Annotated in this window: 44 protein-coding genes (1 of these 44 cut by a window edge); 17 read left to right on the top strand and 27 right to left on the bottom strand. The window is 54.8% G+C overall.

The window, feature by feature from the left end; genetic code table 11:
• The first annotated feature begins 553 nt into the window (after window positions 1–553).
• Window positions 554–1573 (top strand): type I glyceraldehyde-3-phosphate dehydrogenase, encoded by a 1020-nt coding sequence (gap, locus tag ACZA91_RS17395; protein WP_190528926.1) that lies wholly within the window; start codon window positions 554–556, stop codon window positions 1571–1573.
• Between the two features lie 170 nt (window positions 1574–1743).
• A complete protein-coding gene (locus tag ACZA91_RS17390; RefSeq protein ID WP_463183722.1) occupies window positions 1744–2352 on the top strand; it encodes a hypothetical protein in 609 nt (202 codons plus the stop codon).
• Between the two features lie 294 nt (window positions 2353–2646).
• On the opposite strand, the gene ACZA91_RS17385 is transcribed toward ACZA91_RS17390, so the two are convergent.
• Together ACZA91_RS17385 and ACZA91_RS17380 are read right to left on the bottom strand one after the other, a co-directional pair.
• Window positions 2647–5295 carry a CHAT domain-containing protein gene (locus tag ACZA91_RS17385; RefSeq protein WP_463183719.1) on the bottom strand — a complete coding sequence of 883 codons (2649 nt, stop codon included), beginning with the start codon at window positions 5293–5295 and terminating at the stop codon, window positions 2647–2649.
• Between the two features lie 343 nt (window positions 5296–5638).
• Window positions 5639–5920: a hypothetical protein gene (locus ACZA91_RS17380; protein WP_190530726.1), complete on the bottom strand. Its 282-nt coding sequence runs from the start codon at window positions 5918–5920 to the stop codon at window positions 5639–5641.
• Between the two features lie 372 nt (window positions 5921–6292).
• Between ACZA91_RS17380 and ACZA91_RS17375 the strand changes: the two genes are divergently transcribed.
• Window positions 6293–7231 (top strand): LysR family transcriptional regulator, encoded by a 939-nt coding sequence (locus ACZA91_RS17375; RefSeq protein ID WP_463183716.1) that lies wholly within the window; start codon window positions 6293–6295, stop codon window positions 7229–7231.
• Window positions 7232–7439: 208 nt separating this feature from the next.
• On the opposite strand, the gene ACZA91_RS17370 is transcribed toward ACZA91_RS17375, so the two are convergent.
• Both ACZA91_RS17370 and ACZA91_RS17365 read right to left on the bottom strand, forming a co-directional pair.
• Window positions 7440–8081 carry a peroxiredoxin gene (locus tag ACZA91_RS17370; protein ID WP_099534096.1) on the bottom strand — a complete coding sequence of 214 codons (642 nt, stop codon included), beginning with the start codon at window positions 8079–8081 and terminating at the stop codon, window positions 7440–7442.
• 711 nt (window positions 8082–8792) lie between these two features.
• Window positions 8793–9428: an alpha/beta hydrolase gene (locus ACZA91_RS17365; protein ID WP_463183714.1), complete on the bottom strand. Its 636-nt coding sequence runs from the start codon at window positions 9426–9428 to the stop codon at window positions 8793–8795.
• Between the two features lie 56 nt (window positions 9429–9484).
• Here ACZA91_RS17365 and purH point away from each other — a divergent pair, with 56 nt between their 5' ends.
• Window positions 9485–11068 (top strand): bifunctional phosphoribosylaminoimidazolecarboxamide formyltransferase/IMP cyclohydrolase, encoded by a 1584-nt coding sequence (purH, locus tag ACZA91_RS17360; protein ID WP_463183713.1) that lies wholly within the window; start codon window positions 9485–9487, stop codon window positions 11066–11068.
• A 168-nt stretch (window positions 11069–11236) separates the two neighbouring features.
• On the opposite strand, the gene ctpB is transcribed toward purH, so the two are convergent.
• A complete protein-coding gene (ctpB, locus tag ACZA91_RS17355) occupies window positions 11237–12595 on the bottom strand; it encodes a carboxyl-terminal processing protease CtpB (protein ID WP_463183711.1) in 1359 nt (452 codons plus the stop codon).
• Window positions 12596–12820: 225 nt separating this feature from the next.
• Between ctpB and ACZA91_RS17350 the strand changes: the two genes are divergently transcribed.
• Together ACZA91_RS17350 and ACZA91_RS17345 are read left to right on the top strand one after the other, a co-directional pair.
• Entirely contained in the window at window positions 12821–13756 is a 936-nt protein-coding gene (locus ACZA91_RS17350) for a hypothetical protein (RefSeq protein WP_463183710.1), read from the top strand.
• A 72-nt stretch (window positions 13757–13828) separates the two neighbouring features.
• The gene (locus ACZA91_RS17345; protein WP_190530729.1) at window positions 13829–14548 is read left to right on the top strand and encodes a YdcF family protein; all 720 of its coding nucleotides are present in this window, start codon (window positions 13829–13831) and stop codon (window positions 14546–14548) included.
• A 108-nt stretch (window positions 14549–14656) separates the two neighbouring features.
• Here the strand turns inward: ACZA91_RS17345 and sir are convergent, their stop codons facing one another.
• The 4 genes from sir to murC all read right to left on the bottom strand — a co-directional run bounded on the left by sir (window position 14657) and on the right by murC (window position 21044).
• Window positions 14657–16612, bottom strand: a complete 1956-nt coding sequence (gene sir / locus ACZA91_RS17340; RefSeq protein ID WP_463183707.1) for a sulfite reductase, ferredoxin dependent — start codon at window positions 16610–16612, stop codon at window positions 14657–14659.
• Window positions 16613–16764: 152 nt separating this feature from the next.
• A complete protein-coding gene (locus ACZA91_RS17335; protein ID WP_463183706.1) occupies window positions 16765–17958 on the bottom strand; it encodes a glycosyltransferase in 1194 nt (397 codons plus the stop codon).
• Between the two features lie 256 nt (window positions 17959–18214).
• Complete coding sequence (gene murB / locus ACZA91_RS17330; protein WP_099534146.1) at window positions 18215–19138, bottom strand: UDP-N-acetylmuramate dehydrogenase; 924 nt, start codon at window positions 19136–19138, stop codon at window positions 18215–18217.
• Window positions 19139–19502: 364 nt separating this feature from the next.
• Complete coding sequence (gene murC / locus ACZA91_RS17325; RefSeq protein ID WP_463183701.1) at window positions 19503–21044, bottom strand: UDP-N-acetylmuramate--L-alanine ligase; 1542 nt, start codon at window positions 21042–21044, stop codon at window positions 19503–19505.
• A 572-nt stretch (window positions 21045–21616) separates the two neighbouring features.
• On the opposite strand from murC, the gene ACZA91_RS17320 reads away from it, so the two are divergent.
• Window positions 21617–21772: a hypothetical protein gene (locus ACZA91_RS17320; RefSeq protein ID WP_190528908.1), complete on the top strand. Its 156-nt coding sequence runs from the start codon at window positions 21617–21619 to the stop codon at window positions 21770–21772.
• A gap of 83 nt (window positions 21773–21855) precedes the next feature.
• On the top strand, window positions 21856–22869 hold the full coding sequence (locus tag ACZA91_RS17315) for a type I glyceraldehyde-3-phosphate dehydrogenase (RefSeq protein ID WP_099534083.1): 1014 nt from the start codon (window positions 21856–21858) through the stop codon (window positions 22867–22869).
• A gap of 360 nt (window positions 22870–23229) precedes the next feature.
• Here ACZA91_RS17315 and ACZA91_RS17310 read toward each other — a convergent pair whose 3' ends face one another.
• From ACZA91_RS17310 to ACZA91_RS17300, 3 genes are all read right to left on the bottom strand, one after another.
• Window positions 23230–23904, bottom strand: coding sequence for a hypothetical protein (locus ACZA91_RS17310; protein ID WP_190354775.1), 675 nt, complete (start codon window positions 23902–23904; stop codon window positions 23230–23232).
• A 66-nt stretch (window positions 23905–23970) separates the two neighbouring features.
• Window positions 23971–24246 (bottom strand): hypothetical protein, encoded by a 276-nt coding sequence (locus tag ACZA91_RS17305; protein WP_099534080.1) that lies wholly within the window; start codon window positions 24244–24246, stop codon window positions 23971–23973.
• Between the two features lie 89 nt (window positions 24247–24335).
• Window positions 24336–25439, bottom strand: a complete 1104-nt coding sequence (locus ACZA91_RS17300) for a class I SAM-dependent methyltransferase (RefSeq protein WP_190528904.1) — start codon at window positions 25437–25439, stop codon at window positions 24336–24338.
• Between the two features lie 192 nt (window positions 25440–25631).
• Between ACZA91_RS17300 and ACZA91_RS17295 the strand changes: the two genes are divergently transcribed.
• A complete protein-coding gene (locus ACZA91_RS17295) occupies window positions 25632–25796 on the top strand; it encodes a hypothetical protein (RefSeq protein ID WP_158234473.1) in 165 nt (54 codons plus the stop codon).
• 119 nt (window positions 25797–25915) lie between these two features.
• Entirely contained in the window at window positions 25916–26119 is a 204-nt protein-coding gene (locus ACZA91_RS17290) for a hypothetical protein (protein WP_099534076.1), read from the top strand.
• 465 nt (window positions 26120–26584) lie between these two features.
• Here ACZA91_RS17290 and hemN read toward each other — a convergent pair whose 3' ends face one another.
• Complete coding sequence (gene hemN / locus ACZA91_RS17285; RefSeq protein WP_463183692.1) at window positions 26585–27988, bottom strand: oxygen-independent coproporphyrinogen III oxidase; 1404 nt, start codon at window positions 27986–27988, stop codon at window positions 26585–26587.
• 216 nt (window positions 27989–28204) lie between these two features.
• Window positions 28205–28969 (bottom strand): biliverdin-producing heme oxygenase, encoded by a 765-nt coding sequence (locus tag ACZA91_RS17280; RefSeq protein WP_463183691.1) that lies wholly within the window; start codon window positions 28967–28969, stop codon window positions 28205–28207.
• Window positions 28970–29264: 295 nt separating this feature from the next.
• Here ACZA91_RS17280 and acsF point away from each other — a divergent pair, with 295 nt between their 5' ends.
• The gene (acsF, locus tag ACZA91_RS17275; protein ID WP_190528901.1) at window positions 29265–30326 is read left to right on the top strand and encodes a magnesium-protoporphyrin IX monomethyl ester (oxidative) cyclase; all 1062 of its coding nucleotides are present in this window, start codon (window positions 29265–29267) and stop codon (window positions 30324–30326) included.
• A 377-nt stretch (window positions 30327–30703) separates the two neighbouring features.
• Here acsF and carA read toward each other — a convergent pair whose 3' ends face one another.
• A complete protein-coding gene (carA, locus tag ACZA91_RS17270) occupies window positions 30704–31885 on the bottom strand; it encodes a glutamine-hydrolyzing carbamoyl-phosphate synthase small subunit (protein WP_099534145.1) in 1182 nt (393 codons plus the stop codon).
• Between the two features lie 282 nt (window positions 31886–32167).
• Here carA and ACZA91_RS17265 point away from each other — a divergent pair, with 282 nt between their 5' ends.
• Window positions 32168–33151, top strand: a complete 984-nt coding sequence (locus ACZA91_RS17265; protein ID WP_190530736.1) for a retropepsin-like aspartic protease family protein — start codon at window positions 32168–32170, stop codon at window positions 33149–33151.
• A gap of 158 nt (window positions 33152–33309) precedes the next feature.
• On the opposite strand, the gene ndk is transcribed toward ACZA91_RS17265, so the two are convergent.
• On the bottom strand, window positions 33310–33759 hold the full coding sequence (ndk, locus tag ACZA91_RS17260; RefSeq protein WP_099533180.1) for a nucleoside-diphosphate kinase: 450 nt from the start codon (window positions 33757–33759) through the stop codon (window positions 33310–33312).
• A gap of 323 nt (window positions 33760–34082) precedes the next feature.
• On the opposite strand from ndk, the gene speA reads away from it, so the two are divergent.
• Window positions 34083–36230: a biosynthetic arginine decarboxylase gene (gene speA, locus ACZA91_RS17255; RefSeq protein ID WP_463183686.1), complete on the top strand. Its 2148-nt coding sequence runs from the start codon at window positions 34083–34085 to the stop codon at window positions 36228–36230.
• A gap of 202 nt (window positions 36231–36432) precedes the next feature.
• Here the strand turns inward: speA and ACZA91_RS17250 are convergent, their stop codons facing one another.
• Together ACZA91_RS17250 and ACZA91_RS17245 are read right to left on the bottom strand one after the other, a co-directional pair.
• The gene (locus tag ACZA91_RS17250) at window positions 36433–36699 is read right to left on the bottom strand and encodes a hypothetical protein (RefSeq protein ID WP_143473006.1); all 267 of its coding nucleotides are present in this window, start codon (window positions 36697–36699) and stop codon (window positions 36433–36435) included.
• Between the two features lie 138 nt (window positions 36700–36837).
• Entirely contained in the window at window positions 36838–39885 is a 3048-nt protein-coding gene (locus ACZA91_RS17245; RefSeq protein WP_463183684.1) for a CHAT domain-containing protein, read from the bottom strand.
• Between the two features lie 717 nt (window positions 39886–40602).
• Here ACZA91_RS17245 and ACZA91_RS17240 point away from each other — a divergent pair.
• Both ACZA91_RS17240 and ACZA91_RS17235 read left to right on the top strand, forming a co-directional pair.
• Window positions 40603–41994 (top strand): NAD-dependent succinate-semialdehyde dehydrogenase, encoded by a 1392-nt coding sequence (locus ACZA91_RS17240; protein WP_463183681.1) that lies wholly within the window; start codon window positions 40603–40605, stop codon window positions 41992–41994.
• Window positions 41995–42153: 159 nt separating this feature from the next.
• Complete coding sequence (locus ACZA91_RS17235) at window positions 42154–43791, top strand: acetolactate synthase large subunit (RefSeq protein WP_463183679.1); 1638 nt, start codon at window positions 42154–42156, stop codon at window positions 43789–43791.
• A 64-nt stretch (window positions 43792–43855) separates the two neighbouring features.
• Here ACZA91_RS17235 and ACZA91_RS17230 read toward each other — a convergent pair whose 3' ends face one another.
• The 5 genes from ACZA91_RS17230 to ACZA91_RS17210 all read right to left on the bottom strand — a co-directional run bounded on the left by ACZA91_RS17230 (window position 43856) and on the right by ACZA91_RS17210 (window position 51183).
• Entirely contained in the window at window positions 43856–45616 is a 1761-nt protein-coding gene (locus ACZA91_RS17230; RefSeq protein WP_463183678.1) for a tetratricopeptide repeat protein, read from the bottom strand.
• 118 nt (window positions 45617–45734) lie between these two features.
• Window positions 45735–48029: a ribonucleoside-triphosphate reductase, adenosylcobalamin-dependent gene (gene nrdJ, locus ACZA91_RS17225; RefSeq protein WP_463186470.1), complete on the bottom strand. Its 2295-nt coding sequence runs from the start codon at window positions 48027–48029 to the stop codon at window positions 45735–45737.
• Window positions 48030–48658: 629 nt separating this feature from the next.
• Entirely contained in the window at window positions 48659–48946 is a 288-nt protein-coding gene (locus tag ACZA91_RS17220) for a hypothetical protein (RefSeq protein WP_463183676.1), read from the bottom strand.
• A 343-nt stretch (window positions 48947–49289) separates the two neighbouring features.
• Entirely contained in the window at window positions 49290–49694 is a 405-nt protein-coding gene (locus ACZA91_RS17215) for a hypothetical protein (protein ID WP_463183674.1), read from the bottom strand.
• A 665-nt stretch (window positions 49695–50359) separates the two neighbouring features.
• Window positions 50360–51183 (bottom strand): IS5 family transposase gene (locus ACZA91_RS17210; RefSeq protein WP_463183673.1). Its coding sequence is split into 2 segments (ribosomal slippage): window positions 50360–50805 and window positions 50805–51183, totalling 825 coding nucleotides; the frame shifts between segments, so codons are not numbered across the junction.
• Window positions 51184–51302: 119 nt separating this feature from the next.
• On the opposite strand from ACZA91_RS17210, the gene ACZA91_RS17205 reads away from it, so the two are divergent.
• Window positions 51303–52139, top strand: coding sequence for a transposase (locus tag ACZA91_RS17205; RefSeq protein WP_463183671.1), 837 nt, complete (start codon window positions 51303–51305; stop codon window positions 52137–52139).
• 197 nt (window positions 52140–52336) lie between these two features.
• Here ACZA91_RS17205 and ACZA91_RS17200 read toward each other — a convergent pair whose 3' ends face one another.
• The 4 genes from ACZA91_RS17200 to ACZA91_RS17185 form a co-directional block, all read right to left on the bottom strand.
• On the bottom strand, window positions 52337–52474 hold the full coding sequence (locus tag ACZA91_RS17200) for a hypothetical protein (protein ID WP_190533552.1): 138 nt from the start codon (window positions 52472–52474) through the stop codon (window positions 52337–52339).
• A gap of 106 nt (window positions 52475–52580) precedes the next feature.
• Complete coding sequence (locus ACZA91_RS17195; protein WP_190533536.1) at window positions 52581–53399, bottom strand: HNH endonuclease; 819 nt, start codon at window positions 53397–53399, stop codon at window positions 52581–52583.
• A gap of 448 nt (window positions 53400–53847) precedes the next feature.
• The gene (locus ACZA91_RS17190; protein ID WP_190533533.1) at window positions 53848–54597 is read right to left on the bottom strand and encodes an abortive infection family protein; all 750 of its coding nucleotides are present in this window, start codon (window positions 54595–54597) and stop codon (window positions 53848–53850) included.
• 219 nt (window positions 54598–54816) lie between these two features.
• Window positions 54817–57024: a phosphoketolase family protein gene (locus ACZA91_RS17185; RefSeq protein WP_463183668.1), complete on the bottom strand. Its 2208-nt coding sequence runs from the start codon at window positions 57022–57024 to the stop codon at window positions 54817–54819.
• 200 nt (window positions 57025–57224) lie between these two features.
• On the opposite strand from ACZA91_RS17185, the gene ACZA91_RS17180 reads away from it, so the two are divergent.
• On the top strand, window positions 57225–57671 hold the 5' portion of the coding sequence (locus tag ACZA91_RS17180; RefSeq protein ID WP_463183666.1) for an alpha/beta hydrolase. 387 nt of this gene lie beyond the right edge of the window; 447 of the gene's 834 nt are visible here — the first part of the coding sequence; the start codon lies at window positions 57225–57227; the stop codon falls past the right edge of the window.

Genomic DNA, 57671 nt, shown 5'->3' with positions numbered 1-57671 from the left:
CAAATACTTGGCAAATACCTGGCGAACACCATAGGGCAAACATCACCGATCACCCCCTTCCGAACACCCTCCTGGAAAATGTACCCATCGTGCTTCCCTGACCGAACGGCGATCGAGGAAATCGATTAACACCGATCCCAGAACCGATCGCCCCGATCGCAACCAAACCCAATCCGCCACAGCCCCATCACAGCTTTAGAAACAGCTTTAACAGCTTTAGAAGATGGCTCGGTGATCTCTTGAGACACTCACCAATCACCATCCGATTTGCGGGTCAAGCGGCTTCAGCTTCCTGTTTTCGTCGGTTGGTGCGCTGAATTAGGCATCCGTTTTGGCCTTTCAAACCCCCTATCGGGTTGAGCAAACTAGAAAAAGAGTCTTGAAAAAAAGCCAAGAACCGTCACCCCTTGCCTAAATCCGGTTTAGGGTCGTGAGAGATTGATCCGCGTTGGGATTGATTCCCTCACCCCTTGGGTCAAAATAACTGCCGGGGCTGACCCTGTGGGTTCAAGCCCGTTTGATTCATGACTTCGCAAGCAGGAGAGTTTTGATCATGGCCCCGATTAAGGTTGCCATTAACGGTTTCGGACGCATTGGCCGATTGGTGTTTCGCGGTGCGATCGCCAATCCCGACATTGAAGTTTGCGCAATTAACGACCTGTTCCCCCCCGAGAGCCTCGCGTACTTGCTGAAATATGACTCCACCCACGGCCGGTTCAAGGGCACGGTGGAAGCGGCCGAAGGCGGCCTGGTGGTGAACGGCAAACTGATTCCCTGTTTTGCTTGTCGCAACCCGGAGGAGTTGCCCTGGGGTGACCACAATGTGGACTTTGTGGTGGAAGCCACCGGGATTTTCATTGACCATGCGGGAGCCAGCAAGCACCTGGCCGCTGGGGCGAAGCGGGTGATCATCTCCGCACCCACGAAGGATCCTGATCGCGTGCCGACCCTGGTGGTGGGCGTGAACCACAGCAGCTTTGACCCGGCCAAAGATTTCATCGTGTCCAACGCCAGTTGCACCACCAACTGTTTGGCCCCGATCGCCAAGGTGATTCATGACAACTTCGGTCTTGCTGAAGGGTTGATGACCACCGTTCATGCCGCCACCGCCACCCAGCCCACCGTGGACGGCCCCAGCCGCAAGGATTTGCGCGGCGGCCGCAGCGCCATGCAAAACATCATCCCCGCCTCTACCGGAGCCGCCAAGGCCGTGACCCTGGCTCTGCCGGCCCTGAAGGGGCGCTTGACTGGCATGGCGTTCCGCGTGCCCACGGCCGATGTGTCGGTGGTGGATTTGACCTTCCGCACTGAGCAAGCCACCAGCTACCAAGCCATTTGCGCCGCCATGAAGGCCGCCGCTGAAGGAGAGCTGAAGGGAGTTTTGGGCTACACGGAAGATCCGGTGGTTTCCACGGACTTCACGAGCGATGCCCATTCGAGCATCTTTGACGCAACGGCGGGCATTGAGCTGAACTCGAATTTCTTCAAGATTGTGTCTTGGTATGACAACGAGTGGGGCTACTCGATGCGGATGGTTGATTCGATCGTGGCGATGGCTGCCAAAATTGGCTAATCATTCGCTAGTCACTGGCTAATTGATTAACGCAGTAGACAAGGGGCTTAAGCCCCTTGCTCTCGCACTTTCGTAATGGTGGAAGGCTTGATTCGACCCATCACTTTTAGCCTGTGATACTGCTATGAAATGGCATCCCAAAACACTCTGAAGGCACTGTGGAGGAAAAAATGGAAAAACCCTACAGCACCGATGAGTTACTACAAATTTTGGCGGAAGAACAGCGGGCCTGTATGCAAGGTCAACGCCTACATTTGACGGCGAAAGTATCAGGAATTGTGCCGCTCGATCGCCTGATTGACCCCAAAGGGATTCAAAAATTTACGGCTTATCAAAACTTCCGGGCCCAAATTCATGCCTACCAGCGTGAACAGGGGGTGTCGGGCTTGGTGTGGCGATCGATTGCCCTGGGCCCCCACCGGCTGAACTATCCCGAATTACATGATCAATTAGTTGCGCTGCCGGAGGATATCCATACCCTTCAGCGCTTTAAGGATGATGCGATCGAATTTTGGCGATCGGTCACGGTGGGGTTCGATCGCCACTTGAGCGTGGCCGGGGGGCGAGACTTTTGCACCCTCACCCCCAGTGATGAGCAGCGCTTGATCGATCGCGCTGAGTGGGTCAGTTTGGATCCGCGCGGCCAAGCATTGCCCTGCGAGGTGGTGTTGCAGTTGGGTTGGGGCGATCCGGCCGGCGCACGCTACCGGCGCGACTGGCCCCAATCGGGCAGCGAGTTGGTTCATGCCGTGCCGCCTGGGGGTTGCCCCATGCCCTAGCCGCCGGCCGCAAAAATGCCCATCACAATTGCCGACAGCAACAGCCCGGGACTCAGCAGCAATACCAACGTGCCTAGATCATGCCAATTCATAGTCTTAATCCTCGTTTCAGTCCTCGATCGCGACGATCCTTCAAAACAACCCTTCAACACAACCCTTCAAAAACCGAACCATTCCAGAATGGCTTGAAAGTTTTTGGGGCTTTGGAAGTTTTTGGGGCCAAACCGTGGCCTGCTCCCGATCGTAGCGGCTCTTTTTGATCCCGTCCCGGAAGATCAGCTTTGACTTCAGGTTTCACAGCCAATTGCCCACCAGGATATAGGGGGCCCAAAAGAAGGGATGGCGAAAGTTGGGGTTTTTGAGCAAGGCAAGCTGAGCCTGGCGCAGGGATTCGGCTTTGGTGGCTCCGGTGCGTAGGCTTTGGTAAAAATCTCCCATCAGCAAAGCGGTGGATTCGTCGCTAACCTGCCACAGGGTTCCCAACACGCTGCGAGTGCCGGCCTGGATGGCAATGCCCGTGAGACCCAGGGTGGCACGATCGTCCCCTCGGGCTGTTTCGCAGGCACTCAACACCAAGAGTTCGATCGGGGGGCGGCTGGCCGGTCGGCGCAACAGTTGGTCAAAATCTGCCAACTCAATGCGGCGATCCCAAGCCAACAGAAAGGTGCGATCGGCTCGGGAACTGAACTGGGCATGGGTTGCCACATGGACGATCGGGGCGTTGTTTTGCTGCAAGGCTTGGCGCAGGGCCTGCTCCGTCAGGGCCTGATCGCGCAGGACGGCCGCCGGTAACTCCTGAGCCAAAATATCTAGCTCATCGGCCACAAAGGGCAAGGCTCCCAATTTTTCCGCCTGGAAACTGGGGGCCACTTCCGAAACACCCGCCGCCAAGACGTTGAGCGATCGCGGGTTCAGGGCTTTGGGGGCAAAAAGCTGCAAACCCAAGGCTCTGGTGGTGTTGTAGCGTTCCAAGAGATATTGCTCTCCGTCATGGAGGGCGGCGATCGGGATATTCGCCAAGGGCCCATCCAGCACAAACACCAGGGTTTTGACTCCCGATTGGGCTAATTCTGGGGCAATCGGAGCCACTAGCCAGTCATAAACCTGTTTGGACAGGCGCAAGCGCTCCCGGTTGGGAATGGTTGGGTCTTGGACGGCCTGTTGCACCCGTTGCAGGGTTTGGAGAACGGTGGCTCGGGGCACAGGAACCACGGCATAGCGCAACGGTTGGCCCGGCAATTTGGTGAGGGTGGCCACGCGATCGCTTAAAACAATGGCCTCCACGGCGGCCGTGTCCGATCGCCCGTCAATGGCCCGATCGAGCGGTTCCGGTTTGGCATCCAAACAAGCTTGGCGAAAGAAGTTTTCCAATTCCACCAACTGCAAAGCCTCGATCGCCGATCGGGCCGCTTGCAAGTCTTCCTGGCTGGGGTTGCCCCGCAACAACTGATCCACAAACTCCCGATAAACCGGCTCCACCCGATCACGGAAGGAAAACTGCACCACGGAATCCATCCCGGCCAGATCATTGCGCAATTGCCCGATCGCTTGGGTGGCCAGGCGATAGGCCGCCAGGGAACCAGTGCGATCGCCCCCTTGGGCCCGCAACTGCCCGAGAGAACGGGCCGTGCGATAGGTCACCTCCGGAGCCGCCAACCCTTCCACCAGCGCCAGGGATTGCTCCAGCCAACGCGCCGCCAGGGCAGTTTCCCCCCGTTGCCGATAGGTTTCGCCCAACTGACCCCAAACCGCCGCCGTCAAACGGTGATCGCCCAGGGCTTGGGCTGCTTGGGCCGCCTGTTGCAACCCTGCCAGGGCCAAGGCCGGTTCATTCACGGTTGACCACCAGCGAGCCAGGCGCATTTGGGCCGCAATCCGATCGCGCCCGATCGGGAGCTGTGCCACCTGGGTGGCCAACGCTTGCAGTTGAGCCTTGCTGACGGTTTCTCCGGGTGAGCTGCCCGTTTCCAAACCCAGAAACACCATCTCCCATCGCTCCAACTGACCCCACAGCCGATCGCGATCGCTCCCGGCTGCCGCTGCCGCCACCCTTGCTCGATCGAAGGCCGCCATGGCCTGTTGTCGAAGGGCCATCCATTGGGGATCATTGCGATCTAACCCTTGGCGAGCCAACAGGGCCCGGGTGCGGGCCAGGGCCAGGGCGGCGGTGCTGCGATCGGCCAGGGTTCCCGACTGTTCCAACACCGTTGCCGCTTGACTCAACCAAGTTTCTGCTCGGGCCAATTGCCCCAGCGATCGCAAGGCCTCCCCAGCCGACAGCAGGCCCAACCCTTGCAAGCGTGTGGGTTCGCGGGGGGCCTCCGGGGCAGTGCCAATTTGCCCTTCAATCACCATCAGAGCACGCCCGTAGAGTCCCAGGGCTTGCAGGGCCTGGGCCCGATTCAGGCTGGCTCCCAATTGCCCATCCCGATCGCCCGCCGATCGATACAGGGATTCCGCCTGCTCCAAAAGTTGAATCGCTCGGGCCGCCTGCCCTGCGGTCAGCTCCAACCGGGCTTGCTGATTCAAGGCCGCCGCCCGCAGCCGCACGGCTCCCTCGCCGCGCAACGCCGCCAACAGGCCCAAACTCTGCTGCACTGCCTTCAAGGCCGCTGCTCGATCGCCCAATTGCCCCCAAGCCAAGCTGATGCCATGCCAGGCGGCTCCTTGGGCCGCGCGATCGTCCCGTTGGGCCGCCTGTTGGGCCGCCCGCTGCCAATGGTCGATCGCCTCCGTAAACCGGCCCGCTTCGTAGGCCTGGCGTGCTTGTTCAAACTCCGGAGCGCCGGCCGGGGTGGCCAGGGGGGCTGGGGCTGGCCCTTGGGCGATCGCGGGGAACGCAGCGAAGGAAACCGTTCCCAACACCAACCCATAACCCACCCAACCCAACCATCGGAGCGATCGGCCCCATTGCCCCCACGCCCGCTCGTTACCTTGCCCCATGCCCATCAATCACGCTCGCTGTTGTGGATCAATTTCCTTTCTCCACTATCACCGACCAATCCAGAATTCCCGGTCTCTTCCCGGGTCTTTTAACGGTGCTTTGAGCGTGATTTTGATTGTTTTGGCCGGTTTTTGACTGGTCTTTAACTGGTTTGATGGCCAGTCATTAGACCTCTTGCGTCAATCAAGACCCTCACCCTAAATCCCTCTCCCAAGTCGGGAGAGGGACTTGATCACCAGCTACGAGATCGCTGTAACGCAATGGTTCTGGCCCCCCTTCGCCCCCCTTGGGAGAAGGGGTTGGGGGATGAGGGCTTCTGGTCGATTCGCGTAAGAGGTCTATTCAAAACCGATAGCGATGGCGCTCCTCTAGCCAGCTCCGGAGTTCCCGCTCAGCCGGGCTAGAGAATCGATCGCCCGTGCGTGGATCCCAACCGTAAAAAATTTCCTCACCGGTTGGCAATGTCCGCGACCAAATTCGGATTTGATCGGGCGTGCTGAGCCGCATCACTGCTCGATGACCCCAATGGGCCAGCCGTTGCCCAAAATTGCCTAGGATGGTGTTTTCAGCACAGCAGTCCGCCAACCACCGCAGGGGCGATCGGGTTGCAGAGGTAAAGTGCATGACTCGGTTCTCCTGAAGAAACAAATCTCCTGGCCATCGTTGTGGAAGGCGGTAGCCAGGAGATTTGCTGTGCCTTCACCCTATCAAGGGTCGGCGGTTCGATCGACCGATGGCTTGCATGGGAGGTATGAATGAAATCGATGGATGTCTTGGTTGATCCTCCAAAGTGCCGGTATAGCATGGAGAGCAATTCGGCGAGCGCAATTCGGCTCCGGGTTCTGACGGCACTTTTCTCAATTTGCCGGATTTGGCCTGGCAAATTTAATCTGCTGAATTTGCTGAATTTGCTGAATAAGTTGCTGAATCTTTAGATCGCTTTCCAGTCGATTCAACATCGACTCAGCTATGGGCGAAATTGCTGCAAGACTCAAGTTGTCTCAACTACGAACCCTGGTGGCGATCGCCGATCGGGGAAATTTCAGCCAAGCCGCCCTGGATCTCGACATTTCCCAATCCGCCGTTAGCCACGCGATCGCCACCCTCGAAGACGAACTGGGGGCCATTTTGCTGAATCGCGGCCGCCACGGCGCAACCCTCACCGACACCGGGCGCGAAATTGCCGACAGTGCCCGCAAAATTTTGGAACTGCTCAACGATATTGAGCGCCAAGCCAAAAGCGCCCGCGGCCTTGATTCGGGCCATGTGCGCGTGGCTTGTTTCCGCAGCGTGGCCACCCACTTGTTGCCTAAGGCGATCGAGCATTTGCGCCACCGCTATCCCGGCATCGCGATCGCCATTGATGAATACGACACCAGCCAGGACATTGAGGAAGAACTCCGCGCCGGCCGAGCAGATGTTGGTTTTGTCCTGTTGCCCGCAGGCAGTGAGTTTGAAACCTGGAACGTGATGATGGATGAATATTGGGCGATCGTCCCCAGCAGCGATCGGTACGCCACGGAGGTGATTGCCTGGGAAGATTTATTTTCTCGCCCGCTGATTTTGCCGCCCCGGCGATTTTTGTGTGCGCAAATTGTGCTCGATCGCTTCGCCAAGCTGGGCTTGAACGTGGAACCCAGCTACGAAGTCCGGGAAGATTCCACCATCCTGAGCATGGTGGCCCAAGGATTGGGCGCAACGGTCATGGCCCGGCTGGCCGCAGAACCGATCCCAGCCCAGGTGCGGGCCTATCGGCTGCCCGTGCCCTTTCACAGACACATCGGCCTGGCCATCTTGGCCAATGCGCTGCATTTGCCGCCCGTGTTTGCGGTGCGTGATGCGCTGAAGGAAACGATCGCCCATTTAACGCTGCCGGGCCAACCCCGACCAGAACAGCCCTGGCCCAATCTCAAGCGATCGGGACGGCCTGCCTAATCGGTGTTCCATTGATACAGCCCAACACAACAGCCCAATACACCAACCCAATACACCAGACTAATAAAATAGCCCCCCGATCACACCAGGGCGATCGGGGGGCTATTTGTTGATGTGTTGATGTTGCTAACCACCAGGTGGCCCTAACCCCAAGCTCAAGGATTCAGCTTGAAATTAAAAACCACCGGAAATTAGAAACTGATTGAAATTACTTGTTGGGCTGGGGAGTCAGGCGCAGGTAAGGCTTGATTTCCGTCACGCCCTTGGGGAATTTCTGGCGAGCTTCCTCGGTGGGGATCGAGGGAACCACCACGCAATCGCCGCCATCTGTCCAGTCAGCGGGCGTAGCCACACTGTAGTTATCGGTCAGTTGCAGCGAGTCAATCACGCGCAACAGCTCATCAAAGTTGCGGCCGGTGCTAGCGGGATAAGTGATCGTCAAACGCAGCTTTTTGTTGGGATCGATGATGAAGACCGATCGCACCGTCAGGGTGTTACCGGTGCTGGAATTGGGGTGAATCATCCCGTACAGTTCCGACACTTTCTTATCTTCGTCGGCCAGAATCGGGTAATTCAGCGTCGTGCTTTGGGTTTCTTCAATGTCGGCCGTCCAGCCATGGTGCGAATCCACGCTGTCAACGCTCAGGGCCAGCGCCTTCACATTGCGCTTGTCAAATTCACCCTTCAGTTGGGCAACGCGGCCCAGCTCGGTGGTGCACACGGGGGTATAGTCCGCCGGGTGCGAAAACAGCACCACCCAGCTATCACCAGCCCAAGTGTAGAAGTCGATCGAGCCGTGGGTGGAAGCCTGCGTGAAATCGGGGACGGTATCGCCAAGTCTGAGAGTCATGATTCTTCGTTGGTCAATGATTAATTGATTGACATCCTCCTCGCCCCAAAGGGTGAGGATTCCTCACCGCGCCTGAACCCAGCGAATCGGGCCGAGGTCGCTGAATGGGGTTGACGCTTCACAGGCCACCACTGGCGAACCAGTCTGACGCTGGCCTCCACGTCCGTTTAAAGTCTCGGACTGCCCGCCCGCGACGATGCATCAAACCAGTCAGGAGTGAATTTGCGGGCTGATGGGTCTGGGGGGCTAGAGGGGAGAGCGCCCGCAGATCATGATGCCACGAAACCCCAGTTTTCCGACCGGATTTTCGATCTTTTTCACCCAACAGGCCCGCCAGCGGAATTCCAGGCGACAAATGCGGTTGATTCGGCTTGGCAGTTCCGCTGTAGCTGGGGCTTGTACTGCTGGAAAAATTAATGAAGCGCTTTAACGATTAGGCGTTCGGGTCATCCTAATCACGGCCCGGAGTAACGATCAGGCGTTCAGGTCATCCTAATCACGGCCCGGGATGCGAATCTTGCGATCTGGATGTTCAGAATAGCAGGACTCTGTAGCGAAATTATCAGTCTTCGTGAATCTGCAATCCTTCTGGGGACAAACCGTAAAGTTCCGCAATGATCCTGAAAGGTTCGTCATGCGGTCTTGAATCCTCAGCAATGCTGGATTCTCAGCAATGCTGGATTGAACGATCCGCCGTGCTTGCTTAAACCATCATTTCGGACAGGATGCTGAAATGCAGGCGAGGGAGAAGGTGCGCAGGGCAGAAATTTGGCTCATTTGGATTTCATGGCCCCCATCGAGTTCCAAATAGGTGACGGTGGCATCGCGGGCTTGGAGATCGTCGCGCACTTGCCAAGCGGCTTGGATTGGAACGACGAGATCTTGGCGGCCGTGGGTCACCAGCACTTGGGGCCCCTGTTTGAGGGAGCTGACTTGCGGCAGGGTGTGAAAATAGCCACTGAGGGAAGCAACGCCGGCCAGGGGTAGCGCTAACCCCACGTCTAGGGCCATGGCTCCACCTTGGGAAAATCCACAAAGAATGGTTCGATCGAGCGGGATGCCCGATCGCTCCGTGGTGGCCAACAGCCAATTTTGGAGCTGGTCTCGGCTGGCCTGCAAGCCTGGATAATCGGACGATTCCAAGTCGTACCACATGCGCCCTTCATTGGAGTAGGGATAGGCCATGGGGGCTTGGGGAAATTCCATGCGCCAATCTGGCAAGTTCAGCAACGGAGCCAACGCGGCCACATCATTTGCATTTGCCCCCCAACCATGAAGCGCGACCAGCATTGCCGCTGGTGTGCGGTTCGCCTCGGGGGAAATCGCGATCGCCTCTAATAAAGCCACGCGACAACTCCTCGGTAGAATGAACCCGTTAAGCCTCAATCCTAACGGACTCTTCCATGACGCGGACAGCCCTGCTTAGTGTTTCTGACAAAACTGGTCTAATCGAACTGGCTCGCCAACTGGTGGAACGGTTCGGCTTTACCCTGGTCAGCAGCGGTGGCACGGCTAATGCCATCAAAGCCGCAGGACTCCCCGTGACCAAGGTTTCGGACTATACAGGCTTCCCGGAAATTTTGGGCGGCCGGGTCAAGACACTCCACCCGCGTGTGCATGGGGGAATTTTGGCCCGCACCGATTTGGAGGGCGATCGCGCTGATTTGGCTGCCAATGAGATCCCCGCGATCGATTTGGTGGTGGTGAATCTTTATCCCTTTGAGCAGACGATCGCCCGGGAAGGGGTGACGCTGCCGGAGGCGATCGAACAAATTGATATCGGTGGCCCCGCCATGATCCGCGCCGCTGCCAAAAACCACAGCCGCGTAACGGTGCTGTGCAACCCAGCTCAATACGATCGCTACTTACATGAGCTGAGCAGCAATGGCACACCATCCCTGGAATTCCGGTTGCAGTGCGCCCGCGAAGCCTTTTGGCACACCTCCACCTATGACAGCGCGATCGCCACTTACCTGAGCCAACAGGCCGACAATCCCGCCGATTTGGATCGACCGGCCTTGGCAACGCCAGTGGAATGGGCGATCGCGGGTAAGCGGGTGCAAAGCCTGCGCTATGGCGAAAATCCCCACCAAAGCGCCGCTTGGTATCGCAGCGGCTCCACCCCCAGCGGTTGGGCGGCTGCGGAACAACTCCAAGGCAAAGAACTGAGTTACAACAACTTGGTGGATTTGGAGTCGGCCCGGAGCCTGATTGCGGAATTTGTGGCCGCCGATGCTCCTCCGGCGGCGGCTATTCTGAAGCACAACAATCCCTGTGGTGTGGCCCTGGGATCGTCGGCTGATGCGCCCCTGTTGGAGGCCTATCGCAAGGCCCTGGAAGCGGATTCGGTCTCAGCATTTGGCGGCATCGTGGCCCTGAACCGCCCGATCGACGCGGAAACGGCCGCCGCGCTCACGGAAACCTTCCTGGAATGCATTGTGGCTCCTGGCTGTGATGAGGCAGCTCGCACCTTGTTGCAGAAAAAACAAAACCTGCGAGTCTTGGTGCTGCCGGATCTGTTGGCGGGGCCGGCGGCCACGGTGAAGACGATCGCGGGCGGCTTTTTGCTCCAGGCGGCCGACGACGAACCCAGCGACCCAAACACCTGGCGCGTGGTGACGGAAAAGCAACCAACGGCGGATCAGCTCGCGGAGTTGGCCTTTGCCTGGCGGGTGGTGAAGCATGTGAAGTCCAATGCGATCGTGGTGACCAGCAACCGATCGACCCTGGGGATCGGTGCCGGCCAAATGAATCGCGTGGGTTCCGTGGCGATCGCCCTCAACCAAGCGGGCGACCAGGCCCCGGGCGCTGTTTTGGCCAGCGATGGGTTCTTTCCCTTTGATGACTCGGTGCGGACGGCGGCGGCGGCGGGCATCGGGGCGATCGTCCAGCCCGGTGGCAGCGTGCGCGATGAAGACTCGATCAAAGCGGCCAATGAACTGGGTTTGGTGATGCTGATGACCGATCGCCGCCACTTCCTGCACTAACGGTTGTGCAGTTTGCTCTGAAGCCATCCCCACGTCCGGCCGATCGCTGACTGCACCACTCGCTGACTGCATCATCGGAGGCAAGGGGCTTAAGCCCCTTGTCTAGCCATGGTTAGCGTTGATTGATGGGTTCAAGTTGGGGATATTTTGTCCCTACTGAGTTTGTCTCTACTGGGGCAGCGGGGCCACATTGTTATTGGCCGCGATCCGATTCCGAAGCATGGTCACAGCCCGTGTGTATTGGGGATCGCTCTCGGTGGCCAACAGCCGCCCGCCATTGGAGAACAGATAATATTCCTGCTCATCCGATAGCTTGATTTCCACATCGGGGCTGATGCCGGTTTTGTTAATGTCCGTGCCAGCGGGGGTGTAGTAATGGGCGATCGTGACGGCTAAACCCGAACCATCACCCAAGCTATGCACCGATTGAACCAGGGCCTTGCCAAAGGTTTGGCTTCCCACCACGAGCGCCCGGCGGTTATCCTTCAGCGCCCCGGTCAAAATTTCGCTGGCACTGGCGGAATTGCCGTCCACCAACACCGCCAGCGGCAAGTTCGTGAGGGATGTGCGGTTAGCCCGGGCGGCTTGGCTGTTTCCTGCGCGATCGGTCGTGCTGACAATGCTGCCGGCATCGAGCCACATGCGTGCAATCTCAATGCTGGCGTTCAAGAGACCGCCCGGATTGCCGCGCAGATCCAAGACAAACGCTTCGGCCTGCTTGCCTTTCAAATCCTCGATCGCCCGCTCCATCTGTTCGGCCGCATGGGCGCTGAACTCATTGAGGCGGATATAGCCTACCCGAATGCCCGATTCCGTTTGCAGGTTCGATCGAACGATCGGCACTTCAATTCGGGCGCGGGTTAAGGACACCGAAAACGGCGCACCGCCCGCCCGCTGAATTTCCAGCTTCACCGCTGTGCCCGCCTGGCCCCGAATCAAGCTGGAAGCCTTGTCGGGAGACATGTCCTTGGTGGCTTGCCCATCGATCGACAGGATCAGATCTCCCGTCTTCAAACCGGCCCGAGCGGCCGGTGAGTTGGGCATTGGCTCCACCACTTGCAAGTGCTTCGTCTTGTCATCTACCCCCATCCGAATCCCAATCCCAGACAGTTCGCCGGCCGTTTGGTTGGTCAGCTCCTCAAACTGCTCAGGAGTCATGAAGCGCGTGTAGGGATCGTTCAGCAGCTTAATCGCCTTGCGCAGGGCTTCGTAGGCTTCATCCCGCGACGTATATTGGCGGCTCAGGAGGTCTTGGCGGATGGCTTGCCAATCATTTTGGTTAAACTGCCCATCCACATATTCACGGTTGATGATTTGCCAAGCTTCATCCACGATTTGCTTGGGGCTGTCTTGGAATTGGCCGGGTTCCGGGGCGGGCGGCTCCCGGTCTTGGCTGAAGGCCGGCAAACTCAGGGCTGGATGAAGCAGGGCAACGCTGGCCGCCGCGATCGCCACCTTTACGCCCAGGCTCTTGGGCGATCGCCGCCAATCAAACCAATGACGCGAAACCGACGAGACAGCGGGCATAGATTTGGGATCAACCTGGGGCATACGGCCAACGTTTTTGAATGAAATCAAGGGAATGCAAAACTAGCACCCAACCAGCACCCAGCAATTTTGGGAGTTATGGCAGGATGGCTGATAGATGATTGCTATTCATCATAGAGCGCCGATCGGGAACCGTGGGTGACTCCAGACACCGATCGAATCGCCACATTCAATCCCGCATGGATCTCTAACGGGCAGTTGACCATGATTTGGAAACGTACTCAGCCCCCCGAATCGCCATCCCCCCAGGTTGCTCGATCGACCCCATCCCCTTCATCGACCCTATCCAGTTCGCCCGCATCAACCACAACATCAACAACATCAACCGAAACATCAACCGCAGCCCTGAGCCGATCGCTCCGGCGGCTGCAATGGTTAGGCCACTTCACCAATGGGGCGATCGCCCTGATCGCGATCGGGGGAATCGTCCTCCTGCAACAAGCCACCATCAAACGCGCTCCCCAGGGATTGGAAGATCCCGTTTTGGCTCAGGATCGCACCCGCACACAATTGCAATTGGCGGCCCGAATGCCCAGCCTTGGGTTTGATAATTTGCTGGCCAATTGGGCGTTTTTAAGCTATTTGCAATATTTCGGAGACACGGAAGTTCGCCAGGCCACGGGCTACACGGCCAATGAAGATTACTTTGAGCTGATGACCCTGCGGGATCCCCGATTCACCACGCTGGCTCCTTTCATTTCGGCAGGTGTGGCGTACTATGCGGGCAAGCCGGAAAAATCCGTGGCCCTCATGACCCGCATGACCGATGTGCTGGATCCCAAGCACCAACCCGATGCCTTTTGGGTTTGGCGCTTCAAGGCGTTTGACCAATACCTGTTGCTGAATGATATTCCGGCCACTGTGGCTTCCCTGGAAATGGCGAGTCGCTGGGCAGCCATGACTTCAAAATATCGGCGGGTGGCTCCGTTTTTCCAAGAAACAGCGAACTTTTTGCGCCGGGATCCCAACACGTTGGCGGTGCGGTTTTACTCCTGGAATGAGGTTTATCAAGCGGCAGTCGATCGCCTAGTGATTCAGCGGGCTGAACAGGAATTGTTAGCCATGGGAGCCAAGCGGGGCCCACGGCTGCCCAATGGTCGATCGCAGTTTTTGCCGCCGCCCGGTGTCGCTGCGCGTTGAATCGAGTGTTAATCAGTTCATCGTTTCAGTCGCCTCAGTCGCCTCAGTCATTAGATTCCCCTCAATCGCCCTATGCAGCCATTTCATCGAAAAATTGGGCTGATGACCGCTGGTCTGTTGGCCTTGGGGGGCCTGTGGTGGGGCGGACGGTTGATGGTGGCGGCTTCGGGCCCGCCGGAAGTGCTGTGGGTCTTGGGGGGCAGCATTCGGCGCGAAATGGCGGCGGTTCAGTGGGCAGCGGCTCATCCCCAACAACGGGTGTTGATTTCCGGGGGTTCCAAGCCTCCCTGTGTCAAGGCGTTGTTCGATCGCGCTGGTGTGAAGGGCGATCGCGTTTGGCTGGAGCAATGCGCCCAATCCACGTTTGGGAACTGTTATTGGAGTCTGCCGATCTTGCAGCGTTGGGGTGCAAAACGGGTGATTTTGATGACTTCCGGTTCCCACCAATGGCGAGCCGGGGCCATGGCTCGGCTCATTCTGGGCAGTCACGGTATTTGGGTCGATGTGGTGACCGTGCCGGAAACGGGTGTGCCTGCTAATCAAGAAAACCCGCTGAAAACCGTTTTGGATGTGGGACGTGCGGGCGCTTGGGCGATCGGCAGCCAGTGGAATAGTCCCCAATGCCAACAGGTGGGGCGTTTAGAGCAGGTGAATATGGCCGCTTGGTGTCAGCGAGCGTTTCGCTGTGAATATCAAGCGGGGCTATCTAAAATTTGTGCGCGATCGAGCCAGGGATTGCCCCAGCCCGATCGCGCACCTTCAGCGATTCCTCAATCACCATCAACCCGCTAGGGATCCGCACGGCTCAACAACCGATCGATTGAGGCTTGTTGAGGCTTGCTGAATCCAGCCGATCCCGATCCGAGATCGATCGGCTGGAGATTGACTTGAAATCGGCAGCTAGTTGGACTGCTGATTCAGGTAAGCGGCGATCGCCTCATTGATCAGCGCGGTGGCCGACTGTCCCCGATCGGCAGCCAGGGCCTGCACCGACTTGTACAGCTCATCGCGAATGCCAATGCGATGGCGGGGAGCGGCGCTGCCGTTGCTGGCTCGCTGGCTGTCCTTCTCCGCCTTGGCATCGATCGGGCGATAGGCCTGCATAAAGTGCCGCAGCGTATCAAACCCGACCCGATGGCAGAAATCGCCAAAGCTTTCGCCCGGTTCGCGCGATCGCTTGAAGTAAACCAAAATCGGTTCCAGGAACGATTCCAGATCCGTATCCTTCATCCGTTCCGTAAACGTTTGGGCCAAGCGGGTTTGGCTAGGAGAACCCCCGAGCCAAACTTGGTAGGCGTTGGGCGCGCTGCCCACAAAACCCAACTCAGCCATGTAGGGCCGAGCACAACCGTTGGGGCAACCGGTCATCCGAATCACGAAGGATTCATCACCCAAGCCCAAGCGCTCCATCAGCGATCGAATGCGCTCCACAAAGCCCGGCAGGGCCCGCTCCGATTCGGTGATCGCCAAGCCGCAAGTGGGCATGGCCGGGCAAGCCATCGCCAGCCGCTCTAGGGGATCAATTTGCTCGATCGCCCAAACCCCGCAGTCGGTCAGGATTTTTGCAATGGCGGCTCGATCGCCCGGCTTGATGTCATAGAACAGCACGTTCTGATGAGGAGTCAGCAGCATCGGCAACTGGAACCGTTCCACAATTTGCCGCAGGGCCGATCGCAGCTTGAAATCACCCTGGTCACGCACCCGCCCATTTTGGATCGACAGGCCCAAGAACAAATGGCCATCGCCCTGTTCGTGCCAGCCCAAGAAGTCCTCATAGCGCCAAGCGGGTAGGGGGCGTGCCGATTCCAGCTTTTTGCCCAAGTAATCTTCCACATGGTCGCGGAACTTGGCCACCCCCCAATCATGCAGCAGGTACTTCATCCGGGAATGACGACGATCGAAGCGATCGCCATAGTCCCGTTGCACCGCCACGATCGCCTTCACCAGGCCATAGACATCCGCCGCCGCCACAAAGCCAATTTCGTCGGCAATGCGGGCGAAGGTTTCTTCCTTGTTGTGGGTACGGCCCAAACCGCCACCGGCATAGACATTGAACCCTTCCAACTCCCCTTGCTCATTGGTGATCACCACCAAGCTCAAGTCCTGGGAAAACAGATCCACGGAGTTGTCTCCCGGAACCGTCACCGCGCATTTGAACTTGCGGGGCATGTAGGTTGCGCCATAGACCGGCTCTTCCGTGTCCAGGCGCATGGGCGTGGAGCCGTTGCTTTGGCGGGCCGCCTTCACGGCCGGGTCTTCTTCGGCGGAAATGGCCTTTTCCCCATCCAGCCAAATTTCGTAGTAGGCCCCCGTTTGCGGCGTGAGCAAGTCCGCAATGTTGTTGGCATAGGCCAGCGCCAGTTGATACTCGGGGCGGTTTTTGTAGGGCGCTGGTGGGGCCATCACGTTGCGGTTCAGGTCGCCGCAAGCGCCGAGGGTTGACCCCATGCTGTTGACGATCGCGGCGATCGTGGCTTTCAGGTTCTTTTTCAGAATCCCGTGCAACTGAAAGCCCTGACGGGTTGTGGCGCGCAGGGTTTCGTTGCCATATTCACTGGCCAGGCGATCGAGCGTCAGGTATAGTTGCGGCGGGATGAACCCTCCCGGACTGCGGGTGCGCAACATCATCTGATAGGGCTTCTCCTGGCCCGGCTTTTGCAGGTCTCGATCGACCTGTTGATAGGAGCCGTGGAATTTCAGGATTTGAATCGCATCATTGGAAAAATAATTGGTGTCCAGCAACAGTTCCGACGCAACGGGTTCCCGGAGAAAGTTGCTTCGTTCTTTGAGTCCTTCAACTTTCGAGAGACGAGTTTCGGTGGGTGCAGCAACCGGCGAGCTAGCAGATTTGGCCATGAGTCCAGCAGTGGCAAATAAGGGGGGATTGAATGCCCCGTAAGTCGATCGAGATATCGGAGAATTGATACTCCATCCTACCATTGGCTCGGTAGGATCCACGATCCATCACTATTCACTGTAGGGCTTAGGCGGGTTGAGTTGCGCGGATGTTAACGGAAAAACTCAGTTGGGGTCTGTCGATCGCGCTGAAACTCCTGCCAACACCAGTTCACAAACCCAAAGTAACGATCGCGAAACACATCGGGACTGAAGGACTGGGCATGGCGGTGAATCGCCTCAGCACTCAGGCGCGATCGATAGTCTTCAAAGACCGTCACCGCCGCCGCGATCGCCTCGCTGGTTTGTTGCTCAAACAGCAGCCCCGTGCCCGTTTTGGGATCCTGGCGACAGTCGCGCACCGTTTCGCCGGTTCCCCCCTGGGCAAAGGCAATCACGGGTGTGCCGCAGGCCTGGGCTTCCACGGGCGCAATCCCAAAATCTTCAAACGCCGCATAGACAAAGGCCCGGGCCTGGGCCATGGCTTGGGTCACCACTGCGTCCGGCTGCTCGCCCAACAGTTGCACGTTGGGCCCAGCCTGTTCGCGCAAGGATTCCAGCATTGGCCCGCCCCCAATCACCATCAGGGGCAATCCCAGTTGATTGAACGCCTCCACAATCAAGTCCACCCGCTTGTAGGGCACTAGCCTGGTAACGCAGAGGTAATAGTCATCCTTGGTGGTTTGCAGGGGGAATCGATCGACCTGTACCGGCGGGTAAATCACCTCCGCCCGCCGTCGATAGCAGCGCCAAATTCGATTGGCCGTGGTGCGGGAGTTGGCCGCAAAGAAATCGACCCGATTCGCCGCCAGCACATCCCACAACCGCAGCCGATGCAGCAAATAGCGGGTGAGCCAGCCGATCGGGCCACGACCCGATCGACTGCCCGCCAAATAATCATGGGTCAAGTCCCAGGCATAGCGCATGGGCGCATGGCAATAGCAAACATGCAACTGATGGGCCGCCACCAGCGCCCCCTTCGCCACCGCATGGGACGAGGACAGGATGATGTCATAGGCTCGCAGGTCTAATTGCTCGATCGCCAAGGGCCAAAGGGGCAAATAGCGCTGCACTCCACGAATGGCTCCCGGAAAGCGCTGCAAAAAGGTATGGCCGATCGCTCGGCCATACAAGTAACTTTCAGAATTGCTAGACTCGAAATCGATCAGCGCGTGCAAAGCTACCGGTTCCGGCAACCAGCGATCGAGCTGGGTCACCATTTCCCGCACCACCAACTCAGACCCCCCCGTGGCCAGCGGAGTTAACCATTCATGCACCAGGGCATAGCGGCGATCGCATGGAATCATGGGGTGATGCATCCTGACAGGGGCTGAGTTGATGGGTTGACGGGGCGGGAATCATGCCCGTTGCTGCCTAGGGGCGCTGGCTTTGGTTGAATTGATCACACCGATCGAACGCCGCTCAAGAGCCGATCGAATGCCGATACACTGATCGATCGAGCCTTGTCCCCGTGACGCGAAGCCCCGCAACAGGCGATCGCGTCACCACCCACTCAAGGGCGCTGGGGCGGTGCTGGCCAGTGAAAAGCAGTACCAGACAGCGTTAAACAGCGCAAAATGGCCCCAACATCCGCACCTCCGGCTCCAGAAGCACATCCCAACGGCTGTACACCTCATTTCGGACACAATCAATCAGATTAAAAATGTCCGCAGCTGTGGCGTTATCGCGGTTCAGGATGAAGTTCGCGTGCATTTGGGCCACTTCCGCGCCCCCAATGCGATGCCCCTTCAAGCCCGACTGCTCAATCAGCCAGCCGGCCTTGCGGGGTTCCGGATTGCGGAACACGCTGCCGCAACTGGGCAGATGGTAGGGCTGGGTAGCATGGCGGCGCTCCAGGTGCTCGCGAGTTTGGGCTTGCAGGGCTAGGGAGTCGTGGCCGGGCTGAAGTTGGAAGGTGGCTTCCGTGACCAGTTGGCTGTCTCCTTGCAGGCTGGAAGTGCGATAGCTGTAGCCCAAATCCGCTGCCGATCGGTGTTGGATTTGACCCGTTTGGGGAGCCAAAACGGTGGCTTGCAACAACACGTCACGAATTTCGCTGCCATGGGCCCCAGCGTTCATGACGATGCTGCCGCCGATGCTACCGGGAATGCCCACCGACCATTCCAGACCGCCCCAGCCCAGATAGGCCGCTTTCCAGGCCAAGGCGGCCATGGATACGCCAGCGCCGGCCGTGATCCTGGCGTTTTCTCGATCGATCTGAATCCGCCGTAGATAGCGTGTGCCGATGGTTAAACCCGAAATGCCCCGATCGCTGATCAAAAGGTTGGATCCCGCCCCCAAAAGGGTCACGGGAACACTATTGCGATCGGCCCACTCAAAGCACTCGTATAAATCATCAAGGGTTTTGGGAGCGGCATACCATTCGGCTGGCCCCCCAACCCGAAAAGAGGTAAACCGCGCTAGGGAGACATTGGACTGAATCAGGCTACCCGTCTTTGTGGCGGGTGAGTGCAGTTGAGTCACCATAGGTTCAAAATTGCAACAAACAGATTGCGACAAGGGATTGCAACAAACGAATTGCGAATTGCGATTAGAAACTGCAACTAGGGAGGATGCAGTGAACTGGTGCAAGGAAGCCGAGAGGCGGAACCGAACCAGGGAACTAGGAGCTGCAACCAAGACCCGCAACCCAGATCCAAAATCGAAATCCAGAATCAAGATCCAAAATCAAGATCCAGAATCGAAATTCAAAATCAAGCTCCAGAGCCTAGATGAGCCTAGATATAGAGAACTGGAATGCGATGGAGCGCATCCAAACTCTAAAGGTCGATTCAAAACGGTTCAGTCAGCGAAGTAGCAACAGCACCCGATCGGGCAATGCACCCGCAGATTAGAGAGCGCTGCTGGTTTTGCAATCATCTGTGGCCCGATCGGCCCGGGCTGCCAAATCCTTCAGCACCGAAGGCACGATTTGATTGAGATTCCCCGCACCCAAAAAGAGGGCCAGGTCACCCGGTTGGAGAGCCGCAGACAGAAATTGGTGTGTGTTGTCGAGCGAGCCGCAATAGGACACTTCGGGATGGTAGGCCGCCACCCGATCGGCCAAGGTTTGGCCGCTGAGTCCTGGAACCTGTTTCTCACCAGCGGCATAAATATCCGCAATGGCCACTAAATCTGCATCCTGAAATGATTGGGCAAACTCCTCAAGAAAGGTTTGGGTGCGACTGTAGCGGTGGGGCTGAAAAATTGCCACTACTCGCGATTGCCCTGCTTGGGCGCTCAACCGTTGGCGAGCCGCGGCCAAGGTGGCGCGAATTTCGCTCGGATGGTGTGCGTAGTCGTCATACAGGGCGATTCCCCCCTCGGTGCCCCGATGCTCGAAGCGACGCTGGGCCCCCTGAAAGCCCGCCAATCCTTCGGCAATTTGGGCAAAGTCCAACCCCAAGTCCCGACCCACGGCCACGGCAGCCAGGGCATTGCTGAGATTGTGTTGGCCCATCAGTTGCAGTTGGATTTCCCCGAGCACCTCCCCACGTTCTAGCACTGTGGCTGTCACACCCTGGGCCGTATATTGGGGGTTCAGCACGGTGTAATCGGCCACGCAATCGGGATCAAGGCTGTAGGAAATATCGGGTTTGAGGCGATCGCGCAGCGTGGGACAGTCCAAACACCCCACCCAGCGTTGGCAATTGTGGGTAAACTGCTCAAAGATTTCGACCACCCCATCAAGCGACTGGTAATGATCGGGGTGGTCGAGTTCAATGTTGGTGATAACGCCGAGTTCCGCAGAAAGCTTAATCAGTGAGCCATCGGACTCATCCGCCTCCGCCACCAGGTAAGGGCCCTGGCCTAAGCGCGCATTGCCCTCCCAAGCGCCCACCTCGCCGCCCACAATGATGGTGGGATCAATGCCTGCCTGGAGCAGCATGTAACCAATCAGGCTGCTGGTGGTGGTTTTGCCGTGGGTTCCGGCAACGGCGATCCCCCGCGATCGGCTGATCAACGCCGCCAGCAGGTCTGAACGATGCAAAATTGGACAACCCAGCTCCACAGCCGCTTGATATTCCGGGTTTTCTGCCTGAATCGCCGTTGAACAGACAACCTGCGGCAGGGCTTGCGGTGCGGTGGAGTGCGCTTCGGTCTCGGGAACCGTGGCTAGGGCCGTTGCCGCCAGGGGAACATCCGAGGCCAGCGCGGGAGGAGTTGCAAAAGGCACACCAGAACGAAAGGCATCGAAGTTCGTTGCGGATTGTTGCCAAAAAATCTGAGCACCTAGTTGTTCCAGGCGTTGGGTAATATGGCTCGATCGCGCGTCCGATCCAGAAACGGGGATCTTCTGCTTGACCAGAATATACGCGAGAGCCGACATGCCGATGCCACCGATGCCAATAAAGTGGAAAGGCCTTCCGCTAAAATCCACAAGATTCGGCATTGCCGCTCCTCAAAACACCACACCAACAATCACGCCATATCATATCAGCAACGGTCAAATTGCCGCAGAGAAGCGTTGATCCTCCTGAAACCAGCCTGGGCTGTGGGTTTCGGCGAACGATTGCGGCCTGAAATCTGACGAATTTCTTGCGAATTTAACCCATTTTGATGGGGAACAGCCCAATTGGCCCGATCGACCCAGAAGGGTGTTTGAGGGGTCTCAGCCAAGCCTCCAGCAGACCTCCAGCAGACCTTAACCAAGCCCAAACCCAGTGTTTTGCGATCGCCCCACCGAGTCTCATTCCCAGTGGCCATCACTCACTTCGAGGTCAAACAGCAACCAGCGATCATGATCCCCGCAAAAATTCTGCAAAATCCGTTGCGATTAGTTTGGGATTGGGCCGGGATCGATGGTTAAATGTGGGCACATTGCTGGCATGATGGCTTGGCACTTGTCAGGCGATCGCTTGGGGCAGCTTTTCGTGTGCTCGCCCTCTGTTTTGGGGGGATCGATCGACCCGATCAACCCCGCCTCAGTTCCCAGAATCAGATCGTGCAGTTAGCCTGTAACATATGATTTTGGGTACAATCAACGCCTTCAAGTCGCGGGCGGGCAGTCCGAGACTCGAAACAGACGCAGAGGTCAGCGCCAGCCTGGTTCGCCAGCGTGCCGCCGACGAAGCGTCAACCCGTGGTCTAGTTGAGCAACTTCAGTGGTTGCTGAATTAGGGCTGGCAATCCCGCTCCGAAAACGTGGGAAAAACGTCAACTATTTCCTTAATACACCCTAAAGCACGCGAGGGCATAGCATAGTGATTAGAGTCGCCATTAACGGTTTTGGCCGAATCGGTCGTAACTTCTTAAGATGCTGGTTGACCCGCCAAGATAGCCAGCTCGAACTGGTGGGCATTAACGATACGTCCGACCCCAAGACGAATGCTCATCTGCTCAAGTACGACACGATGCTCGGCAAGCTAAATGCCGACATTCAGGCTGACGAAAATTCCATTACCGTCAACGGCAAAACGATCAAATGCGTGTCTGATCGGGATCCGCTCAAGTTGCCCTGGGCCGAGTGGGGCATTGACCTGATCATTGAATCGACAGGCGTATTTGTTAGCGAAGAAGGCGCTTCTAAGCACATCCAAGCCGGTGCTAAGAAAGTCCTGATCACCGCTCCGGGCAAGGGTGACGGTGTTGGCACGTTCGTGATGGGCGTGAACGACAGCGACTACGACCACGACAAATTCAACATCGTTAGTAACGCGAGCTGCACCACCAACTGCTTGGCTCCCGTGGTGAAGGTGTTGCATGAGAACTTTGGCATCATCAAAGGCACCATGACCACCACCCACAGCTACACTGGCGACCAACGGTTGCTGGATGCCAGCCACCGGGATGTGCGTCGGGCCCGTGCTGCGGCCATGAACATTGTGCCCACCTCCACGGGTGCTGCCAAGGCTGTGGCCCTGGTGTTGCCGGAAATGAAGGGCAAACTGAACGGGATCGCCATGCGCGTGCCGACCCCGAACGTTTCGGTGGTGGACTTTGTGGCCCAAGTGGAAAAGAGCACGATCGCCGAGCAGGTGAACGAAGTGCTGAAGGCCGCTGCTGAAAACGGCCTGAAGGGCATTTTGGAATACAGCGATCTGCCGTTGGTTTCCTCGGACTACAAGGGAACCGATGCTTCCTCGATCGTGGATGCTAGCCTGACCTTGGTGCTGGGCGGCGACATGGTGAAGGTCATCGCTTGGTATGACAACGAGTGGGGCTACAGCCAGCGCGTTGTGGACTTGGCGGAACTGGTTGCCCGCAAGTGGAAGTAGTTTCCAAAGGCTTCAGCTAGCTACTCGATCTTGCAATGTTCTGTAGCTAGTCTTCGCTAGTAGTTTTTTGAATCATGCGGGAGGCAGGATGTTATATTCTGCCTCCCTTTTTTGATTGTTGATGAATCTATTTTGGGGTCTTGACTTAGAAGAGGTCTGAAAAGCATTTTTTGGCACAGATCAAGCAATAATCATCATTTAGCCCAAAACCCTAGATCTGCCGTTAGTGGATCGTGGGGAGCAAGATGCTCAAGCTCCTTGTTACGACGACTGGGGCACGGAACCTAAGCCCCTTGTCTTCGCTGGCTTGCAAGATCTGAAAGGTTAGCCATTTAGGCTTTTCAGAGATCCTCTAAAATGTCACGACTTAGCCTGAAGAATACCCAGCAAAATGGCGATCAGGTCGTCTAGATTGCCAGGAATTGTATAGGCATTCAGGTCTTTATAAATCGCTTGGCTAGCGCGATCGAGTTGGCCAAAAACCCAAACATTCCCGATCGTCACGGCTCCGTATAACCAGGGTTGGCCAGGGGCGATCGCCCGATCTAAGGCAATTAATTCAACGGCTAATTGGTTAAAACCGCGCTCTAAATCGCCCTTTTTCGCTTCAATAATCAGCATTTGATCCGCTGCCTTGAGGCAATAGTCTACAGTTCCACTGAGGTTTTCACCACCATTGAGGCTATATTCCACTTCAATTTCGATCGGGGCGTAGTCGAGTAATTCCAACAACAGGGGTGCAATATAAAATTCTCGTTTGGCCGTTTCCGAAGTCAACGAAATGAAGGGCAGTTTTTGGGTGTAGGTGGCACGGAGGCGAGATTGCTCCGTCAGGCTTACGCCATCACTCGGCCGGAGGGTTTGCGTCGCAGCCGCACCGCTGGATTGCTGCCAGCGGGGGAGATTGAGGGGCTGAAGATGGTAGGAACAACCAAAATATTCAACCAGCTCGCGGGTAGAAATATTGAGGTCGAAGTAGTCGGAAAAGGTATATCGACGATCGGGGTTTAAGAGGGGGGCTAGGCGATTGGGCATGGTGTTTTGGCAACCAAGTTAGGAGTGATCCAATAGCCCGATCGTCGCACGACCGACGAAGGACAATTACTGTTCAACCATTGAGGTCTCATTGGATTGGGGTTGGGGAATATTCAGCAAGGGCAACCGATCGCCCCGAAAGATTTCTTCCGCTAATTCTCCTAATTCTGCCGTTGCCGTTGCCAACATCCGAATCCCCACAAAACCAGTCAAAACGGGCAAGACGGCCATACTCAACATCCATTCCGGTGTCGGTAAACAACGGCTCAGGGCCTGGCTGCTCCAAGTGGGGCGATCGGGCGTTGGTTGAGAACCGGGGGAATTGGGATTGGTTGCAGGCATAGGACAATATCTCTGAGTTATCTCTGAGTTCAAATCAACCGTCAGACAAGCCAGAAACGCTGAAAATCGAGCAATTTCCAACGAAAGTGCTAGGGCGTGACCCGTTCATACACCAGCCATCGCAGAGAAACTGGGGGCCGTTGTTGATCTCCCAGGGGGAAGAGTCGATCGCCCGTGGCCCAGGGATCCAACCACTCTCGGGCCGCCAAGGCTTCCGGGGGCAAGTGTTCCCGCTCATAGGCCAAGGCCGGCTCATCGGACACCACCCGCAAGGGCAACGAGGCGATCGCCCGGGTTAGCTCCGTTGGCTGCAACAGAAAACTATCAGTCACGTAGGATAGTTGCCGCGCCAGCGGCGTGGGGTCATAGCCATCGGTAGTGACAAAGCAGTCCATCACAATTTTCCCGCCGGGCCGCAACGCCGGAGTCAGCTTGGCCAACAGATGCGCCAGTTGGGCCGGATCGCTGAAATATTGCACCACACCGGTCAGAACAATCAGACCGTAGCGATCGGGCTTGGGGGTAAAGGCAGGATCGCGAATATCTTGCTCAATCAGGTCGATCGCCACACCCGCATCCTTAGCCAGTTGGCGAATGGTGTCGAGCATTTCGGGGGTGAACTCGATCGCATCCACCAGGTGGCCTTGTTGGGCCAGGGCGATCGCGTTGCGCCCCGTCCCGGCTCCCACATCCAACACCGGAATTGTGGCGGCAGGGGCTTGGGCCCTGAGGGCCGCCGCCAGATCCAACACCTTGGCATCGGGATAGCGATCACTATCCTTAGGCGGGCGGTATTGCAAAAACAATTTGGCGCGATCGCTGTAAGAAATAGCCACCGGTCGGATGTCCCAAACCAGACCCCGATGGGGAGGCGGAGCTGGCGAATAGCGCACCAGCAGTTGCGAATAGGGAGAAGCCGCAAACCCTTCCTCCACGTTTTGGGTCACCGTGGCTCGCACCCGTGCCATTTCCTCCGGTGAAAAGGGATAGCCCAACACGGCGGCCAACATCTCCAGCCGCCGCACATGCAAATCGATCATCCCCGGCACACAAAGCAGGGCCAGCTCCCCACGGGAGGCCTCCCAGGCGTGGGCCCCTTGCAGCAGGGCGCGATCGAGCCGATCGGGATCCGTAACCACAGTCGGCTCGATCAGCCCTTCAGGAGCGCTGGTTTCTGCCGAATTCGGGAGCAAGGGTGAGTTAGGAGATGAATCAATCACGCAGCCAGATTCCAAAAATTGTGCAAACGCAACCCGTCGGTTCCCAAGGTGTCCTGATTTTCCCAACCAGATCAACAGAACTCGGCTGAATTGGGTTGCCGTAGCTGTTGAGGAACCTCGGTTGATTGCGATTGTACTGTTGATCAACCCTTGTCAGGAAAGCTGATGGGGCAATCTTTTGGCGCAATCTTGGGGGAGCGATCGGGCCAGGGCAACCGGAAAGCAATTGGCTTGCGATCGCGATCGCACCACTCACCCCCACTCGATCGCATCTCGCCTAGGGCAATTTCACAACTGGCTACGGATGGCGATCGCCGCAAAACCATCTGAAAACCACGATTCTTTAGACGAACCAGTCGCGACAATTGCTAACCCCGATGCACATGGGGTGAATTTCGCGGCTCGGTGAAATGATTTTTGGTTGCATCACACAGGTTGGAGTTGTCGTCATGACTGAAGTTCGCATGGGTAAACGCATTCAGTACACTTTGACTGAAGTGGAACGAGAAATTTTGGCCCTGGTGCAAATGCTGGCCCACAACTCCACCGCCATCAGCTCCGCCACCATTTCCGCCTGCTCTCGATACACACGCCCGGAAGTGGAACAGGCCCTGTCTAGCTTGATGGCCGCTGGCTTGATTTGTCAGCGTTAGGGATTGGGGGTTCACGGGCCTTGACTGGGCCCTGCTATTGCACCTCGGTTATTTTGCTGTCAATCATTTTGCCCCTGTGGTTCTAACCTTATTTTTGACACACCAATTATCACGAACCATGTATCACATTGCCCATTGTTTACCAATTTGAAGCTGCAACTTTTTGGCAATGAGTTTGAGAATGCAGACTTTAATTCATGGAGATTAACTGGAGCTTACTTTCAGAGCCAATGGAGATCATTTCTCGAAAATACAGCCTTTATCCAGCATGACCGGTACACCATGCCACAGATGCTATAAAGCAATTATTAGGTGGGCATTGCCCACCCTACAGATAGCTTTCAGGGCAAGTGAAAATCACTCCCTAAAATAATGTTCAACAAAAACAAGGGGCTTAAGCCCCTTGTCTCTACAGCTTGGGATCACTTCAAAATAATCGCCAGGCTGATCCCCTTCATTCGTTCTCTAAACTGCCTTTGAGAAACCGTTATAGGTCTGGGCACGCAGATAGCGATCAAACACAGAAGCAATATTGCGCACCAACAGGCGACCGATCGGGGTGATGGTGATCCGGTTGGACATTAGGGTTAACAGGCCATCGGCTTCCAGATTCCGTAAATCCAAATATTCCTGCGGAAAATGGGCTTCCAAACTGTGCTTAAAGGACAGCCCATATTTTTGGGCCAGCGCATCCCGATCGACCTGGAATTGACACATCAGTTCCATGATGATTGAACGCCGCAAAATATCATCAGCATCTAAGGTCACCCCACGCTCGATCGGGAGCGTTTGATAGTCAATGGCTCGGTAATAATCCCGCAGACGCTTTTGATTTTGGGTATAAACATCATTCAGCATTCCGATGGAAGTCATGCCAAACCCAATCAGATCAGAATCGGGCTGTGTTGTATAGCCTTGGAAGTTGCGGTGAAGCTGTCCCTGGTGCTGGGCGATCGCCAATTCATCATCGGGTTTTGCAAAGTGATCCATGCCAATGAAGGTGTAGCCCGCTTCCGTGAGGGTGGCGATCGTCATCTGTAAAATGTCTAGCTTTTCTTCCGCCGATGGCAATGCATCGTAGGGAATCCGCCGCTGAATTGGTTTCATCCAAGGCACATAGGCAAAGTTAAACACTGCAATTCGATCGGGATTCAGGGCTAGGGTTTTATGCAGCGTTTCCCGGAAGGTGTTGAGATCCTGGAAAGGCAACCCATAGATCAAATCGACATTGATGCTTTCAAACTCAGCCGCCCGCATCCAATCCATCGCTTGGAAGAGCATTTCTTCTGGCTGGATGCGATTAATGGCTTCTTGAACAACAGGATTGAAGTCTTGAATGCCAAAGCTAATACGATTGAAGCCGAGCGATCGCAAGGCCGAAACATAGCTTTCCGTGAGCGGTCGCGGATTCACCTCGATCGACAGTTCTGCATCGTCAGTGAATTGAAAATGTTGGTGCAGAATTTTCCAAAGATGCTGCACCTGCTCGATCGATAAATAATTCGGAGTGCCGCCTCCCCAATGCATCTGATTGACCAATCGGTTATCTGATAAATACCTTGAGACCTGTTCAATGTGACGTTGCAGATAATCCAAATAGGTTTCTGTGACGGCCTTGTGTTGAGTGATGACCGTGTTGCAACCACAAAAATAGCAAGCCGACTCGCAAAAGGGGATGTGGCAATATAAGGAAAGGGGCGTTTTGCGATCGTTGCCATGCTGAATGGATTGGATCCAGTCTTGTTCTGGAAACTGAGTCGAAAGTTCTGTGGCTGGCGGATAGCTGGTGTAGCGAGGTAAAGAGCAATTATATTTTTGAATCAAATCTGCATCAAAGGCCAAATTTAAAGCTTGATCTAAAACTTGCATGGGTGGAGTTCCTAGCGGGATTCAAAAACACCAAAAGGCAAAATGCGAACAGGCAAAGAAAGCAGCGATCGCCCAGAAAATCAATAAATTAATTCACCGAGCGATCGCCCGAGCAATGGTTGTTGTGGGATGAACGGTTGACTGGCTAAGAATTCACCAGATTCACCAGCAATTGCGAGTGAACAACAGATGAATGACGAATATGGCGGGTGATCGCTAACTCACACTCACCAATTCGGTGCTGCCCTTGCGAGATTGCAAAACCACTTCTTCAAAAATCGCGGGATTCACGGCCGCTTGAATCACCGATTCCAAACTTTCTACCAACTGGCGATTCAAACTAAAGGCGAGGTTTGCCTCTTCAACGATGCCCGCCACTTGTGATTCATTCAAGGGCAGTGCGTTTAAGAGATCCCGATAGCGCATCTTGAAATCTCGTTTGGCTTCGGGTGTTGGCAATGAGTCAAATTCATGCAAACGGGTTCCCTGATCGGCTGGCAAATTCAAAGCTGATCGGGCGATCGTTCGCAGACCTTGACCGCCGGACAAATCACCCAAATAGCGCACATAGGCATGGGCGATTAACCGTTCTGGCTGCTCTGAAGCCGCCCAATGAATCCGCATCAAATAGTTGAGCGTAACTGGGCTAGGGGTAATTTGAGTTGGCCAATCTTCCCCGTAATAAAAGGCAAGATCGCGGGCGAGTTGATCCCGCCGTAGCAACTCTGGAAAGTAGATTTGTCCAACGATCGGGTGATTTTTCAGGCGATCGAGTTCCGTTTCCAGGGCATCATAAACCCAATACAAATTCGCCAAAAGTTTCTGGAAAGCCTCGCGTACCACAATGCCCTTCAGAAAGCACTTCATGTAGGCCGTGTTCTCGGCACTGGTGTGGGATTGCTGGGTTCCCTCCCGCAGGCGTGCGGCGAGCTGGTGGCCGGGGGCGAGGGGTTGGGTACTGTGGCTCAGGTCGTGGCTCATGGTGGCCCGCTCCTAGGCTGCGTAAAATTCTGTTAACGATAAATAACCATATAGCGATTAAATGATTCAATAGTAGGAAATTCTCATAACTTAACAAACCAGCCCCCGGCAGGCGGTCATCCCCAACGATCCGGCTCATCCAGTCCCGCCAGCAAGCCCAATTCCTGCCCTGTCCCATGGCTCAGTGCTGACGGTTGGGGTTTTCCGAACGCTAGCGCAGGCGCAAGTTGAGTTTTTGTTTAGTCTTCGTTCCGTTTTGGTCTAGTCCTTAATTTCTGATCTTTGATCTTTGACCATGGTTGATTCATTGGCAAAACCCGCGATCGCCAAGCAGGTCGCAATTCAAGAAAATCTCCTGACACCACGCTTTTACACCACAAATTTTGAGGTGGCGGCGGGCTTGGACTTGTCAGCCCAAGCCACGGAACTGGAAGCGATGTTAGCGGAAATGCGCGCGGACTATAATCGCGACCACTTTGTGCGTGATCAATCGTTTAATCAGTCCTGGGATCATATTACGGGCGAGGCTCGGCAAGCGTTTATTGATTATCTGGAGCGATCGTGCGTTTCTGAGTTTTCGGGATTTTTGCTCTTTAAGGAACTGTCGCGCCGTGTGAAGCAACGCAGCCCTTTGTTGGCGGAAATGTTCCAATTGATGGCGCGGGATGAGGCTCGCCATGCGGGATTTTTGAACAAAGCTATGGGAGATTTTGGGCGTACTCTGGATTTGGGACATTTAACCAAGAATCGTCAGTACACCTTCTTCCCGATCGAGTGGGTGATTTACACGGTTTATTTGTCTGAAAAAATTGGCTATTGGCGCTACATTCTGATTCATCGTCACCTGGCCGCCCATCCCGAAAATCAGTTTTATCCCCTGTTCAAATACTTTGAACCTTGGTGTCAGGATGAAAATCGACATGGCGATATTTTCAAGGCCCTCCTACGATCGCAGCCCGGCCTGTGGCAAACCTGGCAATCGCGCCTCTGGAGCCGCTTTTTCCTGCTGACGGTGTTTGCAACCCACACCTTAACGGTTCATGAGCGCGCGAATTTCTATCACACCCTTGGCATCAATCCCACGGATTTTGATGCGGAAGTGATTCGCAAAACCAACGAGACGGCGGCGCGGGCTTTCCCGTCTGTTTTAAATGTGGATCATCCAGAATTTCTCGATCGACTCCATCAATGTTCTGATCTAAATCAGCGGATGAGCGCGATCGAGAAATCACCACAGCCCAAGTGGTTGAAATCCCTGAAGAAGCTCCCGATTCAGGTGCAAATTTTTGGGCATTTGCTGCGTCTGTTCCTGTTGCCAGGGGTGGATGCGGAAGCGCTACGGGGAACCGTTCGCTAACTGAGGTGCTAGCTGAGTTGGTAACTAGGTTGTTAACTCAGTGACCCAGGCTGAATTGTCTGTAATTGAGTGCTTTCCTCGTCCGGTGATGCGATCGACTCTGATGCTTGATGGTTAGTTCTAAATTGAGTTCTAAATCATGAAGCATGAGGGCGATCGTTAACTGGTCAAGTTCTCTAAATCTTTGGTGGAATTTTGGTGGTTGAGGGGCTTCGGCCCCTTTTTTTATGGAAGAATTTGAAATTTCCGCACGAACATAGTAAATAAAACAATCAATTTAGGGCGCACATCGGTGCGCCCCTACCTTAGATTTGTTGGGTTAGCGTGCTTGAGTTCTTGTCGATTGGGATTGATTGCCCAAACACGATCCCAGTTGCCTAGGCCGTGACAGCCGATCGATTGCGGCGGGCATCTTGCATTGATCGCACGAATTTTTCAAACAAATAATCGGCATCGTGGGGGCCGGGGCTGGCTTCTGGGTGATATTGCACCGAAAACAGCGGCAGTTGGCGGTGGCGCAACCCTGCGATCGTTCGATCGTTCAGGTTCAAATGCGTCACTTCCACCTCTCCTTCCGTCAAGGAACCGTCAGAAATGGCGAAACTGTGGTTTTGGCTGGTGATTTCCACCTGCTGCCCCGCAAAGCCAGCCGGCTGGTTCAGGCCGCGGTGGCCAAACTTGAGTTTGAAGGTTTCGGCTCCCAGGGCCAAACCCAAAATTTGGTGACCCATGCAAATGCCAAACATGGGCTTGTTAGCATTCACCAGTTGTTGCACGGTTTCAATGCCCTCGGTGACAGCGGACGGATCGCCGGGGCCGTTCGAGAGGAAAATCCCATCGGGATTGAATCCCAAGATGGTGTCGATCGGGGTGCTGGCGGGCACAACAATGATGCGGCAGCCAAAACTCGCCAACCGGCGCAGAATATTCCGCTTCACGCCAAAGTCCAGCGCCACCACCGTCAACGGCTGATCGCCCGTGGTGGCCTTGGCCGCCTCCGTCGCCGGGTTAAATTCCCATTCCGGTTGGGTTCCTTCCGTCCACTCGTAAATTTCCGCCGTGGTGACTTCCTTCACCAGGTTCAAGCCCGCCATGCTCGGGGTTTGTTGCACCAACCGCAGCAAATCCGCCGGATCCAAGATTTCCGTGGAAATTGCCCCGTTCATGGCCCCCACGGCCCGAATTTTGCGGACGATCGCCCGAGTATCAACCCCGTAGATGCCTGGAATATCATGGCGGCCCATGTAGTCGGGCAGGGCCTCGGTCGATCGCCAGTTGCTCGGCCGGCGAGACACGTTGCGGGCGATCGCCCCGCACACATAGGGGCGATCGGACTCTTCATCTTCCGGGTTGATGCCAACGTTGCCCAACTCCGGATAGGTGAACAGCACAATCTGGCCGCAATAGCTCGGATCGGTCAGCACCTCCTGATAGCCAGTCATGCCGGTGTTAAAGACGACTTCGCCAACGGTTGTGCCGGTGGCTCCGAAGCTGCGACCCAAATAGGCGCTGCCATCGGCCAAGACTAAAAGCGCTGGGCGATCGGAAGTTGAAGACATGGTGAGCAATGCCTGTGCAGCAGTCGATGAAGTGAGCATAAAATCAAGTCTATATACAATCATTTCTGGCCCGCGAGTGCTATCAAATTCGACAGTTTTCTATAGGATTTTGGGAAACCTAGGAAAAAACATTGGGGCAAGGTCGGTTTCAGGGGTTGTCACCTGTTCGATCAATTTCGATCGATCAAGATGCCAAGGGCTGATTTTCCCGACCCACCCCCCAAATAAGGGGCTTCTTTGCAGTCAACGTTGCAGTTAACCTTCAAGCCAAAAATCAAAGCCATGTGGAAGCAACTGTGGGCAACCTGGATTGGGCTAGGGGCGATCGCCCTGGCCGGTTGTGAGGCGCTGCCCCTTGGCTCTGCCCCCGCCCCCGCGCCCGTCGAAACCAACGAAAGCGCCCCCGTCCCGATCGCCGCAAAGCCCCAAGCCCCCACCGCGCCCACCCCGGCGATCGACGGAGCCGCCACCTTCCAAAAAGCCCTCGACTTGGGCTATGGCGCAGCGAAGCTCACCCAATCGGCCTACATTCCAGCGGATTGGCAATATGTCATGTCCCGTTGGCAAGAGGCGATCGTGGTGCTGCAATCAGTCCCGCCCCAAAGTGCCCAACATGCCCAAGCCCAAGCCAAAATCCAGGAATACCGCAGCAACTTGGCCTATGCTCGGGAGCGATCGCGCCAGCCGATCGCCCAACCCCCTGCCACCATTGCCGCCCAACCCCTAAGCGCCCCCGCCAGCAACACCACCCCAGACAGCAACGGCGGAACCCAGCCCGGAGCCGCCGCCACCCCCATTCCCGCCAGCAGCCCCAGCGGCAACCCTGACACCAGCTCCAACCTGCCCGCTCCGGAAACCGGCAGCGACAGCCCAAACAGCACCGCCGCCAGTTCCGGGCCTGTCATCGCCACCATCCCCATCATTCGGCGGGTCAGTGGCATTCCCGTCATTGAAGTGACCTTCAACGGGCGCAAATTTCCCATGATGTTGGACACCGGAGCCAGCGCCACCGTGATCACCAGCAAAATGCTGTCAACCCTCGGCATTCGGCCCCACGACAAAATCTTGGTTTCCACCCCGAGCGATCGCCGCGTCACCATGGACTTGGCCCGCGTTGACACCGTGCAAGTGGAAGGCCTGTCGGTCAGCAACCTAGAAGTGGGCGTTGCGCCGGCCTTGGAAATTGGGCTATTGGGTCAAAACTTTTTCGGTGGCTATGACCTGATCATTCGGGGCAATCAAATCGAGTTCCACAGTCGTGGCTAAAAGACCCCAAAAGCAGCAAAGACAAGGGGCTGAAGCCCCTTGTCCAGGATCATGGGGTTGAGCAGATTCACTATCTCAGCCCCAAAAAATCGAGTTTTAATGAATCGAATTTGAGGACGCGCCCCAGTTTCGTGAATCGCGAGGGTTAATCAACAATCCTATTCGTACAGCCACTTGCTGATCGTCGGAGACCAGTTGGCCAGCTCCTCATCCTTGAACCACAAGGCGATTTCGCGCTGGGCCGTTTCCACTGCGTCGGAACCATGGATCAGGTTGCGGCCAATGTTGACCCCAAAGTCACCCCGAATCGTGCCCGGATTGGCGGTCAGGGGGTTGGTGGCCCCAATGATTTGGCGGGCCGATGCCACCACGCCGTCGCCTTCCCACACCATCGCCACCACGGGGCCGGAGGTGATGAATTCCACCAAACCAGCAAAGAAGGGGCGCTCACGGTGTACCGAGTAGTGCTCTTCGGCTAGCTCGCGGCTCACGTTCAGCAGCTTGAGACCCACGAGGGTGAAGCCTTTGACTTCAAAACGCTTGATGATTTCACCAATCAGACCGCGCTGCACGCCATCGGGTTTGATGGCAATAAACGTACGTTCCACGACTTGCACTCCTCAAGAAAGGGAAAAATAATAGGGGCGGGAAATTTTTGCCCTTCTAATAGTGCAAAAAAATGGGCCAGTTTGGTCAGGATCGATCGCCGGGACTGTCGATTAGGGCTTCACGGTTGACTTCACCGGTCACGATCGGGATGCGGGAGGATAACCAAAAGTTAATCAAATCCTTACCCCGTCAGGATTGCCGCCCTTTTGATTGGAATTAGGATACACTGAGAAGCTGGTTTATCTTAGTCCGGTTCTTGCCGGTCAATATCAATCAAGCAGACCCGCTGCTAGCTGGACTGTCGTCTGGAGGTTGACGAAAAATGGGGATCGATTTGACGGTCGAGACTGCCACGGCGGAATCGACGATCGCCCAGGCCGAAAGTCCAATGGTGGACGGGTCGGTTACTGCAAAGGCAGCGGAAGCAACAGCCCGCAGTGACCGGGGCGGACGACGCAAGCGCGGAATGCGGGCCGATGCACGCACGGCAATTCAGGGTTTAACGGAATTGGCACAAAAAACAAATAGCGTGACCGGGGAACGTCCCTGGACAATCGAGAACAGCGAAGCCACCTATCGCATTCGGGCATGGGGTGAGCCGTATTTTTCGATTAATGCAGCGGGTCACGTGACGGTTTCGCCAAAAGCGGAGCGCGGCGGGGCGATCGACCTGCATGAACTCGTTGAAGCGCTCAAGCAGCGAAATTTGGGTCTGCCTCTGTTGATTCGGTTCACGGATATTTTGGCCGATCGCATTGAACGGCTCACGGCGGTTTTTGCTAAGGCGATCGCCAAGTACAAATATGCCGGGGGCTATAAGGGTGTGTTCCCCGTCAAGTGCAACCAGCAGCGCCACTTGATTGAAGACCTGGTGGAATTTGGCCAGCCCTATCAATTTGGCCTGGAGGCCGGGTCAAAGCCAGAATTGATGATCGCCCTGGCGATGTTGACCACCCCGGGAGCCATGCTGATTTGCAATGGCTACAAGGATCGGGAATATATCGAAACGGCGATCCTGGCCCAGCGCTTGGGCAAAACGCCCGTGATTGTGCTGGAGCAGGTGGAAGAGGTGAAACTTGCCATCTCCGCCAGTCAACGGTTAGGCATCAAGCCAATTTTGGGTGTCCGGGCCAAGCTGAATGCTAAGGGCGTGGGCCGCTGGGGAGATTCGGCGGGCGATCGGGCAAAATTTGGCCTGACGATTCCGGAAATTCTGGGCGCGGTGGATCAACTGCGCCAAGCGGATATGCTCGACTGTTTGCAGTTGCTGCATTTCCACATTGGTTCTCAGATCTCCTCAATCAGTGTGATTAAGGATGCGATCCGCGAAGCCAGCCAGATTTATGTGGAACTGCATGAACTGGGCGCGGGGATGCAATACCTGGATGTGGGAGGCGGCTTGGGAATCGACTATGACGGTTCCAAGACGAATTTCCACGCTTCCACCAACTACACGCTGCAAAATTACGCCGATGACATTGTGGCGGCGGTGAATGATACCTGTTCGTCGCGAGGGGTGAAGGTTCCCACCCTGATTAGCGAGAGCGGGCGGGCGGTGGCTTCGCACCAGTCGGTGTTGGTGTTTGATGTGTTGAGTGTGAGCCAAATGGCTTTCACGGAGCCGCAACCCTCGGAACCGGAAGACCACGCAGCCCTCAAGAGCCTTTACGAAACCTATTCGTTGATCGATCGGGACAACTATCAAGAGATGTTCCACGATGCAACGCAAACCCGGGATGAGGCCTTGAGTCTGTTTAGTTTTGGTTATTTGAGCCTGACCGATCGCGCCAAAATTGAGCGGTTGTATTGGGCTTGTTGCACCAAGATTCGGGAAATTGTCCGCAAGGAAGATTACGTGCCCGATGATTTGGAATACCTAGAACAGATGATGTCGTCGATCTACTACATCAATATGTCGGTGTTCCAGTCGGCCCCGGATACTTGGGCGATCGGGCAGCTTTTCCCGATCGCGCCGATCCACCGCCTCGATGAGGAACCCACCGAGCGGGGAATTTTGGCCGATCTCACCTGCGACAGCGACGGCAAAATCGACCAGTTCATCGATTTGCGCGACGTGAAAAACGTGTTGGAACTACACGCCCTGAAGCCGGTTGATCCCAGCCAACAGGAGGCCTATGGCGATCGGGAATATGAACCCTACTACCTCGGCATGTTCCTGAACGGCGCTTATCAGGAAATTATGGGCAGCCTGCACAATCTGTTTGGCGACACCAACACGGTTCATATCCACCTCACCCCCAAGGGCTACCGGATTGAGCATGTGGTGAAGGGCGACACCATGAAGGAAGCCCTCAGCTACGTGCAATACGAGCCGGATGATTTGGTGGAAAGTATTCGTCGCCAGGCAGAGCAAGCCATGCAGGAAAAACACATTTCCTTGCGGGAGTCGCAACTGCTGCTACAAAACTATGAGCGCAGCCTTCAGGGTTATACCTACCTCGCGCCTTAGGCTGATCAGCGTTCGCAGGGGTGGCCTTGCCGGGAGCTGACCTCGATCGGGTGTTGGCTTTCCGGCTCATGCCCTGTGAGTGCCCCTGGTTCGCGTGAGTCAGGACGGTGCTGATCAAATCAAACAGTGGCCAAGCGGCTTGTCCTGCTGCTTGGCCACTGTTCTGTTCGGAAATTTCAGCCGGAAACCTTGGCCGAAGTTGCTAGGCCGCTTCGCAGACGATCGGGCCCATTTGCGATCGAGCAATCACCATTTCGCCATGGCCAGGAATCCACACCGTCCAGGCTTCATCCTCATGCTCACAAAGCAACAGCGCCCGATCGTGGCAAGCATCATTGGGCAACCAGAGCAGATCAACCCAGCAGCGCTCCTGAGGGCGGGCAAGGTTGGCCGCGGCCGTCCAGGTTGTGGGGCTGTAGGAACGGGTGACACGATCGCTCAGTTGCATGGCCTCAACTCCTTTGGACATCAACGCCCAGCTTAAAAGACCAGTCTTTTTCTGTATCTAATTCTGTATCTAAAGCTACGGAATGACCATCAAGCCTGTCAATGTTCCGTTGAAGAACGTTACAGATTCAAGGGTGATCGCCTGCTTTCCTGTCGATCCCTAACGGGCTGCCCCCACCAGGGAAAAGGCCGCCCAATTCACCGGATCCGGATGACGCTGTTGGGTATCCAGCATGGCCGCCCGCAAGGCCGCTGCCCGATCGCCCGACTTCAAAAATTCCCGGTAGAACGTCAACATCAATTCCGACGTGGGCTGATCTGGCACTGCCCAAAGGGAAACAACCGTGCTGGGTGCGCCCGCCACAATGAACGCCCGCGACAGCCCGATCGCCCCATCGCTGGTGAGTCGGCCCCGCCCCGTATCGCAGGCACTCAGCACCACCAACTGCGCCTTCAGTTTCAGGTTCAAGATTTCCTCAGTGGTCAGAAATCCGTCTTGGTCATCCCCTTCCGGATTGGGGCTGGGAGCCAAAGCCAAAGCCCCCGGAACCGCCGGAATGACCCCCTCACCAAAGTAGTCATCCAGCAGGCCATGGGTGGCAAGGTGAATAATTTGGGATTCTTCCATTCGGGCGGTGACGGCGGTTTCGGTGGCCGCTGCGCCTTCCAGGGGTTGAGTGTTCAGCAATTGGGCGATCGCCCGGGCCTCCAAGCTGGCTCCCGGCAAGGGGGCCAAGGAGCGCTCCTGGTCGCCCAAGTTGCGATCGGGAATTTGGGGCATGGTTGGGTTACCCACCACCAAAGCCGGGCCACGCAGGGGTTGGGGTTGTCCCGCCGAGAGCGGGGGCAGTTGGCTGCTGGCTAGGGCCAACACACGAATGGAGGGAGAGACCGACAGGGTGTGATTTTGGATCAGGTATTGGCCATCGGCATCGCGCAGGGCCGCAAAGGGCACCAAAAACAGCGTGCCTTGGGGGATAAACACCACCCGATCGCTCGGCTGCTTGGGCAATAGATCGGCGATCGGCTCAATCAACAGGCTGTGTAATTGGCGCAGGCTGGGCAATTGTTGAAAGGTCACCTTGCTACGGCTGCGGCCCACCAGATCATTCAAGGGAACCGGATGAGGCTGGTTTTCGGCCTGGGGTAACTGGCCGCGCCGAAAGTGAATTTGCCCCTCGGGCGACACCACCCAAATATTCACCTGGTTCGGCGGCGGCGGGTTGAGGGCGCTGGTTTGGGGCTTGGCGGTGGTTAATTGGCAAGACTTGCTGTAGATGCTGCAATAGGTCGTGCTGTCCTCTTGCTGAACCGCGTAGATCACCAGGGTGGCCCGCTGCGATCGGGCTGTGGCCTGGATGCTTTCCACCGACACAGCGGCATCAGGGTTCGACAAACGACCTTGGGCGGCCAATTTCCCCATCATCAAGTCCAAAAACACGCGCGATCGCCCCTGCTCGGACACCACTAGGGCTTGTTCCGGGCGGTTTTGAGCCAAGTACACATCCTGAAGCCGTTGATTGACTTGAGTTTGCAGCTCAATAAAGCCCACTTTGAAATAATCTTCCCCAATGAAGGTTTTCACCAGCTCATCCCAACCCTCGCTCGCTTGGGTGAGGACGCTGGCGGCTCGGTTCAGGTCACCGGATTGGCGTAGGGCCAAGCCCAGGTCACTGAGCACTTCCACTTGGCCCCGTCGATCGTTCACCGTTTGGGCAATTTTCAGCGCCGCTTCATAGGATTTGATGGCCGCGCCCCAGTTGCTTTGGGCCGCTTGGGCCAGGCCGATCGAGCGTTGGGCCGCATATTTCAATCGGGGGCTGGGTGCGATCGCCCAGGCCTGTTCCGCCGCTGCGATCGCCGCCGCAAAGTTGCCTTGGTTCAAGTCAAGGGCGCTGCTCAGTTGCCAAAACTCCGGCTCCCACAGGCGATTGCTGACCCCCTTCAGGTTTTGGCGGGCTTCGCTCAGGTAGCGGCGAGCTTGGGCATAGTCTCCCGCACCGATCAAGCCCTGCACCATGGTGATCAAGGCCCCTAAACGCCGAACGGGTGTGGCCGTTTGCAGCGGATCGTTGAGCACCTCCAAACTGTCGATCATGCCGGTGGCATAGTCGCCAATGGCGATCGCCCCCTTGGCCCGATCGATCAAAGCCGCATGGTAAAAGGGCCCACCAGCGGAAGCCTGTAACCGTTGTTGATAAAACTCCAGGGCTTTCAGATAATCCGCCCGTTCGTAGTGAACATTGCCAATGATTCCCAAGGCCACCGATTCAGCACTAGCCGATCGCTCCTGCCGCGCCAGATTCAGCGCCTGGAATCCCCAATCGATCGCCTGATCCAGTTGCCCCCGTTGAAAGTTGACCAAGGCCAACTGAGCCATGGCAGCCGCAGCGCCCGCCCCATCCCGATCGCGCCGATAAATTCCCAGGGCCTGTTCCCAGGTGGCCTGCGCTTCCGGCAACTGACCTTGGCTAAACAGGCTCACCCCCTGCTCCAACAGGCGATTACCCTCCGCCGAGTCCTGTTGCTCCTGAATCAGAATCGCCGGCCCCGCCTTGGGTAGCGGGCCGCTGTAGCCAATCACCCCCGCCATTTCGGCCCCATCGATGTTGGCTCCGTCCAGCTTGGCCCCGGTCAGATTCGCCTGATTCAAGTCAGCCCCAAACAGAATCGCCCCCGTAAGGTCGGCATTGGTCAAATTGGCCCGGTTTAACTCCGCCCAGGACAAATCGGCCCCCATCAACTGGGCCCCCGTCAGGTTAGACCCGTTGAAATTGACGCGGGACAAATCCACGCCGCTGAGGTCAACCCCCGTCAAATCTGTGCCATCCAGATCGCAATCCTCCAGGGTGGCCGATCGCAAATTCACCCCCTGCAAATTGGCCCTCGACAGGGTGGCATCTTCCAAATTGGCCCCCGTCAAATTGGCTCCGGCGAAGTTAGCATTCCAAGCCAAAACCGACTCCAGATTGGCCCCCGATAAATTTGCGCCCCGCAGATCCGCCCCGCTCAAGTTGGCATAGCTCATCCGTTGGCCGCTGAGATCCGCCCCGGACAGATCGCAGCCCTCGCATTGGTTCGTGGCAAATAGTTGGCGCAAATGCTCGGGATCAAAGGCCCAAGCGCGATCGCCCCCACCCCCCAAACAACTGCCCCACAACAGCAGCACCAGCAACCGATTACCAGAGCGATCGAGCCAAGTTGCCATGGGAGTTGTCCTTGGGTGGGTAAGAGGAGAGCTGAGAAACCAGTGATGCGGCAGTGAATCGCAGGCGAGGCTGAAGCGACCCCGGCAGAACGATCAGGTCACGCGCAACTCAGCACAGTCTTAATCCAAAAAACAACGGCAATTCAAGACAACACCCCTTGGCCCCAGTCGCACAAACTCAGTTGCCAGCGTTCGTAAAGCGCTGCACCCTAGTGACCCATTCACGGCCCATTAACGGTTGGTGTGATTGGGCATGATGTAGTTTTGTATAAGGTTACACGGTTTTTGTGAAGTACCGAGAATTGGGCCCCAAAACCCATCTAGGATAGCAATAGGTGTTGAATGAAATATGAATCGATCATGATCGATCATGAATTTCTTTCAGGTTTTTCAATTCTTTTTTCGATCTTGATTATTTGATTCCTGTTCATTGTTTTTTTATTGATTACTTCAGCAATTCCTGAACAATAATTTGGCATTCTCAATTGATGCTCACAATTGATGTTCATAATCAATTTGAATTGCCCACTAATTAGTGCTTAATTACTCGTTGTTTTTTGCTGTTATTTTTCTTTGACTAGCCCTTCGTTGACCCTTCAATCAGCCTTTGAGTTAGAACTGGATTAGTGCTTGATTAGTGCTTGATCAATCCTTAATGAGTTCTGGATCAGTTCTAGAGAGGTTCTGATCAGAGATGGACAAACTAGGAGGTGTCCAGTGGCCATCGCAACCGTCAATCCCACAACAGGGCAATGGGTTCAAAGTTTTGAACCCCTCACGGATCAGGCATTAGCCGCCAAACTGGAGTTAGCCGATCGCGCCTTTCAGGCTTACCAAACTGTGCCGATCGCCCAACGAGCAGCCTGGTTAAACCAAGTGGCCGATCGCCTGGAAACGGACTGTGAAGCCCTCGCCCGGTTGGCTGTTTTGGAAATGGGAAAACCCCTAACCGCAGCGATCGGGGAGGTGCAAAAATGCGCCGCCGTTTGTCGTTTTTATGCCGATCGAGCAGCCGAATTTTTAGCGGATGAAATGGTTGAAACCGATGCTCACCGCAGCTTTATTCGGTATCAACCCTTGGGCCTCATTTTGGCCGTCATGCCTTGGAATTTTCCCTATTGGCAAGTGTTTCGCTTTGCCGCTCCGGCCCTGATGGCCGGTAACGGGGCCCTGCTGAAACATGCGTCCAACGTGCCGCAGGTGGCCCAAAAACTAGAGGACTTATTCTTGGCGGGGGGCTTTCCAGCGGGCATCTTCCAAACCTTGCTGATCGGGAGCGATCGGGTGGCGGCCTTGGTGGCGGATCCGCGAGTGGCGGCGGCTACCCTCACCGGCAGCGAAGGGGCAGGCAGCGCCCTGGCGAGCCATTGCGGAACCCACCTCAAAAAAACCCTGCTGGAGTTGGGCGGCAGCGACCCGCTCATCGTTTGCCCCAGTGCCGATTTTGAGCAAGCGGTGGCCACGGCCGTCGCGTCGCGAATGCTGAACAATGGCCAAACCTGCATCGCCGCCAAACGATTCATCACCGTGGGATCGATCGGGCCGGCCTTTGAAGCAGCCATTGCCCAAGCCTTTGCTCGGTTGGTGGTTGGCGATCCGGGCGATCGCGCAACCCAGTTGGGGCCCCTGGCCACGGCCTCAATTCTGGAGGAGTTGGCAGACCAAGTGAACCGGGCGATCGCTGCCGGGGCCCGGGTGGTGGTTGGGGGCGATCGGGCGGCCCTGCTCGATCGTCTGCCGCCCTCCCTGCAAGGCGGCCACTTCTATCCCCCAACCTTGCTGGCGGACTTGCCCCCCAACGCCCCGATCGCCCAAGAGGAATTCTTTGGCCCCGTTGCCCTCCTTTTCCACACCGAAACCCTCGACCAGGCGATCGCCCTAGCCAACAACACACCCTTCGGTTTGGGGGCCAGCATTTGGACTACGGATTCTTCAGAAATTGAGCAAGGAATTCAACAGCTACAAGCGGGCGCTGTGTTTGTCAATAGCCTGGTGAAATCGGATCCGCGACTGCCCTTTGGCGGCATCAAACGTTCCGGCTATGGTCGTGAACTCGCTCGTCAGGGCATGTTGGAATTTATGAACGCCAAAACCGTTTGGGTTCACTAGGCATTTGAAAAAATTGAAGAAGACAAGCAGCTTCAGCCCCTTGCTCCCGCGACGATCTGCCCCTTGCTATGACCCACAGCTACCGTCGCCCTTCAGGAATTGACTCTCAGGAATTGACTCGTTTAAACAACCACCATTGACGATCCCGGAACCTAATCTATGAATACCGCAGAATTATTGGTCAAATGCCTTGAAAACGAAGGCGTGCAATATATTTTTGGACTGCCTGGAGAAGAGAACCTTCATTTGTTAGAAGCGATCAGCCAATCTTCAATTCAATTCATCACCACTCGCCATGAACAGGGAGCTGCTTTCATGGCTGATGTTTATGGTCGATTAACCGGCAAAGCTGGGGTTTGTTTATCCACCTTGGGCCCCGGAGCCACCAACCTGATTACTGGTGTGGCCGATGCCAATTTGGATGGGTCACCGGTCGTGGCGATCGCGGGACAAGTGGGCACCGATCGAATGCATATTGAATCCCATCAATATTTGGATTTGGTGTCAATTTTTGCCCCAATTACCAAATGGAGCAGCCAAGTCGTTCGCCCCAGCAATACCCCGGAAATTATTCGCAAAGCCTTCAAGCGGGCCCAAAGTGAAAAACCCGGCGCTGTTTATATTGATGTGCCCGAAAATATTGCTGCCATGGCCGTGGAAGGCAAACCCTTAGCCACGGATCAGAACGAAAAAACTTTTGCTTCTTTCAGTGCCCTCAATTCAGCAGCAAACCTGATTGCCAAAGCAAAAAATCCCCTGATTCTGGCCGGCAATGGAGCCATTCGGGCCCGGGCCGATCAAGCGGTCACCGAGTTTGCCACCCAATTGCACATTCCGGTGGTCAACACCTTCATGGGTAAGGGCATTATTCCCTACACTCATCCCTTGGCCCTGTGGACAACGGGACTCCAAAAACGGGACTTTATTACCTGTGCATTTGAAGCCGCTGATTTGATCATTGCGATCGGCTATGACTTGGTGGAATATTCACCCAAGCGCTGGAATCCTTACGGCTCTATTCCAATTATCCATGTGGGTGCAATGCCCGCTGAAATTGATAGTAGCTACATCCCCCAAGTGGAAGTGGTAGGCGATATTTCTGATTCATTGTTGGAGCTGTTGCGACGTACCGATCGCTCCCACCAACCAGAACCCTTTGCGGTTCAATTGCGGGCTGAAATTCGTGAAGATTATGAACAATATGCAGGCGATCGAGCATTTCCGATTAAGCCTCAAAAAATTGTTTATGACATTCGGCAAGTGCTGGCCCCCGAAGATATTCTGATCTCCGATGTGGGGGCCCACAAGATGTGGATTGCACGGAATTACCACTGCGATCGCCCCAATACTTGCCTCATTTCCAATGGGTTTGCAGCCATGGGTATCGCAATTCCGGGAGCCGTGGCCGCCAAACTGGTGCATCCCGATCGCAAGGTTTTGGCCGTGACTGGTGATGGTGGCTTTTTGATGAATTGCCAGGAATTAGAAACCGCCCTGCGCATTGGCACTCCCTTTGTCACGTTGGTTTTCAATGACAGTGGCTACGGACTCATTGAGTGGAAACAACAGGATGCCTTTGGGCGATCGCGCTACATCAAATTTGGCAATCCTGATTTTGTGAAATTTGCTGAAAGTATGGGCTTAAAAGGCTATCGGGTGGAGTCCAATGAAGACTTAATACCGATTTTGAAACAGGCCTTGGCGGATTCTGTGCCTGCTGTGATTGATTGTCCTGTGGACTATCAGGAGAATTTCAAGTTTTCGCAAAAATCTGGCAATTTACATTGCTCGATCTAACTTGCAATTTCGTCTTCACCCTGTGACCTAATCTTTAACTCAAGGCAATCACCATGATCGGAATCTAGGATACGGTCAACCAATGATTCAGGGTCGATCGCACCTGTTGCAAGGGTTCTGACCAATCGCCCGGTTTCGCTTGTCGAAATAGCCGCATGGTGGGATACCAAGGAGAATCGGGGCGATCGAGCAGCCACCGCCAATCACAGCGGGCCGGTAGCAACACCCAAGTGGGCTTGCCCAACCCACCCGCTAAATGCACCACCGAAGTGTCTACCGAAATCAACAAATCAAGCTGTTGACAAATAGCCGCCGTATCCGCAAAGTCCTGAATCCAAGGGCTACAATCCACTAAATTGAGGTTTGGAAATTGACCGATCAAGGGTTGATAGTCCTGGGCATTTTTTCCAACTTGTAAGCTATAAAGCATCACTGGCAATTCTTGCAAAGCCTTTAGCAAAAGCTCGCAAGGTAGGGACTTATCAAGATAGATATCATGCAGTTCGTCTTCCACTCGATAGCCACTCGCCCAAACGATGCCAATCTTTTTGGGTTTTGCGGGTAATTCCTTGAAAGGTGGCGGCAGTGGCCAGGCAGGATCAACGGTTAGATAGGGAATTTGGTTGGGAATTGTTGCCCAATCGGTCTTGCATTGGTGGGGCAAGCTCAAGAGGGGCGATCGATAGTCTACGCCGGGCAGGGTTTGTCCTGGTTCCAATACCGGCAAGACCCGATCGATAGCAGGTAATTGGGCAAAAAATCGATGCAAAACGGTAGGGCCACTAAACCAAACGTTTGCTCCCCAGCTTGCTAATAAATCCGCATAGCGAATGAATTGCAAAGAATCTCCTAGTCCCTGTTCTGCTTGCAAGAGAATGGTGCGGCCATGTAGCGATTCTCCTTGCCATTGGGGATGGGGTAGTTCTGGGGGAGGTTGCACCGTTGTCCACCGCCATTCATATTCTCGAAATCCTTCGGTGAGTTGCCCCAACGCCAAGAGAATATGACTTAAGTTCCAATGACTTTTGGCATCTTGCAGATTATGCTGAATCGCATTCTGAAAGGCTGAAATGGCTTGCAAATAATCAGCCGTTTTCCAATAGAAATTTCCTAAATTGTAATGATAATTGGCAGCTTGAGGATCAAGGGCAATTGCTTTTTGGTGCGCTGTTTCTGCCTCAGACCATTGCCCCATTGCGGTTAAAGCACAACCCAAATCACTCCAGTAGCTGGCTTGTTGGGAATTGAGATTCAGGGCGTTTTGATAGGCCTGAATAGATTGGTCATAGGCTCGATCGAGATAGGCCGCTTTGCCGAGCCGGGCCCAGGCTTGGGCCAAGCGATCGGGCAGTCTTGGATCGGGACAACCCTGAGTGATCGCCCGTTGGTAAATCTGAACTTCCGCCGCAAAATCCTGGCTTTTTTGGGCAACCCAACCCCAGTTAAAATAGGCTTCCCAGCATTGGTGATCTTGGGCGATCGCCCACTCATAGCACTGGCGAGCTTGGGCTAATTTTCCCTGCTGAGCCAGTTGATTACCCAATTGCAAATGATCACGACTGCTCACCAATTGCGGGTCAAGTTCCAGGGCCCGCAATTGATCGGTTTCAGCTCGTTGAATGTTTCCCAATTGGTGAGCCAGGGCCGATCGCTGCGCCCAAAAACTGGCGCGATCGGGGGCTAATTTCAATGCTTGGGCCAAGGCGCGATCGGCCGCGGCCAGTTGACCGGCGGCCCACAAATCCGTTGCTAATTGCTGATATAACTCAGCAGCATTCGGCAGGTGGCACAACCGATCGCGCCATTTCGCAATGATCGAACTCAAAATCACCCCAAAACCAACCCAAGACAGACTTTAGTCTAGGATGGCCGGGGCGCTGACAATCAGCCATTTGGGCTGACCACCACAGCCCCAGCCTCAATCGGTGCGATCGCCCCCGGCCCTAGCCCTTCGTTTCTGGCAGCAGGCACTTGTCCGAATCGCAGCCCGCCGGGCCCGCTTCCGCCATTTCGCCCTTGTCATAGCGTCGCAGGGCCTCATGGAAACTACTGATCCGCCGCCGTTGCAGCACCGCATCGTGCATTTCCTGATAGGTTTCCCGCGAAATTGGCTCGAAGGGCAACCGGGGGAAGGTTTGCAGATCGTCAAACCGGGCCAGCAACGCCGCCGAGATGTAGCCCTCATCGTTTTGGATCGCCTGGTGAATCCGACGGCCCAACGGTTCGATTTCCGGCTCCCGCAGTTCGATCGTGGCGCTGGTGTTGTGGGTGGTGTAGTGGGTTTGTACCTGCATGTAGAAGTCAAACTGAGCCAGGGCGCTGAACTGCTCGATCGCGATCGTGTCCGCCCCCGGCAAGTCTGCCCAAGACACCGCCACCGGAATTTCCACCAGCCACTCAGTACAGCGCGGATCAAACGGATCATTCAGCAAGTTGCCGTTTTCATCCTTATCGGACTGGGACGGCACAATGCTGTAGCCATAGTCCAGACAAGCCAACGCCACCGGATCGTTTTTGCGGAACGTGATCCGCCGAATGAACCGCGCGGCCTTGGGTGGGTGCCAACCGGGTGAAGCCCCCGTCAACAGCGATTTTGTGCCCGAAGGTTGCACCGTCGTGCAGCGGTTGGGGCGGCGCAAACCGTGGCGATCGCAGTAGTCCCAAACCGTTTGGTGGACAATTTCCCGCCAACGGTTGAGGTATTGCCGCTCCTGATCTTTAAATTCCAAACCTTGCACGGTGTCCGGACGACCCGCTTCCCACCAGCGCAACCAATCGACCCCAAAGGCTTGCACAAAGAAATCGAACAAACCAGTGAAGGAAACGCCCACGATCGGGTCAATCGATCGACTGTATTGGTAGCGCTCTTCCTGGAACCGGTGGTTGAGCAAACCTGCCACCGACAAGGCCCCAGCCTTGAAGGCATCCTCTTGGGTTTGGTAATCTTTTGGATCGATTTGATTGAGATGAATCTCTGACAAATTGCAGTGAAAATCAGAACCCAAAATTTCGCCGCAGGGATTGAGACCAATGCGTTCAAGCCTGTGAATCAATTCTTTTTCGTCAATTTCACTGCTTTTTTGAGCAAGCCATTTTTTTCCATTTCCTTCTTGAAAAGCAAGAATGAATGCTTTCTTTTCATCATCTCCAGCGATTAAATCGGCATTGCTGCGGGCGATCGCTTCGCCAGCCCATTGAATTGCACCTTCGCCGGAGTAAAACTGCTTGCGAACCGCGTCGATGCACTCCGTTTCTGTGGGTTTCTGATGAAAAACACGGGTATGATTCGCCATCCGCAGGGAGTCGCGATCGGGATCAATTCGCCAATTCCCCGCCTCATCCTGCTGCCATAAATTGTCTTTGGCCTTGGCTCCCAGTTCGTCAGTGCTATTGAACTGACGCATTCCGGCACTTCTTCTTATGTTACCTGCTACAATTGTGACAGCCGCTTCGTCGATAAGCAAGCAGCATTCCACCGAGGTGAGTTGCCGACCGATCGCCCGGTTCAAGATGCGAGTCACCCGATCGTAGAGTTCCGGCAGCTTGATCGGGTTAGCCACGCCGCCGAAGCCCCGGAGCGTTTCCCCCGCCGGCCGCACGTTGCTGAGGTCGATCTCCACTTGCACTTCACCGTCAAATCGCTCATCGCTGCACAGATCCAGCAAGGTTTGGTACGACTTCACCCAGCCCTGGCGACTGTCGCCCACCACCACGCGCACCGCATTGCCAACGATATCCACCGTTGTTTCCTGCAAGCGTTGACCCACCGGAACCGTACCCAGCTCGCCCGTCACCGTCACGGTGATTGAGTTGCGCACTGGCGGGAGCTGTTCGATGTAGCGCGGTTCCAGCACGCCGCCCGTGCCACAGCCCATCATCGCCAAGTCCATCATCAGCCCAAAGGCTTTCCAGTCGATGACATTGGTGCTGGTGCAGTTGTAGGCTCCTGAAAAGTTTTGTGGGTTTTCCAGCCAGTCCGTGCCCCCAACCCACAGCCAACGCCCCGACGGCAGCGCCACAATCCGCTTCTGCATTCGATCGAGCAGGCTCGCTTCCTGATCGGAAAGATTGCCCAACTTGACCAAGCCGCGCAGGGTGCGATCAGTCGTTTGCTGCCACGATTCCCGCTCCCCGTCCATCCGACGGCTGTAGGTGCGGTAAAACACCGGGTAGGCGGTGGGGGCGTGGTCAGGGAAATCGACGGGTTGCTGCTGAGCGCGGTTCAGTTCTTGCACCATGGGATTGGCTGTGAACAACAGTTGAGACGACACGAAAGGCCGCTGGTCATCGATCAACGCTACATCTTGCGTTGATTGATGACCAGCCGATCCAATAAACACCAAATCTGGGTGACTTGTAAATGATTGTTGCCAGGGTGATGGTGAATCCGCCACCAGTCAACGACGATTTTCGTATTTTTGCCACCCTGGGGCCCACTTGGGATGGATCCTGAGCCAGTTGTCTAGGTTGCCGCGAAGTTTCTGGCGCATGGTTGCCGAAAAACTCACTTGCTTCTAGTGAAAATTCAGAAATGCGAGGTGAAAATTTCTGTGTCTGGGCTGGGACTTCTTTGGGGCTGATGGATGGTTGGTTGGGGTGATTGGCTGAGCGCCGAAAGCCGCGCGATCGGGCTGGTGCGGATTTTTGGGGCGATCGACTCGATAATTTTGGGTCGTTGAGACTCTGTTGAAGGTAACCCGGACGTGGAGAATTCAGGTCAATTGTTTCTAAAAATTCTTATCAAGATTTTCTGTAAAATGAGTAATTTTCATGGAGCTGAAATTAGGAAGTCAGAATACAGAAAAAGATTAAATTTTTAGGAAAATCGTTTGCTGAACTTAGAGTTTAGCAACTCAACTCAAACCGGCTAGGCGGGATGTAAGGTGCGATAGATCCACCACCCGATCGCCAAGCCGACTCCAGCCGCTAGGGTTAGCAAAGTAACGGCTAATCCTTTGTTGATTCCCAGGTTGTCAACTGTGAATTCTGGGAACAGAACCAAGCTGAGGGGCCAGCTCACCCACCAGAGCGCCGCAACCCCCCATCCATAGCCACTGACCAATTCCCAGGATCCCTGCCACAGAACGACCCCAGCCCCGGCGACAGTCCAGGCGATCGCCACGGCCCTCAAAGCCAGCAACGCAGCAGCGCCCACGATGTCCCAGAGAGCTTTTGAGGTGCGATCTTGCGGTGTAGATATCAAATTTGGGAAAAGTCTCGATGTCAGTCTAAAGGCGTGGCCAAGCACATCAAGCAGATAGCTAAGAGCTGCATATTCAGCCCAAAAACAAGCTCCAGACCCGGCTAAAACTGCGATGAAAACCAACCCGCTAAGCGATGGCAGTTGGGTGACTGAGGCGCTAACACCAATCCCAATGATGGTGTACGAGATGATGCAATTCAGCAGCAATTTCGCAGCGATCGCCATCGAATCGATCCCCGGGGTGCAGTGTTGCCTCACTTGTTGTTTTCCGCAACTGCATTTCCTCCAAAACCATCTAGGCGGGATGCACGGCGCGATAGATCCACCACCCGATCGCCAATCCGATTCCAGCCGCCAGGGTTGGCAAAACAATCGCTAACCCTTTGCGGTCTTTCATTTCCCCAGCCGCGAATCCTGAGAGCATACCCAAGGTCAGGGGCCAGCTCCCCCACCACAGACCTACACACACAAATCCATAACCACCAATCAACTCCCAAGATCCCTGCCATAAAGCTACTCCAGCCCCAAGCACCGCCAAAGCCCAAGCCCCAACCACAGCCCACACCAACTCCAACTCCCAAGCCCAAGCCAAAGCCCAAGCCAAAGCCCAAGCCAAAGCCCAAGCCACAGCCCAAGCCCAGTTGATTAGTGGTGATGGTGGCACACTGACACCAATCCCAATGATTGTGTAAGCGATCACAGAACCCAGAAGCCACCCCCAAGGAATACCAGATGAATCCCTCTTATCGACTTTATCGACGGGCAGTCTGGATCTACGGGCGGGCGATCTGGATCTACGGACAGGCGGTTTGACTTGCTCTTGCAGAGATCTCTCGTCGGTCAGCTCAGGCAGCGGGGAAGATTGCTCAGTTGATTCGGGAGCTTTGATTGGATTATCAGCAAAATCAAATATCTGAAGATTCAACTGTATTGCGGTTGGCGGAAATAACGCAGGAGGCAGAAGTGTTGAATCTAAACACAAAACTTCATACTCTAGGCAACAAGAGTTTCTGGCAGTAAATCATAGCTCCAATGACTGATTGAGCCATAGCGACCGAGTACAACTTGCAAATATCGCAATTTATCTAGTAGCGTCTGACTATAGAATTGCGGCAATTCTATTAACTGCAAGATGGCATAAGCAATTAAGACCCAGAAGTGTTGAATGACAGATTCAGGTTATAAAAAAGGGGTAAGAAGATGTAATTCTTACCCCAAACAATCAAAAAGTAATACACCAATGTTACGCTCATTCTCTCAAATCGTCAAACCTATTCTCAAAAGCTTACCTGAGCATGATTACCCAGTGCTCAGCAGTCGGAGATTTTTTGAGATCTGGTTGAGAGCTGATTTATAAAGACAATATTAATCAGCCATCCCCGCTAATCGTTTCACCATCAAATGCATTAAGCAGCCGTAGATCATCCCTTCGCTCGTCTCCGAATACAACTCATAGTCCTTGCTCAATCGCCGAAATCGGTTCAGCCAGCCAAACGTCCGCTCGACAATCCATCGCTTGGGCAACCTCTCAAACCCTCTACCGATTCGGCTGATCACCTCCACGCGCACACTCTCACCACACACACGCTTCACAGCATCCGCAAACTTTTTCCCGGAATACCCCTGATCGACCCAAACAACTTCTAGCCGAGATAGCTTCTCCTTCACTTCCTCTAACACCACAATCGCTCCCAGTCGCTCAGAAGCATTCGCTTCAGTCACCAACACCCCCATTAGGAACCCTTGCGAGTCAACGATAATGTGGCGTTTACGTCCCTTAACCTTTTTGCCACCATCGAAGCCGTAGACCACCCCCTTTTTTCCGTTGTTTTCACCGACTGAGAGTCACCGATACTGACACTAGATTGCTCTGAACGACCTAATTTGCTCCGCAGTTGCTCTCGCATCTGGTCATGCATTTGCTGCCAAATTCCTTTCCGTTGCCATTTCTGGAAGTAATGGTAGACCGTGCTGTAAGGGGGTAAATCGTGAGGCAGCATTTCCCACTGGCAGCCAGTGCGCTGGACGTAAAAGATGCCATTGAGGATTTCTCGGAAATCAACTTCTATCGGATGTCCAAAGCCTTTAGGAGCGGGCAGCAGCGGCTGGAGGAGCACCCACTCATCATCGCTCAAATCACTGGGATAGGCTTTGCGGGTAGGATTGGCAATGACCGGGAGACGACTCATGAGCTGGGTGATACTTCGGGTAGGTCTAGCCTAAAACCGAATTTAGAGCTGCCAAGTCGGCTTTAGCTTCTCTTTATGAATTAGCTCTGACTTTCATTCTTGATCAAGGTTTGATGAGCATGAGAGACCTATTTTTCAAGCTCAATCACACCGGTATCTCAGTAGACATATCAACGTTTTCCAAGGCTTGTAAAAACCGAGATAATCACCGATTCTGCCGCATCTACACTCAGCTAATCAGAACACTGAAACAGCGTCATCATCCCGATGCCATGATGCTAATGCCCATTGATTCCACCGTTGTGACTCTCACTAGCCGACTGTTTTGGCAACAGAGTTATCATCGAGTCAAACTCTTAGCAGGCTTCAATCAGCAACAAGGGTGGTCAAGCGAATGCCTGATCCATTTTGGTCAAGGGCATGATGCCAAATTTTCTGGCTACCTGCCGAGTATGATTCCTGAAAACGGGATTGGGATTATGGATCGGGGTTTTGCTGATTGGCATTTCATTGATGAGTTGAGTGAAATAGGAACTTATTTTGTGGTGCGAATCAAGAACAATATGAAAGTCAATCTGAATCATGACCGCTATCGAGTAGTCACCTTTTGCGATCTAGAAAGTCGATGTGAATTTCGTTTAGCAACGAATTTAGTAGACTTTTCAAATGAAGAGATTGGAGAACTATATCGAAAGCGCTGGCAGGTTGAGTTGCTATGGAAGTTCTTAAAGATGCATTTAAAATTAGATCAGCTCATTACGAAAAATCAAAATGGCGTAGCAATACAGATCTACATGGTCTTAATTGCTTATGCCATCTTGCAGTTAATAGAATTGCCGCAATTCTATAGTCAGACGCTACTAGATAAATTGCGATATTTGCAAGTTGTACTCGGTCGCTATGGCTCAATCAGTCATTGGAGCTATGATTTACTGCCAGAAACTCTTGTTGCCTAGAGTATGAAGTTTTGTGTTTAGATTCAGCACTTCTGGCTGCCTTGATATTGAATGAAGTGGGGTAGGTTTGCCATCGTCATACAAGGACAAATGATCTTACAGTGGCTTATCAGGATGGTTTGAGCTTATCGCTTAATTCAAGCATTTTTTTGAGGGCGACAGAGGAGGCAAGGCTGAAGTCTAAGACGGCTAACAATTCATTCGGCTGCAATGATCGCCCGTTTCACCAGGTTCTCTGCCATCAGGTCGTTGAGGCTCATCAGTTGGCCAGCGGTGGCCGTCGTTTCGCCGCGCTTCCAGGCGAACACATCGGGGCCGTACTGTGGAACCAGCACGCCGGTCACACCCAACGACACATCATCGCCAAAGAGACGATTAATCGAGCGTTATGCACATTATCCACTAACTTATCACTGGATCCACTAACTTATCACTAGTAAATTAAGCACCAAGAAAAACTTCTTCTCGATGAAAACGAAGAAAATCTGGTTCAGGATGAAACTTTTCAGGCAGCCGTAGTTGACTACCAGCATAAGAAACAAAGTTAATTTCTAGTGTTTCTTCAGGTAGAAACTCTTGAAGACAGCGACTTAGAACTAAATTATAATTTTCATCAAATGTGATTAATCCCTGATCAAAGGCAGCATCATGAGTGCGTGCAAGACACAATCCATTATGAGGATTAAGACGATGCTCTGATTGTTCACGCCAAGGAATAATATGGCTTGCAATTAGCAGTTCTGAAATAGGATTTCCGGTGATACAACAACGGTTGCTATATGATGACAAAACCATCTGTCGAAAAAAGTTTTGCCCAATCCTAATTTTGGTTATAACTTGGGCTTCCGTTGCCTCTATGCCTCGATCTGGAGGATATTTGGTTGAAGGTGGCTTAGATGTTTTAGACTTTTGCTTGATAAGCGCTTGATTAAGAATAGAAGGTTCAAACCCAACTAACTCTTGAAAACGCTCCTCACTTTCCGTTCCCAACTGTTCCCAGTTTGCTGCAAATTCTTCCCAAATTTCTTGGTCAGCCTTACTTGCTCCACTCAACCCTCGAATACCACGTGCTTGATGTACTGGATCAAGAGAGGCAAAATTGCTGAGTTTCATTGCTAGACTACTAGGCGTTCTACCGAGCTTTGCAGCAACCTCTATGATGATCGGTGTTTTGTGATGAAACTGGCCAAATGATAACTTGCAATACAAATTCATTGCGATAATAAGTTCATCTCGTGTCCAGGATTTTCTAAGATTCATGAACTCCCAACCTCGTAATCCTAGAATGTTAGATCAGTTTAAGAACTATCGAAACCTGCCAAAACAGCGCATCTGCCTTGTGAAATCCGGCAGTGCTTGTGAAGTTTCGGTAAATGATTGCTTATACCGTAGAACTTTCACTAGCTCATCATTACTGAATTACGGCACTGCCCACGAGAATAATTAGGCTTCAGCCCCCATAATGGATTTGCTAATCAAGGTAGCATACGGCTACTTTATCCGGATTTCCTTAGATTTGTATCAAGCAGTTATAGTCTAACTTATATGGAAGAGGTACGACCCCGCAACTGCAAGATAATACTCCCACCTATAGAATTGTTATTGCAACGATCGCCCTGGGATCGTCACAGCCCTAGCCCAGCAGTGCGATCGCCCGTTTCACCAGGTTCTCCGCCGTCAGACCGTTGAGGCTCATCAGTCCAGGTTGTTAGGTCGCTTTCAACGATCGCTCTTCCCAAGCTGCAACCAAAAATGCTGCCATTGAACCTGCCAAATTGACGGCAAGGGTAGCATGTCGAGGAGAAGGTTTAACAGCTTTTTTACCTTTGCCATGAGCATCACTCAGCTTGTTGCGTAAAGTACCAAGCCCTTGAATTACTGTTTGACAACCACCAAGAATTTGCTTAAAGATTTCTTCTTGATGTTGTTCAGGAGCCATATTAAGTTGTTTGGCAGTTTCTTTATAGAGTTTGGGTAAGTCATCTTTATCACTATGAGCAATACCTGCTTCATCCAAAATATGTTTACAAACTGATTCGATTAATGTACGTGCCATAGTAATTGCTGCTTCTGGATCTTCATTGCGACGTTCAAGCGCTTTTTGCCAAGCAATGTGAACATTTTCAATATCGAAATTGATAAGAATAGCGGAGATATCATCATCTGCTGGATGAGCCGTACCAATATTTTGTTCTAAAGAAGCAATTAATAAACTAAATTCTTCCCATATAAACATTCGCCGTTCCTGGTAAGTACTGAACCTTGATTTAATGAAACCCCAGAACTTTGAAAGTTCATCGCAAGTCTTAACAAACTGAGGAAGAATATCTCTGACTGAACTATCCCTTAATAACTCTAAGCGAAGTTTACTGTACTCTTCGTCACAGGCATCACAACCTGTTGCACGATTAATAAGTATGTTTTGTAGTTGCCGTACTTTGTCTAAGCGTGTCAGCATAGTTTCTAAAACCTGGATTCCAACCTGTACTAACTCAAGTTTCAAATTAGCGTTAAAAGGCTTACAGATAAGCTCGAAGTACAGCCTCAACCAGTAACTCTGCAACCTAACCATTCCTTAGACTGTCTTTGGTGAAAAAGGTATTATCCCGCAGTTGCAGGATAATACCCCCACTTATAGGACTGTTACCGCAACGATCGCCCTGGGATCGTTACAGCCCTAGCCCAACAGCGCGATCGCCCGTTTTACCAGGTTCTCCGCCGTCAGACCGTTGAGGCCCATCAGTTGGCCAGCGGTCGCCGTCGTTTCGCCGCGCTTCCAGGCGAACACATCGCGCGGGGCCGTGCTACGCAGGACGATCGGCTCCAGCATCGCACTCGTACCGCCAGTCACGCCCAACAACGCATCACCGCCAAAGAGCCGATCGAACGTCGCATCATCCACAAAATGCGCATCCGGCTCCGAGCACATCTCCACCGCCACATCAGTCGATCGGTAGAGGCGACGGGGGCTAATCACCGCCACAATCCGCGAACCAATGCCCTGGGCCGCCAACTGTTCCGCCGCCGCGATCGCCGGAGTCAGCGTCATGTCACCAATCACCGCCAAGACCACGGTTTTCTCACCGGGCGTTTCTTGCAACACAAAACCGCCATCTTGCAAGGCTTGGCGCGTTTGCTCAAAGGTCGAGACGATCGGCAGCGGCGACTTGCTGACCGTAATTGTGATCCCCTTGTTCACCTGAGCCAGCGCCCACTCATAACAAGCCTGGGTGCTGTTGGCATCGCAGGGGAACAGCGGGAAGATGTTGCCGTTGCGCATCATCGCCGCGAAGTAGTTTTCGATTTCCGGGCGTTGGTGCGTCCAGCCGTTGCGCCCTTGCTCCAACGCGCCCGCCGTGAACAGGCAGACCGTGGCGGGCGTGGGGCGGCGCAGTTCGGCCATGGCTTGGGTGACGGTTTGCCAAATCGGCAGCCCGTTGATCGCAAAGGACTCGTAGGAACACCAGAGCGATCGCGCCCCAAACAGTGCTTGACCCACCGCCAACCCGGCGCAGGCATCCTCGTTCAGGGGTTCGTAGACCTGACCATCGGGCTGTTGGAAATAGGTGGGGTCGGTGGTGGGGTGAACGATTTTCAGACCCACGTTGATGTTGTTGATCCCCGAAGCGGCGTTACCGTCGGCGTTGGTGACAATGAAATCCGGGTCAGCCTTGCCCACTTGCACCACCAGATCACCCATGGCCGTGGTTGAAACTTTCTTTTCGCCGGCCGGGAATTCCACCAGGTTCAGCTTGCCCAAATCCGCCAAGGGGCGAACGCTTTCGGTGACGGCCACTTGGGAGCCGGGGCCACCGCCCGATCGCTCAAAATTCGTCCGCACCAGTTGCCAAGCCTCCGGCGACAGGGCCCGCTCCTTCAGGGCCGCCACAATGTAGTCCCGCTCCAGGTTGTCGCCGGGATAGAGGTTGTGAGATTGGGCCCCGCGCTTATGGACACCCGCCCCCTTCAGTTGCTTGATGATCAACACCGTCAGCTTGCCGCCCAAGGCCAGTTTCGCCGCCTTGTCAGTGGCTTCCAACACCGCCTGGGCAAACACCAACCGCTGGGCAAAGGAGAACTGGGTGCTATCGACGTAATCGCCCGCTTGGTCGGCATCGTCGAAAGCCTTGGCATCCAGCAGCACCACTTCTTCAAAGCCGTTGCCGCGCCAGTAGGCTTCCATGGCGGCGTTGGATTTGGTGGAGACCATGCTGTGGTGCTCTTGGCTGTAGCCGTTCCAAATCAGGATCGGCAGGAAGTTGGTGGCCTGCGGATAGGCGGTGTTGAAGTGACCAAAGCTGCTCATGATGTAGGGTTCGCCCAGGCCGCCATCCCCGATCGTCACGGGGAAGAGGGTTCCGGGGAACAGCTTGGCCCCGGCCATGGCAAAGTGCTGACCCTGGCCGAGGGGGCCGGCGGGGGCGAGCAAGCCGGGGATTTGACCGGACAGGTGACCCAGCAGACCGTGGGTTTCCCGGAACCGATCGCGCAGTTGCTGTACCGTCGTGATGCCCATGGCTTCGAGCGATCGATCCAAGAACACCTGGGAATAGAAACCGGGGGCATGGTGGCCCACTTCCGTGGTGAAGTTCTTGTAGCCCAGCATGATCAGCGCCGCCATCACATCGGCGGAACTGGCATAGCCGCCGGGGTGGCCCGATTCCTTGCTGGCGGTCATTTGCACGGTCAGGTAGCGCAGGGCATCGGCCGCCAGGAGAGTTTGGAAGGCCGCCGCTCGATCGCTCGGACTGGCGATCGCCCCTGTGGTCGCATCCACGGCTGGCGCAGCACCCAGGGTGTCAAATTCGGGCCAAGGCGCACCGAAGTATTGAATGCCGTCGCAAAACGCAGGCGTGGTCGTGGGTGCGGGGGTTGTGGCGGTCATGGGCAATTCACCTAGTGGTTCGACTCTCTCGACTGTAAGGCCAGTCTTGAGGCGATATTTTACAACCTTGATGTTGCTAAAGTCGCAAGCCGATCGAAACCGGCCTCTTGGCTGCCTGTGGTGCGGGTGGCCGGTTGGCGGGCCGCGGGCGGCGACCATCGGTCAAACTAGCTTATAAAAATCAAAATGGGTCACTGGTAATGTGGTCTTCCCAGTTGCGATCGCTGTTAATTGGTGAACTGAGTTGGCAGCGATTGATTCGATCGATTGTTTTTGTCTATGTGGCAATTACGCTGTATGTCTTCTTTCGGGCGGATAGCATGATCTTTTTGCCACCGCCGCCGAGCTATGTTGACAGTCCTGAAATTTTGAAAATTCCGGTCAATCCTCGGGAAAAAATTTCAGCCCTTTATTTGCCACAGAAAAACGCCCGATCGACCATTCTTTATATTCACGGTAATGCCAGTGACTTGGGGCAAATTCGGCCCTGGCTGTTTCAGTTACATAACTGGGGCTATCCGGTGTTTGCCTACGATTATCGTGGCTATGGAACCAGTGACGGCAGCCCCAGCGAGGCCAATGCCTATGAAGATGCGGAAGCGGCCTATCAATATCTCACCCAAACTTTGAAAATTGCGCCGCGCAAT

The sequence above is a fragment of the Limnothrix sp. CMB-01 genome, from assembly GCF_055193175.1.
This window is presented reverse-complemented; position numbering and strand designations above follow the sequence as displayed.

Excerpts from the sequence above, each read along its gene's own strand:
- gap (WP_190528926.1), top strand. The coding sequence starts at position 554 with ATGGCCCCGATTAAGGTTGCCATTAACGGTTTCGGACGCATTGGCCGA.
- ACZA91_RS17390 (WP_463183722.1), top strand. The coding sequence starts at position 1,744 with ATGGAAAAACCCTACAGCACCGATGAGTTACTACAAATTTTGGCGGAA.
- ACZA91_RS17385 (WP_463183719.1), bottom strand. The coding sequence starts at position 5,295 with ATGGGGCAAGGTAACGAGCGGGCGTGGGGGCAATGGGGCCGATCGCTC.
- ACZA91_RS17380 (WP_190530726.1), bottom strand. The coding sequence starts at position 5,920 with ATGCACTTTACCTCTGCAACCCGATCGCCCCTGCGGTGGTTGGCGGAC.
- ACZA91_RS17370 (WP_099534096.1), bottom strand. The coding sequence starts at position 8,081 with ATGACTCTCAGACTTGGCGATACCGTCCCCGATTTCACGCAGGCTTCC.
- purH (WP_463183713.1), top strand. The coding sequence starts at position 9,485 with ATGACGCGGACAGCCCTGCTTAGTGTTTCTGACAAAACTGGTCTAATC.
- ctpB (WP_463183711.1), bottom strand. The coding sequence starts at position 12,595 with ATGCCCGCTGTCTCGTCGGTTTCGCGTCATTGGTTTGATTGGCGGCGA.
- ACZA91_RS17350 (WP_463183710.1), top strand. The coding sequence starts at position 12,821 with ATGATTTGGAAACGTACTCAGCCCCCCGAATCGCCATCCCCCCAGGTT.
- ACZA91_RS17345 (WP_190530729.1), top strand. The coding sequence starts at position 13,829 with ATGCAGCCATTTCATCGAAAAATTGGGCTGATGACCGCTGGTCTGTTG.
- sir (WP_463183707.1), bottom strand. The coding sequence starts at position 16,612 with ATGGCCAAATCTGCTAGCTCGCCGGTTGCTGCACCCACCGAAACTCGT.
- ACZA91_RS17335 (WP_463183706.1), bottom strand. The coding sequence starts at position 17,958 with ATGATTCCATGCGATCGCCGCTATGCCCTGGTGCATGAATGGTTAACT.
- murB (WP_099534146.1), bottom strand. The coding sequence starts at position 19,138 with ATGGTGACTCAACTGCACTCACCCGCCACAAAGACGGGTAGCCTGATT.
- murC (WP_463183701.1), bottom strand. The coding sequence starts at position 21,044 with ATGCCGAATCTTGTGGATTTTAGCGGAAGGCCTTTCCACTTTATTGGC.
- ACZA91_RS17320 (WP_190528908.1), top strand. The coding sequence starts at position 21,617 with ATGATTTTGGGTACAATCAACGCCTTCAAGTCGCGGGCGGGCAGTCCG.
- ACZA91_RS17310 (WP_190354775.1), bottom strand. The coding sequence starts at position 23,904 with ATGCCCAATCGCCTAGCCCCCCTCTTAAACCCCGATCGTCGATATACC.
- ACZA91_RS17305 (WP_099534080.1), bottom strand. The coding sequence starts at position 24,246 with ATGCCTGCAACCAATCCCAATTCCCCCGGTTCTCAACCAACGCCCGAT.
- ACZA91_RS17295 (WP_158234473.1), top strand. The coding sequence starts at position 25,632 with ATGGGGCAATCTTTTGGCGCAATCTTGGGGGAGCGATCGGGCCAGGGC.
- ACZA91_RS17290 (WP_099534076.1), top strand. The coding sequence starts at position 25,916 with ATGACTGAAGTTCGCATGGGTAAACGCATTCAGTACACTTTGACTGAA.
- hemN (WP_463183692.1), bottom strand. The coding sequence starts at position 27,988 with ATGCAAGTTTTAGATCAAGCTTTAAATTTGGCCTTTGATGCAGATTTG.
- ACZA91_RS17280 (WP_463183691.1), bottom strand. The coding sequence starts at position 28,969 with ATGAGCCACGACCTGAGCCACAGTACCCAACCCCTCGCCCCCGGCCAC.
- acsF (WP_190528901.1), top strand. The coding sequence starts at position 29,265 with ATGGTTGATTCATTGGCAAAACCCGCGATCGCCAAGCAGGTCGCAATT.
- carA (WP_099534145.1), bottom strand. The coding sequence starts at position 31,885 with ATGTCTTCAACTTCCGATCGCCCAGCGCTTTTAGTCTTGGCCGATGGC.
- ACZA91_RS17265 (WP_190530736.1), top strand. The coding sequence starts at position 32,168 with ATGTGGAAGCAACTGTGGGCAACCTGGATTGGGCTAGGGGCGATCGCC.
- speA (WP_463183686.1), top strand. The coding sequence starts at position 34,083 with ATGGGGATCGATTTGACGGTCGAGACTGCCACGGCGGAATCGACGATC.
- ACZA91_RS17250 (WP_143473006.1), bottom strand. The coding sequence starts at position 36,699 with ATGTCCAAAGGAGTTGAGGCCATGCAACTGAGCGATCGTGTCACCCGT.
- ACZA91_RS17245 (WP_463183684.1), bottom strand. The coding sequence starts at position 39,885 with ATGGCAACTTGGCTCGATCGCTCTGGTAATCGGTTGCTGGTGCTGCTG.
- ACZA91_RS17235 (WP_463183679.1), top strand. The coding sequence starts at position 42,154 with ATGAATACCGCAGAATTATTGGTCAAATGCCTTGAAAACGAAGGCGTG.
- nrdJ (WP_463186470.1), bottom strand. The coding sequence starts at position 48,029 with ATGGTGCAAGAACTGAACCGCGCTCAGCAGCAACCCGTCGATTTCCCT.
- ACZA91_RS17205 (WP_463183671.1), top strand. The coding sequence starts at position 51,303 with ATGAGAGACCTATTTTTCAAGCTCAATCACACCGGTATCTCAGTAGAC.
- ACZA91_RS17195 (WP_190533536.1), bottom strand. The coding sequence starts at position 53,399 with ATGAATCTTAGAAAATCCTGGACACGAGATGAACTTATTATCGCAATG.
- ACZA91_RS17190 (WP_190533533.1), bottom strand. The coding sequence starts at position 54,597 with ATGCTGACACGCTTAGACAAAGTACGGCAACTACAAAACATACTTATT.
- ACZA91_RS17185 (WP_463183668.1), bottom strand. The coding sequence starts at position 57,024 with ATGACCGCCACAACCCCCGCACCCACGACCACGCCTGCGTTTTGCGAC.